Below are 57671 nucleotides of genomic sequence, written 5' to 3'. Positions count from 1 at the left end.
ATTGACGCTGGCGCTGATGATCCTGCCGGTCATCATGCGGGCCACAGAAGAAGCGCTGCACGCTGTGCCAGACAGCTACCGCGAAGGCAGCTTCGGTCTCGGCGCCGGCAAGCTGCGCACGATTTTCAAAATTGTTCTGCCGGCGGCGGCCCCTGGAATTCTCGCTGGGGTTATTCTTGGCATCGGGCGTGTCGTCGGGGAAACCGCGGCGTTGATTTACACCGCAGGGACCGTGGCGCAGATTCCGAAGAACGTCATGGGCTCCGGACGGACGCTGGCCGTGCACATGTACAGTTTGTGGACAGAAGGGATGAACGTTGACCAGTCTTACGCGACGGCCGTGATCCTGCTCGTCGTCGTCATCGTCTTGAATTTTATTTCCGATGCCATTGCGAAACGCGTCAACAAAGTGAACGAATAAACGAGGAGTATTTGGACATAAATGGAAAACTATAAAGTGAAAAAGCCGGTCTCGACGAAAGTCAAGATGGCTTCTCAAAATATGAATGTCTATTACGGCGATTTTCACGCCCTTAAGGACATCAATCTCAATTTCCCGGAACACGAGATCACAGCGCTGATCGGCCCGTCCGGATGCGGCAAGTCGACGTTTTTGAAATCGCTGAACCGGATGAACGATCTCGTCGAAGGCTGTAAAATCACCGGCTCGATCAAGCTGGACGATGTCGATATTTATAAAGAGATCGACGTGAACATTCTGCGCAAGCGCGTCGGCATGGTGTTCCAGCACCCCAATCCGTTTCCGATGAGCATTTACGACAACATCGCTTACGGTCCGCGGACTCACGGGATCAAAAACAAGGCGAAGCTCGACGATATCGTCGAAGATTCGCTGAAAAAAGCGGCGATTTGGGACGAACTCAAAGACCGCCTGAAAAAGAATGCCCTTGGTCTCTCCGGCGGGCAGCAGCAGCGCCTCTGCATCGCCAGAGCGCTGGCGGTTGAACCGGAAGTCCTTTTGATGGACGAAGCCACCTCGGCGCTGGACCCGATCTCAACGGGTAAAATCGAAGACCTAGCGCTGGAACTCAAAGAAAAATACACGATCATCATCGTGACCCACAGCATGCAGCAGGCGACCCGTATCTCCGACAAGACCGCTTTCTTTTTGCTCGGTGATATGGTAGAATTTGGTGACACGGAACAGATATTCTCGAATCCTAGAGATGAAAGAACAGAGCGATACGTAACCGGGAGGTTCGGATAATATGCGAAATCGATTTGATAAAGAATTGGTTCGGCTGAACGACAGCATGATCGAAATGGGCAGCCTTTGTGAAGCCGCCATAGATAAGGCCATCAAAGCGCTGGCCGCCAACGACACGGACCTCGCCAAGGAAGCCATGGCGGATGACGCGAACATCGACGAGCTGGAACGGGATATTGAGCAGCAGTGCTACGTGATGCTCTTGTCTCAGCAGCCGGTTGCGCGGGACTTGCGCAACGTCTCAGCGGCGCTGAAAATGATCACCGACATGGAACGCATTGGCGACCAGGCGACGGATATCGCCGAAATCGCGGTGACGGCCGATTTGACTGCAGAGTTTCACAATCTTGAGCTCGACACGATGGCGAAAATGGCCAGCAAAATGGTCAACGCGGCGGTTGACGCCTACGTTCAGAAAGATCTGAACACTGTTCACACGGTCTACAAACAGGACGACATTGTCGATCAGCTGTTCGACAAAATTTCCGCCCACATCATTCACCGCATCGAAAACAAAGAAATTGAAGGCGCGAAGGCGGTGGAAGTGCTGATGATTGCCAAATATCTCGAACGGATCGGCGATCACGCGGTCAATATCGGCGAATGGGTCGAATTTTCAATTACCGGCGAACACCCGAAAAATTAAAATGGATAAGGCACAGGCATGAGGATTTTTTGCGTAGAGGATGACAACAGTATCCGCGAATTGGTCGTGTACACACTCAACCACTCCGGATACGAGGCTCAGGGCTTTGAAAGCGCTGAGCCTTTTTGGCAAGCGATGGCAGAATCGCAGCAGTCAGGCCCGGACTTGCTGCTGCTCGATATTATGCTGCCCGGCCAGGACGGCCTTTCCATTTTGAAACAGCTCAGAGCTCAGACGCAGACGGCGGCTCTGCCGGTCATCATGCTGACGGCCAAAGGGGAAGAAGTGGACAAGGTCATGGGCCTTGACGCCGGCGCAGACGATTACGTCGCCAAGCCCTTCGGGATGATGGAGCTGCTGGCGCGCATCAAGGCGGTGGCCCGGCGTGCAGGCGTCGACCACAAGACAGACGAGAGCGACGAGGCGATGATTGACGGCCCGATTGTCATTCATCCCAAAGCTCACACCGTTCAGGTCGACGGACAGTTCATCCAGCTCACCCTGAAGGAATACGACCTGCTCTCTGTGCTCATGCGCCACGCGGGCAACGTGATGACCCGGGACGCGCTGCTGACCGATATTTGGGGTTACGATTTTGACGGCGAGACACGCACCGTCGACGTGCACGTTCGGACCCTGCGCCAGAAACTCGGCACGGCGCGCAAAATGATTGAAACCGTCCGCGGCGTCGGCTACCGCATGCGCAAAGAAGCGAATTTCCAGAAATAATCCGAAAGAAAATCAAGATGAAAAGTGAAAAAAATCTAACCAGTCGGCTGTTCCGCAATATGGCGTGGACAGCTGTATTGATATTAGCGGCGGCCTTGGCGATTCATATTCCGACATTGTCTCACAGCTTCACGGCGTCCAGACGGGATTATCTGAATGCCACAACGGCGATCGTGCGCCGGACCTTGGACGAAAACCCGACGGATCAGCTCGCCTATCTGAAAAAAATTGGGAAATCATCGAAATTTAGAATCACTTGGATCGCAGAAAATGGCAAAGTGCGCTACGACAACGAGGCGGACGTGTCGACCATGGAAAACCACAAACACCGCCCGGAAGTGCAGGCGGCACTGAAAAAGGGAAAAGGTTCGGCTTCCCGATTTTCGAATACCCTTTCGGAATCGACGGATTATTGTGCGATGCGCCTGAAGGACGGCAGCGTGATCCGCCTGGCGCAGACGCGGCTGTCGACCTTTGGGGTCTTCGGCCGTTCGCTGTCGATCATCGCCTTTTTGATTTTCAGTGTGATCGTCATCGCTTTTCTGCTGGCCGGCCGTCAGTCGAAGGCCGTCGTCGATCCGATTATCAATTTAAATTTAGATGACCCGCTGAACAACGATACGTACGACGAGCTTTCGCCCCTTCTTCAGCGGCTCAATCTCCAGCGGACCCACATCGAGCAGCAGTTTGAGATGCTTAAAAAACAGCAGAACGAATTGGAGGCCATCACGTCTTCAATGCGCGACGGTCTGGTAATCATCAGCCATACAGGAAAGGTCTTGAGCGTCAATGACGCGGCGCGCCAGTTCTTCAGACTTTATCAGAACCCGGGCAGCATGACCTATCTCCATCTGGACCACAACAACGATTTCCTCAAGCTCATTCAAAAGGCCATGGCGGGTGAGTCGTCGGAAATGAACTGCAAGCGGGACGGCCGCTATTATCAGCTGATTGCCGGCCCTGGCGAAACTGACGGCGGCATATACGGCGCGGTGCTTTTCATCATTGACGAGACGGACCGGCAGTCCGCCGAACGCTTGCGCCGGGAATTCACTGCCAACGTGTCGCACGAGCTGAAGACACCGCTGACGTCGATTTTAGGCTACGCGGAAATCATCGGCAACGGGATTGCCGATCAAGACGACATTCCCGAGCTTTCCAATAAAATCATCGAGGAATCGCGTCGGCTGCTCAAGCTGATTTCAGATATATTGCGACTGTCCCAGCTCGATGAGATGGCAACGGACGAAAAGACGGAACCCGTGGATCTCGTCGGCGTGTCGAAACAAGTCGTTCACGATTTGGCCGCGAAGGCAAAGAAAAGCAGCGTGTCCCTTTCGGTAGAAGGGGAAGCGGCACCGATTCAGGGTATGGCGACGACCCTGTACGAGATGATCTACAACCTTGTGGACAATGCCGTCGCCTACAACCGGGAAAACGGCAGTGTTGCTGTCAAAATTTCGGAAGACGCATCGGAAACGCGGGTTGCGGTGGCAGATACCGGCATTGGCATCGCCTTAGCGGATCAGCCGCGCATTTACGAACGGTTTTTCCGGGCAGACCCGAGCCACAGCAAGGCCACCGGCGGCACCGGGCTGGGCCTTTCCATCGTCAAACACGGCGCGATGCTGCACCACGCGACGATCGACTTGGATTCTGAATTGGGCAAAGGTACCACGTTTACCCTCCGGTTTCCGAAAATGACCGACGCCGAAAATACGGGTGCGTAAAAAAATTAGCGGTGCCATAGGCGAAGCGCGATAGAACAGTTGAGAGACTGTTCTATTTTTTTTGTTTTAAATAAAAAAAGCATTGACAAATGACTTGTACGTCTTTATTATTGTATTAAGTAATTAATGCAAATATAAAAAGAAAGGAGATTCCGATGAAATGGCATATTGACGCGAAGCAGCCGATCTATTTGCAGTTGATCCGTCAAATTGAGCGGGCGATCCTCTCCGGAGAATACGCGCCGGGGGAAAAACTGCCGCCGGTTCGGGAACTTGCAGCGGACGCTTCTGTGAATCCCAATACCATGCAGCGGGCGCTGGGCCAGTTGGAACAAGTTGGACTGGTGTACGCTAAACGAACCCTTGGCCGGTTTGTCACGGAGGATGCGGAGCTGATTGCTTCGTTAAAAGAGAAAGTGGCGAGAGAAATGATAGCGGATTTTTTGCGGCGGATGCGCGAAATGGGCATTACGTCTGAAGAAGCGGCGGAGATGATCCGCAGCTACGGGGCAGCGTCTGAAATAGAAAGAGAGGAGTATCATCATGAATGAAATTTTGAAGGCCGAACAGCTGACCAAACGGTACGGCGGCCAATGTGCGCTGGATCACGTTGATTTAAGCCTTGAAAAGGGAAAAATCGTCGGTTTGCTGGGGCCAAACGGCAGCGGCAAAACGACGCTGCTTAAAATCATCGCAGGGCTGCTTTCCCAAAGTGAAGGCGAAGTGATGATTGACGGCGAAGTCCCGGGGAAAAACACGAAGCAGATCGTGGCCTACCTCCCGGACCGGCCGGCTTTTAGCAAGTCGATGCGCGTGCGCGATTTGGTTCAAAAATTAAATGATTTTTATGACGATTTCGATCAGGAACAGGCGCATCAGCTGTTTGCCGAAATGGCTATCGATTTAGAGAAGCGCTTCAAGGAATTGTCCAAGGGGACGATCGACAAGGTGCAAATCATTTTGGCCATGAGCCGAAAAGCTGAACTTTATCTTCTCGATGAACCGATCGGCGGGGTCGACCCGGCGGCACGGGAGCTCATCATTAAAACCATCATCAACAATTACAATCCCGCTGCGACGGTTGTCATCGCGACCCATTTAATTTCAGATGTGGAGCCAATTCTCGATGACGTGGTCTTTTTGAAGCAGGGGCACGTTGTGTTACATCAGGATGTTGAAGGGCTTCGGGCGGAACGCGAAGAATCAGTGGATGAAATTTTTCGGGAGGTCTTCTCATGTTAGGCAAATTGATCAAATACGAATTTAAAGAAAGCTGGCAGCCGATGGTGATCGTTTTCGGGCTGCTGTTGGGTGTCGCGCTGATCGACGGGATTGCCATGCGCATCGGTTCTCGGATTGAGCTCTTTGCCGATGTAATGGCAGTGATTTTTGTCCTGCTCATCGGAGTGGCTGGCGTGCTCGTAGTGGTCTGGACCGTCAAGCGATTTTACGATAATCTGCTGTCGGATCAGGGGTATATGACCATGACGCTGCCGGCGAGTGCGGCTGAACAAGTTGGCGCAAAGCTGATCGTCAGCCTCGTTTGGATTTTGGCTTACGCCGCCGCGGTGCTGCTGAGCTTGGGACTCCTATTCGTCGCCTCCGGCGGGTACGCTGAAGTCGTGAGACAGGGCATTTCCTCGGATTTCCAGCAGTTTCAAACGAGCGTCGCCCAATATCATCTCTGGGTGTCATTCTGGCTGTATCTCGTTTCGGCCGTCGTGAGTTTAGCTGAAACCATTTTAACCGTCTATTTTGCGATGGCAGTCGGCCAGCTGGTTCACCGGCACCGCGGGCTCTTGTCGGTTGCGACGTGGATCGCCATTTTCGTGGTCGAGCAGATTTGTTCTTTCAGAATCATGTACACCATGTTCGGCAATATGAACACCATCGTCTCGACAACTGATTTCAGCAAAGTGGTTGCAGCGTTTAACCAGTTCGGTGTCATCGGGCTGGTGATCACTTTGGCGGTAGGCGCCATCTGGTTCATTGGGACGAGCTGGATCCTGGACCGCCATCTCAATTTGGAATAAGATGATAAAGAAAGCATAAGCAAAAGCTGACGGCGAGTCTAGCCGTTGGCTTTTTTTGGGTGTTGTGGTATAGTGTGATCGTGAAAATTTAAAGAAAGAAGGGAATTTTTGTGATCCTCGTGATGTTTCTCGACCCGAAAAACGGCATGGCCTTTAACCACAGGCGGCAAACCCGGGATAGTGCTGTCATCGACCGATTAAGACAGTTATTTCCCGGGAAATGTTTCTGGGGAACGCTGAAAACTGAAGCCTTGTTTGACGGGCAGGAAGGCGTCACTTTTCGAGCCGACACCGATTTTTTAAAGAAAGCCGGAAAAGGCGAGATCGCTGTGGCAGAATTTGCGTCGAGCGAAGCGCTTCTCGACGTAGACGCCAGCATCGAGCGGCTGATCATTTACCGGTGGGATAAAGTTTATCCGGCCGATTTGATCTGCACTTATCCGCTTGCGCCCAAGGGGTGGAACCTGACCGCGCAGCAAGTCTTCGCCGGGACATCTCACGACACGATCACAGAAGAAGTGTACACGAGATGAAAAATAAGACAAACGTTTTTTGGCACCGGCTCGCCGTCGGCATTGTGCTCAGCGCCGTGCTGGTGTTGTCCGGCTGTGGCGGCGCGGCGGGATCTCAATCCTTTGATTTGAAAAATCCGGTCACGAAGCGCACGACCCAGGTCAATGCAAAGACAGCGGCGGATCTGAGCCAAATCCCGAATTATTCGGGGGACCCCTACGTCGCGCTAAACGGCAACAAGCCGAACTTTACCGACAGTGATTTGACCACCAAATCCTACGAGCATTACAGCGATCTTGACAGCCTGGGGCGCTGCGGCGTTGCGATGGCCTGCATCGGCAGGGACACCATGCCTAAGGCGGGCGAAAAACGCGGCAGCATCAGCGAAGTCAAACCGACGGGCTGGCACAACGCGCGTTACGATTTTGTGGACGGCAAAATGGTGTACAACCGCTGCCACCTGATCGCCCACGAGCTGACGGCCGAAAACGCCAACGAAAAGAACTTGATTACGGGTACGCGGTCGATGAACGTCGACGGCATGCTCCCCTTTGAAAACATGGTGGCCGATTACGTCAAGGAAACCGGTCATCACGTGATCTACCGCGTGACGCCGATTTTCCAGGGCAACGAACTTGTGGCCCGCGGCGTCCAGATGGAGGGGGAATCCGTCGAAGATAAAGGCGACGGCATTCTGTTCAACGTCTATTGCTACAACGTCGAGCCCGGCGTGACCATTGACTACGCGACGGGCTACACCCGCGCGGACGGTTCCGGGAGCACGGATAGCGCGAGCCCGTCGAACAGCAGCACCGCGGACACCTCGGCGACAAGCAGTCAGGACGACACGGTTCAGACTTACGTCATCAATAAACGGAATAAGAAATTTCACAAACCGGATTGCTCCGGCGTTGCCCACATGGCGCAGGCCAACAAACAGACGGTCAATGCCAAACGCTCCGATTTGATCAATCAAGGGTATTCACCCTGCGGCATTTGCAAACCTTAAACGCGCATTCACAGAAAGGAACATATGACAAAAGAAAAAAAGCCCGCGGCCTGCGTCCTCGGTATTGACACCGGGGGCACGACGACCGACGCCGTACTCTACGACCCGCTGACCGAGACCGTGGTCGCGAAGGGGATGGCACCGACGACGCGGCAGGATCTTAAAAACGGCATCCACCACAGCATTGACAGCCTGCGCCCAGTGAGCGGCGCAAAGCTGTCCGACATTCAAATCGAAAAAGTCGTCTTGTCGACGACGCTGGCGACCAACGCCATTGTCGAGGGGCAGGGACGCCCGACGGGGCTGATTCTCATCGGCTCAAGGCCAAAAGGCGATCTGCCGACCGATCAAGTGGCGCAAATCACTGGAAAAATCAACATCAAAGGGCGGGAGACCGAGCCTATGGATCCGGACGAAATTGAGAAAGCGGTCACGCAGATGCTGCCAAAGGTGGAAGCCATTGCGGTTTCGGGCATGATGAGTGTGCGCAACAACGCCCACGAGCTTGCGGTGAAAAAAGTGATCCGCTGTCATTCGAAAATGCCCGTGGTCTGCGGTCATGAGTTGTCTTCGAAACTCGGCTATCACGACCGGACGGTGACGACAGTGCTCAACGCGAGCCTGATTCCGATTATCGAGGGATTTGTCCAGGCGGTGCGCGAAACCATGGCCGAACGCGGCATTGCGGCGCCGGTTTATCTCGTCAAGGGTGACGGGGCGCTTGCGAGTCTCGAGACCATTGCGAGCAAACCGATTGAGACGATTTTGTCCGGTCCGGCGGCGAGCATTCTCGGCGCGATGGTGCTCGCGAAAACCGACAGCGGTATTGTTGCCGACATGGGCGGTACGACGACAGACACCGGCGTGGTGCGCCATCACAGCCTGACGCTGTCGCCAGTCGGCGCGAAGGTCGGGCAGTGGCAGACTCAGGTAGATTCGGCGAAGCTTTCGACTTTTGGCCTCGGCGGCGACACGGAAATTTATCCCGACGCCGGGGCGCCGGTTTTAACGACCCACCGCGTGCCGCCAGCTTGCCGCGGCGGTGCAAAGGAAGATTTAACGCCGACCGATTTGCTCTGCGCGGATGGCAGTTTGACCCAGTGGGACACTGCGGCGTCCCAATACGCGCTCCAGTTTCAGAGCCGGCGCGCTGGAGCAGACGCGGCGGATTACCTCAGTCAGGCGAAGGCCCTTGTGGTGGACCGCATTGTGGCGCGGGTCTTTAACGAAGCGGATTACAGCGAAGGGGAGGACGCGAAGCTGCCGGTCATTGCCATCGGCGCACCGGCCAAAACCTGGTACACCCTGGTTCAAAACGAAGCGGACGTGCACCGGGACATTCTTGTCCCTGAACATTTCGAGGTGGCCAACGCTGTCGGCGCGGCGACGGCGGCCATCGAAGAACGTGTGGAAGCTCTGGTTCGTCCCGACGAGGCGACAGAAGGGTATGTGGCGCACGTCGGCGGCCGGTCCGTCTTTTTTGAGGACAAGGATGAGGCGGTGGCCTTTGCCCGAAAAGAAGCCGGGCAGATCGCCCAGCACCAGGCTGAAAGCCAAGGGCCCGAGACCATTCACACCGACGTGACCGACGAAGACATTCAGCAGAAAATCGGTTGGCGCTGGCGCTACGTGGAAACCCGGGTGCAGGCGGTGGCCCGTTCGGGGCACCTCACCCTCGTGCCGGAGGAAGAAAAACCGGCTTTTGAGAAAAATTTCGATTAACTTGAAGATAAATAAAAATCCGGCGGGAGGTCTCCCGCCGGATTTTTTACGGTTGATCGATAAGCTACTGCGGTCTCAGCCTTCGCTGTCGACGCGGACGAAGGTGTAGTCTTTGTCTTCAATGGTGGCTTTTAACGTTGAGGTGTCGATGGGCGCGTTCAAAGTGATGACGGCCGTGCCCTTTTCGTGGCTGACGACGGCGTCGTCGACCTGGGGCAGGGCTTCCAGGGCTTTCTTGACGGTGGCTTCGCAATGGCCGCACATCATCCCTTCAATGGTGACCGTCGCTTTGGCGACAGCACCGGCTTGCGCTTTCGGCGAGGCTTCGGGCTTTTCTGATCTGTCGATTAAGACGGTGTCGGCAGGCAGGGCGTTTGCCTTCGGTTTGTCGTGCCGGGTGTCGTATACCTTGAAGAGGTTCAGCCGCAGGGCATTGAGACAGACGAAGACGCTGGAGCAGCTCATGGCGGCAGCGCCCCACATCGGGCTCATCGCGAGGCCCCAATGGCTGTAGGCGCCGGCGGCCAGCGGAATCAAGAGGACGTTGTAAATCAGCGCCCAGAACAGATTTTCGACGATGTCGCGGTAAGTCTGACGGGACAGTCGGATGGCGGCGGCCGCGTCGGTCAAGTTGGACTTCATCAGGACGACGTCGGCCGCGTCGATGGCGACGTCGGTGCCGGCGCCGATGGCGATACCGATGTTGGCGCGGGTCAGAGCCGGGGCGTCGTTGATGCCGTCGCCGATCATGGCCACCTTGCCGTGCTGCTGCAGCGCGCGGATAATGGCTTCTTTCCCTTCGGGCAAAACCCCGGCGGCGACTTCGTCGACGCCGGCCTGGGCGCCGATGGCTTCAGCTGTTCGCTGGTTGTCGCCGGTGAGCATGACCACATGGATGCCCATTTGCTGCATTTGGCGGATCGCTTCGGCTGAATCCGCCTTGATCGTGTCGGCCACGGCGATGATGCCGAGGAGCCGGCCGTCTTCAGCGAAAAACAACGGCGTTTTGCCTTGTGCGGCCAATTTTTCTGCAGCGGCTGTGGTCTCGGCGTCGAGAGACGTGACGGAAGCAATAAACGTGCGGTTCCCGCCGGAAAGGGTTTTGCCCTTTAAGACAGCAGTCAGCCCGTTGCCCGGAAGGGCCGTAAATGCTGTGACGTCGCTGAATGGTGTCTGTTGCTCTTCTGCGTAGGCCAGCACCGCTTTGGCCAGCGGATGTTCGCTTTTCTTTTCGAGGGCGGCGGCTTTGGCGATCAGCGTTTCGGCGCTCACGCCTTCAGCGGGGAGCACATCGGTGACCTTCGGTTCGCCGTTGGTGATCGTGCCGGTTTTGTCCAAAGCGACGATTTGCACCGTTCCCGTTTCCTGGAGGGATTCTGCCGTTTTGAACAGAATGCCGTTCTTGGCGCCCATGCCGTTGCCGACCATGATGGCGACGGGCGTGGCCAGGCCGAGGGCGCAGGGGCAGGACACCACGAGAACCGTGATCCCTCTTTGGAGCGACAGGCCGATGTCGCCGCTGCTGAGAATCAGCCAAATGACCGTGACCGCCGCCGCAACGGCGATGACTACGGGGACGAAGACTCCGGAGATCGTGTCGGCCAGCTTGGCGACCGGCGCCTTTGTGGTAGCGGCGTCGCTGACCATCTGGATGAGCTGCGCCAAGGTTGTGTCTTCGCCGACCCGCGTCGCCCGGCATTTGAGAAAACCGCTTTGGTTCAGTGTCGCAGAGGTGACCGCGTCGCCGACTGCCTTGTCGACGGGGATGCTTTCCCCGGTCAGGGCGGATTCATTAACGGCGCTTGCGCCTTCGACGACGACGCCGTCGACCGGGATGTTTTCACCGGGGCGAACGACGAAGATATCGCCGCTTACGACGTCATCGATACCGATGGTGATTTCTTCGCCGTCTCGGATGACGTTGGCCGTTTTCGGCGCGAGCTTCATCAAACTTTTCAGTGCGTCGGTGGTGCGCCCCTTGGAATAGGATTCCAGGGTTTTGCCGATGGTGATCAAGGTGAGGATCATCGCGGCGGATTCAAAATAAAAGTCGTTCATGACGGCCATGGCGGCGCCGCTGCCCTGGTGAACTTGAACGAAGGTCATGAAAAAAAGCATGACGGTCGAATAGCCGAAGGCGGTGCCGGAACCGATGGCGATCAGCGAATCCATATTGGGTGCGCCGTGGAACAGGCTTTTGAATCCGGAGACGAAGAATTTGCGATTAATGATCATGGCCACGATGGTCAACAGCATCTGCATCAGGCCCATGGCTACGTGGTTGCCGACCATGAACGCCGGCACGGGCCAATGCCACATGTGCACCCCCATTGAGAAATACATAAGGACCAGCAGCACGGCTACGGAAGCGGCCAGGCGGTGGACCATCAGCGGGGTGGTTTTGTCTTCGAGGGCCGCTTCTTCGGCGGCGAGCTTCGCACTCGCGCTGATCCCCTGGTTGTTTTGGGCATAATCCCGGCGTTTCGCGCCGTAGCCGGCATCTTCGACGGCCTTGACAATGTCCGCTTCGCTGGCACTGCCCTCGACGCGCATGGAGTTAGTCAACAGGCTGACCGCGACGCTGTCGACGCCGGGCAATTGGCCGACGACTTTTTCGACACGGCTTTGGCATGCGGCACAGGACATGCCGGTAATATCGTATTGTTCTGCCATGATGATTATCCTTTCTATCGTGTTATTCATGAGCTTTGGATTCCATCAATACCCCTACAGGGTGTTTGATTGGTCCCACTATATACCGCCTTGGGGTATTTGTCAATACGGAATTATATTTTTTCATAATCTTTAGATCGGCGCCTTTCTTGACAATTGGGATTGTAAACAGTAAGATAAAAACATTAAAAAAGGATCGTCACCATGGATGAAGGGGACAGGTCGTCATGAAAAATTAAAAAGCGAAACGCACGGTTTGCCAAAGCGGGCAATTTTCTCGAAAAGGTGGACCAGTGCGTTTTTTATGTTATCAATAATGGTAAATGAGCGCATAGAAGGGAAATCAGTATGAACGTCATGGATGTTATCGGGCCGGTGATGGTCGGCCCCTCGAGTTCGCATACGGCTGGGGCCGTGCGCATCGGCAAGGTCAGTCGGCGCCTGCTCGGTGAGAACGTTGCGGCCGCCCACATCGGGCTATACGGCTCGTTTTTAGCCACTGGGCGGGGACACGGCACCGACAAGGCGCTGATCGCTGGACTCCTCGGGATGGATGTGGACGATATGGGGATTCCAGATGCTTTCGACATCGCACGCACGATTGGCTTGGACTTTGATTTCTACGAAGCAGATCTCGGGGATGACGCCCACCCCAACTCGGCGAAGCTGGAGCTGACCGGGGTGAACGATAAACGGCTTGAGATCGTGGCGTCCTCCATTGGCGGCGGCCGCATTGTCATTCAGGAGCTGGACCACCTGACCGCTAATTTCTCGGGGGATTATCCGACGCTCATTGTCCACAATCTCGACCAGCCGGGGCACGTCTCAGAGGTCACGTCCATGCTGGCGCACAAATTGGTCAATATCGCGACGATGCAGCTTTACCGCTCTGGCCGAGGCGGCCACGCGGTCATGGTCTTGGAATGCGATCAGGAAGTGCCGGCTGGCGCGCTCACATGGCTTAAAAAGCTGGAGGGCGTCGAAAAGGTGACGTATTTAAGCTTACTGGAAGACATTGCGGATGATCGGATTCAAACCAATCGTCAAGGAGGCACGCATGATTGATGCACTGAAAAATATTATCGAGACCGAACAAAAGACAGGGAAGCCCTTCTGGCAGATTGTCCAGGAAGACAGCTGCACGGAAAATGCGGTCGACCCGGAAGAGTCCTTTGAGGCCATGCGTGCGACGCTGAAAGCCATGACCGATTCAGTTGCGGATTACGACGCGGGACGGACGTCCGCCAGCGGTCTGGTCGGCGGCGAAGGGGCAAAAATTGAAAAACGGCGGAAAGCCGGTAAGCTGATCTGCGGCGATTTGATGGGGCGCGTCATGGAAATTGCGCTCAAAGTCGGTGAGTCCAACGCCTGTATGCGCCGGATTGTCGCGGCACCGACGGCCGGTTCTTGCGGTGTGGTGCCCGCGGTGTTGATCGCTGTGGCCGAGCAAGCAGGGTTCACAGAAGATGATCTGGTCAAGGCGCTGTACGTCGCAGGGGGTATCGGCGGCGTGATCGGGGAACGGGCGTTTCTCGCCGGAGCAGCCGGTGGCTGCCAGGCGGAAATCGGTGCGGCCTCGGCGATGGCGGCCGGTGCGCTGACAAGTTTGTACGGCGGCGATGCAGCGGCCATTGCCAACGCGGCGGCCCTGGCGCTCAAGGGGCTTTTGGGATTGTCCTGCGATCCAGTCGCCGGACTTGTGGAAGTGCCCTGTGTCAAGCGCAACGCTCTCGGTGCCGTCAACGCGGTCATTTCAGCAGACATGACTCTGGCCGGCGTCAAGAGTCAGATTCCGCCGGACGAAGTCATCGACGCCATGCGCACCATCGGTAAAAATATGGATCCCGATATTAAAGAAACGGGGATTGGCGGTCTGGCCGGAACGGAAACCGGCAAGGCGATCAGCCAGAAAATTAAATTGTAACGGCAGGCGCCCAGCTGAATTCTCGGCTGGGCGAAAATTAATTTAAAAAAACCCTTGCAAAGCGTATGTGAAATTGCTATAATAGCTAAGTAATTTGCGAGGGCCATTAGCTCAGTTGGCTAGAGCACCTGACTCTTAATCAGGGTGTCCAGGGTTCGAGTCCCTGATGGCCCACCATTTGAGAGTATGCGTTAGACCGAAACGGTCTAGCGCTTTTTTTATATATGTTCATGATTCGAAAAGGAAAACATGTCACAGTTGGAGAAATAACTGTGACGATTTGACCGAAAATGTCACGGTTAGAGAAATAACTGTGACGATTTGACCGAAAGTGTCACGGATAAAAAACAACTGTGACGATTTAAGTGAAATATCATGGTAAAAGGGAAGAAAAAATATTATGAAATATCGGACACTTAAATCCATATGGTACGAAGATAAAGATCATTACAAAACTGAGAAGGATCATCGGGCAAATAGCCTTGAAACGGTTCAATTACCACTTATGATTCACCATCAACCTTCTTTTTATGTTCCAGATATAAATGCGATAAATTTAATTGAAACAATTAATAAAAAAGAAACAAAAATATCAAATTTATATAACGCTTTGCCGAGATCGGCTAAAGAACTCTACGCAATCAGTTGCTTAATTGATGAAATTCATTATTCCAATGACATTGAGGGAGTTCGTAGTACCCAGAAGGAAATAAAGAAAGCTTATGATCTTCTGCAGACTACAGGAGAAGTGGATAATTATACACGTTTTTCCTCAATTGTAAACAAGTACGTTAAATTTAATTCAGATGAAATGATCTCTTTGTCCTCTGCACAGGATATTCGGGCATTATATGATGAGATTATCTTGCCGGAAATTAACGAAGCAGATTTCCCGGATGGCCAAATATTCCGAATGAAAGATGTCTACGTTGTTGATGCAAGTGGAGAAACCATTCATACTGGTATTTCAGGAGAAGAAGCAATTATTCAATCAATGGATCAGGCACTATCCGTTTTAAAATTGAATATTCCCGCGTGTATTAAAATCTCTATTTTACATTATTATATTGGTTACATCCATCCGTTTTATGACGGCAATGGACGATTGAACCGCTTTATTAGCAGTTATCTCTTATCGCAGTCCTTTGACAGCATCATCTCATATCACTTGTCTTATATCATCCAAAAAAGGAAAAAACGTTATTATGATGCTTTTGAAACATGCAATGATAAAATAAATTCAGGCGATATTACACCATTTGTCTTAACTTTTATGGAGATCATCAATGATTCAATCGATGAAATTTTGGATAAAGTACAAGGCGGAACGGAGTTGCTGAATAAATATTCTGATATGATCAAGGAATATGATATAAATAATGAGCAGAAAAGGCTTTTGTTCTATTTAGTCCAGAATGCATTGTTTTCGATTATGCCTTTCACTGCACAGGAACTTGCTATTCTTATGGAAAAGAATCCACAGACCATTAAGCGCAATATAAACCGCCTTATACAATCAGGGTATCCAATTGTCTTGGAGAAAGATGGCCATAAAAATACATATCGCATTGATTTAAACCTTCTTTGATTTTGCACCGCGAACCGGTCGGGATTTCCAACAGGTTCGCATTTTTTGTGTAAGGATAATGAAAAGAGCATCATAAGTCGACTCCAACTGTGTCCACGGAGCGCACCCAATTAAAAATCTTTCATGATAAAATGATTCAAACACGGCATGAACGCGAAGGGGGAAATCGAAATGAAGGCTATATTTAAGCAGGCTGATTTACAGGCCATAGCCGATGCCATGGTCGACGTATTGCGTGGGTACGAAAACGGCAGCAGGACGACGACGGCTCGTTTGGCGCACCAGTTGGGATATACGGATTTAACGTTATTCGATTTGCTGGACGTGCACAATGCCCTTTTACGCGCCGCCCAGGAAAATCATATGGAGCTGGATTTTTCTGAACACGATGGCAAGGTGGAGGGCTGGCCCTTTAATCTGGATTTTATTGTAAAACATCATAAAAGGTAAACGCGGTACGGCGCGATGGCAGCCGAAAGTGTAAAACGGCGATAGAGTGGCTTAGCCCTTCTATCGCTTTTTTGTATGGCTGAATGTAAAATCAAGCAGAAATTATCATACAAGTATAATCGACGGACATGATATAATAAATTAATATGTCAAAAGAGAAGGGGTTATGATGAATAAACAGCAGCTGGCTTCAAAAATATGGGAATCCGCGAACCGTATGCGGTCCAAAATTGAAGCGAACGAATATAAAGATTATATTTTAGGTTTTATTTTTTATAAATATCTTTCTGAAAAGGAAGAGCATTGGCTCCTTGCACGGGATTACACGCCGGCAGATATTCAAGCATACGTCAATGAAGAGGATACGGAGACCGTCGCCAGCGCCCAGCAAAGTCTTGGCTATTTTATCGCGTACGCTGATTTGTTTTCCACCTGGATTCAGATGGGGCCGGATTTCAGTGTCGACAATGTGCGGACGGCACTCTCTTCCTTTGCCCGTCTGATCTCACCTTCCCATCAGAAGGTGTTCGAAGGCGTTTTCAACACCCTGGAAACCGGGCTGTCTAAATTAGGCGAGAACACGAAAACACAGACGAAGGCCGTCAGCGATTTGATTCATTTGATCAACGAGATTCCGATGGACGGTCAGCAGGATTACGATGTCCTTGGCTTTATCTACGAGTATTTGATCGGCCAGTTTGCTGCCAATGCGGGGAAGAAGGCTGGAGAATTTTATACCCCGCACGAAGTCTCTCTTTTGATGTCAGAGATTATTGCGAATCATTTAAAAGACAGAGAAGCAATCAAAATTTACGATCCGACCTCTGGCTCGGGTTCGCTGCTCATCAATATCGGCCACGCCATTGCCAAATACATGGATGATCCAAACCGCATTCGCTATTACGCGCAGGAACTCAAAGCGAATACTTACAATTTGACGCGGATGAACCTCGTGATGCGCGGGATTTTGCCGGACAATATTGTCTGCCGCAACGGGGACACCTTGGAAGAGGACTGGCCCTATTTTGATGAGTCCGACCCGGCGGGGACCTACGATCCCCTCTACGTCGATGCAGTGGTTTCCAATCCGCCCTATTCTCAGCGCTGGGATCCCTCTGGGAAAGACAATGATCCCCGTTATGCCCGGTACGGCATCGCGCCAAAATCCAAAGCCGACTACGCCTTTTTGCTGCATGACTTATATCACCTTAAGCCCGACGGGATCATGACCATTGTGCTGCCCCACGGGGTTTTATTCCGGGGCGGCGAAGAGGGCGAAATTCGCAAAAACCTTATTGAGTACAACAACATTGACGCCATTATCGGCCTGCCGGCCAATATCTTTTTTGGCACGGGTATTCCGACCATTATCATGGTGCTGCGCCAGAAACGCGAAGATACCGACGTTTTGATTGTCGATGCCGCCAAGGGATTTATCAAAGAAGGCAAGAACAACAAATTGCGCGCCTGTGACATCCGAAAAATTGTGGATACGGTCGCCAGCCGGAAAGATGTGCCGAAATACGCACGGTGTGTGAGCAAAGCAGAAATTCGCCAAAACGACTACAATCTCAATATTCCGCGTTATGTCGATTCGTCGGCGGATTCTGAAAGCTGGGATCTTTACGCGTCGATGTTCGGCGGCATTCCAGAGACGGAATTGGCTCAATTTAGGGCATATTGGCAGGTTTTCCCGTCTTTGAAAGACGCGTTGTTTTCGAGCGATGGCCACTATGCGACGATCAAAACAGACGACATGAAGGCCGTTATTACAGCGAATGCCGACGTATCAGCCTTTTACGCTCACTACACACAGGCCTTTGACGGTTTTCGCGCTCAGCTGTCCCATCAGCTCATTGATCAGGCGGAGACGGCATCTATCCCCAAGGCAGAAGATGCCATCGCGCAGGCGATCTTTGACCGGTTTCAGCAGATTCCTTTGGTTGATCCCTACGAAGCCTACGAAATTTTCAAAACCCATTACGATCAGATTGCCGGCGATTTGGAATTGATCCAGACCGAGGGCATGGCCGCGGTGAAACAGGTTGATCCCAACATGGTTGTGAAAAAGAAACGGGGACGGGATACAGAAGTCCAGGAAGGATGGAAGGGCCACATCCTGCCCTTTGACTTGGTCCAGAAACAGCTGCTTTCAGAAGATTTACAGCATCTTGAAACGCAGAACGCCAGGCTGCAGGATATCCCTTCAGAATATGAAACGATTTTAGAGGAACTGAGCGAAGAAGAGAAGCAAAATCTGGGGGATGCGCTCAATGACACCAACGATGCGTTTGTCATGAAGAATCTCGCCACGACCCTTAAAATGCTGAAAGAAGATTCAGAAGAGAACGCCGCGTTGATTACCCAGTTGACGCGGGTGAAACAACTTAATCAAGAAGAAAAGGCGCTCAAAAAAGAGATTAAAGAAAAAAATGACGCCCTGCATTTGAAAACAAAAGCGACGATCGAGGCGCTTTCTGACGAACAGGTGCATGCCTTGCTCGAAGCGAAGTGGCTCGAGCCGATTTGCGGTGGTATCGCGCAATTACCGCACGACTTGCTGAAAGACCTGACGCAAAAAGTTCAGGCGTTGGCCGATAAATATTCAGACACCTTTGAAGGTTTGGAAAAGGAAATCGCCGAGACCGAGCGGACGCTTTCCAGCATGCTTTCCGATTTGGAAGCGCCAGAAAGCGATCTTGCCGCCATTCGTGAGTTGCAGAAGCTTTTGGGAGAATAAGGATGACACAACCGAAAAAAGCGCCGGAAATTCGTTTTAAAGGGTTTACGGACGATTGGGAACAGCGTAAGTTGGGAGAAGTAGGCTCTGTGTCTATGTGCCGCCGTATTTTCAAAGAACAGACTTCCGAAAGTGGCGACATTCCTTTCTATAAAATTGGGACTTTCGGTGGACAAGCTGACGCTTATATTTCAAGAGAGTTATTTGCTGAATATAGGTCAAAGTATCCTTATCCAAAAGAGGGTGATATTCTAATATCTGCTTCTGGTAGTATTGGCAGAACTGTTGAATTTACAGGGAAAAATGAATATTTTCAAGATTCAAATATCGTATGGTTAAGCCACGATGATAGACTTGATAATACATTTTTGAAATGTTTTTATTCCGTCGTGAAATGGGCAGGGATTGAAGGCAGCACAATTAATAGACTCTATAACGACAACATTTTGAATACTGTTATCAGTATGCCATCAATTGCTGAGCAGAAGAATATTGGCACATTTTTTAAGGAGTTAAACCACCTTATCACCCTTCATCAGCGTAAGCATAAAAAGCTATTAAATATCAAAAAATCAATGCTTGAAAAGATGTTTCCAAAAGATGGCGAGGTCGTTCCGGAGATCAGATTCAAGGGTTTTACGGACGCTTGGGAACAGCGTAAGGTTGGCGAACTGACAAATGTACTTTCAGCTTCTCGCGTCCATAAGGAAGAATGGGCTGAAGATGGTATTCCGTTTTTCAGGTCAAGCGATGTAGTTTCTGCTTTCAAAGGTATAGAAAATGAGAAGGCATTTATCTCGATTGAACTTTATGAGAAGTTGGCAAAGTCGTCTGGCAAATTAGAGCAAAACGATATTTTGATAACAGGTGGTGGCAGTATCGGAATACCTTATATTGTGCCGGACAATAAGCCTCTGTACTCGAAAGATGCCGATCTCATATGGATAAAGCATTCGGCTAATTTTGACAGCACATATCTGTATACATATTTTATTAGTGAAGAATTCAGAGAATATCTCGCCAGTATTTCTCATACGGGAACGATCGCTCACTACACGATTGAACAGGTGAAGGACACACCAGTAAGATTGCCATTGATTGATGAACAAAGAGCACTCGGAGATTTTTTCGTAAGCCTCGACCACCTTATCACCCTTCATCAGCGAAAGTTAAAAAAGCTTGAAACCATTAAAAAAGCGATGCTTGAAAAGATGTTTGTATAATATATTTGTGAATTATCGATGAGGACAAGCGAAAATACTTTCGATTAATTAGAGTGAGAGCGAAATTTAAAAGATTGTAATACGATTTAATGAATTTATGAACTTCTGAAAGAATTTTGTTGATGTATATTTTGGGAACAGCGTAAGTTGGGGAGCATAGTAAAAGAGGTCACTCGAACAGACGAAACTTTGGATGCACCGGTGATGATGATAACAGCAAATGACGGCTTTATTAATCAGTCAGAACGTTATTCTACTGATAATGCTGGGCAGAGTTTAAAGAAATATATCCTGCTTCATAAAGGTGAATTGGCATATAATCACGGTGCTTCAAAGCTACGCCCATATGGTTCTTGTTTTGCATTGACAACTGAGGAAAACGCCCGGATTCCGTTTGTTTATCACTGCTTTTCAACTGATACAGAGAATCCAGAATTTCTGTCTCGGGTGCTAAATGGAAAAACGATAAAAGGGCAACTCAGAAAAATTGTTTCATCTGGGGCAAGAATGGATGGCCTTCTTAATATTTCATATGAAGAATACACATCTATTTCGGTTGTGATGCCTGAAAAGGCAGAACAGGATATAATATCCGAATTTTTCAGGGGCTTGGATAATCTTATCACCCTTCATCAGCGAAAGTATAAATTGGCAAAGAAATGCAAACAATTTTTTCTTGGGAACAGCGTAAGCTCTCTGAAATAGCGCAGAGAGAGTCCGCTGCTAAGAAATCATCGACAGATTTTCCGAGCGTAGAATATGAAGACGTTGTATCAGAGGTTGGCATTTTAAATAAGGATGTCAGGCTCAAAGAAACTCAAAAAACAGGTATCGGTTTTGACGGAAGTCAGGTTCTATATGGAAAGCTCCGTCCCTATCTACACAACTGGTTAAGCCCCGATTTTAGTGGCGTTGCAGTAGGTGATTGGTGGGTTTTGAAGCCTGTTAATGTTGATCAGAGTTTCCTTTTTCGACTGATTCAAACAGAAAAATTTGATGACATTGCAAACCAGTCATCGGGGTCAAAAATGCCTCGCGCGGATTGGAATCTTTTATCAAATACTGAGTTTATGGTATCAGCAGAAATAGAGGAAGAGAGGAAAATTGGTCAGTATTTCTCTGAACTCGACAACCTTATCACCCTTCATCAGCGAAAGTACAAACAGAATCAAACGTTAAAAAAGTGGAGAATAAAATGATTGGATTTGATAAAGAATCAGACTTTGAACAGGCTTTAATCGCTGAACTCCAGCGTAATGGCTGGGGTAGAGATGTGATTAAATATCCGACAGAAGAGGATTTGATTCAAAACTGGGCCGATATTTTGTTTGAAAACAATAACGTCATCGACCGGCTCAACGGCGAACGGCTCACCCGTGAAGAGATGGACGAGTTGATCGACCAGATCAAAAGTCTGCGCACGCCTTTGGCGCTAAACAGTTTCATCAACGGCAAAACCGTTGCGATCACACGTAAAAATCCAAAGGACAAGCTGCATTACGGTAAAGAAGTTAGCCTGAAGATTTATGACCGCAGAGAAAATGGCGGTGGCCAGAGCCGCTATCAAATTGTGGAGCAGCCGAGATTCCCGCGGCACGACAAAGTGCTTCAGGACCGCCGCGGCGATTTGATGCTGCTCATCAACGGTATGCCGGTCTTCCACATCGAACTTAAAAAGTCCGGGGTGCTGGTTTCCGAAGCCTGCGGCCAAATTGAAAAGTACGCTCACGAAGGCGTATTTACCGGATTGTTTTCTCTTGTTCAAATTTTCGTTGCAATGAATCCGGAAGAGACCCGCTATTTCGCCAATCCCGGGCCGGACGGTCAGTTCAATCGGGATTTTTATTTTCATTGGGCCGATTTTAACAACGAACCGATCGGGGACTGGCGGGAAATTGTGAGAACCCTGCTGCACATCCCAATGGCCCATCAGCTGGTCGGTCTCTATTCCGTTGCGGACAAGGCCGACGGTGTGCTCAAAGTCATGCGCAGCTACCAAATTTACGCGGCGCAGCGCATTTCGGACACTGTGGCCGAAAACGATTGGACGGCGGGCAAACAGCTCGGCGGGTACATCTGGCACACCACGGGCTCCGGCAAAACCATGACGTCATTTAAATCGGCGCAGATCATTGCCAACTCGCGGGACGCAGATAAAGTCGTCTTTCTGATGGACCGCATCGAATTGGGAGTGCAGTCTTTCAAAGAGTACCGCGCTTTTGCCGATAACGCCGATGACGTTCAGGAAACAGAAGATACAGTGGCACTGATCGGAAAACTGAAAAGTCCCGATCCGAAAAATACGCTGATCGTGTCATCTATTCAGAAAATGAGCAACATCAAAGAAGATGCCGCCAGCAAGATGTACACCAAGGATTTGGAAGCCATGCAGGCCAAGCGCATCGTCTTTATCGTCGACGAATGTCACCGCTCCACTTTTGGTGAGATGCTGAGCCAGATCAAAGCGACATTTCCCAACGCGTTGTTCTTCGGGTTCACCGGGACGCCGGTTTTTGAAGAAAATGAAAAACTTCACAACACCACGGCAGATATTTTCGGCAATGAATTGCACCGCTACAGCATTGCAGACGGCATTCGCGATAAAAACGTACTGGGCTTTGATCCGACAATGGTCATGGTGTATCGCGATAAGGATTTGCGAAAACGCGTGGCCCTTTGTGAATCCGGTGCGCAGTCCGAGGCCGAGGCGCTCGCCGATCCCACCATGTCAAAGACCTATTACCACTACATGAATGCTGCCGAAGTGCTCATGGCCGGAAGCCGGCGGGAAGATGGCACCTATCAAAAAGGAATCGAGGACTATATTGGAAAAGAAGCCTGGATGACCGACGAATATCAGAACGCGGTGGTGGCAGACATCGTTGAAAACTGGCCAACCCTCAGCCGTAATCATCAATTCAGTGCTATTTTCGCAACGTCGAGCATCCCAGAAGCCACTCAATACTATCAGAAATTCAAGGCGCAGGCACCAGAACTAAAAGTGACAGGTTTGTTTGATCCGACCATTGATAATGCAGGCGGGAGAAAATCAAACGCAAAAGAAGACGGCTTAAAAGAGATGCTCGACGATTATAATGAACAATACGATCAGCATTTTAGCCTCAGCACCTACGCGGGTTTTAAAAAAGACGTGTCAGCACGGCTCGCGCACAAAAGGCCCTACACGCGAATGAAGAAGGCGGAAGAACTGGACCTTTTGATTGTCGTCAACCAAATGCTCACAGGATTTGATTCCAAGTGGATCAATACTTTGTATCTGGATAAAATATTGGTCTATCAAAATTTGATCCAGGCCTTTTCTCGGACCAATCGGCTTTTTAAAATCGATGAGAAGCCTTTCGGCTCCATCCGGTATTATAGAATGCCCCACACCATGAAACGCAACATTGAAAACGCGGTGAAACTGTATTCTGGCGATCGCCCGAGAGGGTTATTCGCAGATCATCTGCCGGATAATATTGCACACATGAATTTAAGCTTTAAAGAAATGCAGGCTGTTTTTGTCAATGCGGGTATTCCCAATTTGGATCATCTGCCCAAAGAGACCGCAGACAAAGCTAAATTCGCCAAATTGTTCCGGGAATTTTCGACGTATTTGCAAGCGGCTCAGATTCAAGGATTTGTGTGGGATAAAGACGTCTATCCCTGTGCGGTCGATGGCGAAGATTTGGAAAACCAAGATCGGCAAATCGAAGTGATCGTGACCCAAGAAAAATACAATATTTTGCTGCAGCGGTACAAAGAATTGCGTCACCCTTCCGGAGATGATGACGGCGGGGATGAAATCACCTTTCCGATCGACCCGTATTTGACTGAACAAAGGACGGGCCAAATTGACTACGAGTACATGAATACGCGATTTGAAAAGTGGAAGAAAAAGCTGGATCAGCCCAATGTTCCAAAAGAGGTTTTGGATCAAGCCTTAGAGGCTTTGCATCAATCCTTTGCGTTCTTATCACAGGACGATCAAAAATATGCCAACCTGTTTTTACACGACGTTCAAGCGGGAGATGTGCAGCTTGAAAAAGGAAAGACCATATCGGATTATATTGCGCAATACGCCAAACGCGCGAAAAACAATCAGGTCGCGCGGCTGCATCGATATCTAGGGGTTGACGAAGAAAAAGTTTATCATCTTTTAGAGACGCACGTTACCAAAGCCAACATCAATGAATACGGTCGTTTTGATTCGTTAAAAAATACCGTCGTCAAAGAAAAAGCACAGCAGTATTTTGCTGAGGTTGACGGAAAGCAAATGCCCATGTTTCGCGTCAACAATCGCGTCGATCAACTATTGACCGATTTTATTTTGTCAGGGGGCAAAGAAATTCCAGAGCCAGAAGAAAAATAACAGCCCGCGCTTCATCAGCATGAAAAAGGAGAAAGTCATGTTGAATGAAGCGAGAACGACAGATTTATTTGCGGATTATTATGAAAATTGGGTGAAAATCTATAAAGAAGGGGCCATTCGAAAAGTGACCCTTGAAAAATACAAAATGACACAGGCCTGGGTGAAGCGCCTTGTGCCGGATTTACGGCTTTGCGAAATGACACGGATTGTCTATCAACAGATGATCAATGATTACGCAGCGTTTCACGAGCGACAGACGACGATGGATTTTCATCATCAATTGAAAGGCGCTATTTTGGATGCGGTGGACGAAGGGCTCATCGATCGCGACCCGACGCGGAAAATCATCATCAAAGGTAAAACTCCGTCTGCGAAGAAAACCAAATATCTTAATCAGTTTGAATTGCATACGTTGTTGACCAGCCTTCACCTGGCAAATGAGGTGAACTGGGATTGGTTTATCCTGCTGGTGGCTAAAACCGGGATGCGTTTTTCAGAAGCATTGGCCTTAACGCCTAAGGATTTTGATTTTGCCCATCAACTTTTGTCTATCAATAAAACGTGGAATTACAAAGAGCATGGCGGTTTCATGCCGACCAAAAACAAGTCTTCGGTGAGGAAAATACAAATTGACTGGCAAACGGTCATGCAATTTGCCGAATTGACGCGGGACTTGCCGCCGGAAGAACCGATTTTTGTTAATAAGATAAAAGGGCGGTATGTGCCGATTTATAATTCAACGGTGAACCATCGCTTGGCGCATCATTGCAGAAGACTCAATATTCCAGTCATTTCGGTCCACGGCCTTCGGCACACGCACGCATCAATCTTATTGTTTGCCGGCGTATCTATCGGCAGCGTGGCCAGACGCCTTGGACATGCCAGTATGACGACGACGCAAAAAACCTATCTGCACATTATTCAAGAGTTGGAAAATCAAGATATTGATTTGGTCATGCGGTCATTGGCCAATTTGACGTAGCTAAAAAATAAAAAGACATGCTGATGAAGCGCACCATTGGCGCCCAAGACTTGGGCGCTTTGTAACGTGAACACGCCGCCTCGCGCCACCTCTGTCACACAGCATGCAGGATGCGCCATCTTTTTTAATGTTGTATAATGGAATCATCAAACGGAAGGCGCAGGGGGGGTGATGCGAATGGACAGAAATACAAAAAACAGGACCGTTGACGAACACAAAAAAGACACGGCGGCGGAACAGCGGCGGGAAAAAATCGGTCGTTGCGTTCTGCTGCTCATTATCGGCGTGCTGGCGGTGTGCCTGTTGGCCGGGCAGAAACCTGACTCAACGAACGTGATGATCCAGACATCGCCGATCCTTAAGCTTGACGGCGCCTGGACGCGGCAGGGAAAAGGCTGTACGGTGAGACTGCCCAAGGATCTGCCGGAGGGCAGTGTGCTGGAGCTGGGCTACATGCGGGGACAGTTTGCGGTCAAGCTGAGGGGCAAGACGATTTTTAGAAGTGCTGGCGACGACGCGGCAACGGCTCTTCGCTGGATTCCCCTGCCAAAGGGAAGCGCCGGCGGCAGGTTGACGGTTCAGGAGAGCGATCAGGATTCAGATGTATTGTCCACCCTCAATGCCGCTTCGGTGATTGGCTCCCAGGCGGCGCTGCAGCGCAGACTTTTCTTTTCGAATCTCTACGCCTTGATCTTCTTTTTGTGCTTCAGCTGTGCGTCCGCCTTTATTTTATACGCTGCCTTTCGCCAAAAGCGCCGCAGAGGCGAGAGACAGCCGACGTCGCAAGTTCAGCTCGCCTTATTTCTTCTGTGTGCCGGGGTTTGGGCGCTGACGGATTCCCAGATACTGCAGCTGGTGACGGCTGACGTGAACCGGGGGGCCATGGTCAGCGTGCTCGCATTCTTTTTAATGCCGGTCTTCTTTCTGCAATTTCTCGAGACTTTGCTGCCCAAATTAGGGCGTCTACGAAATCTGAGGATGCTTTTTCTTTTGAATGCGGCCGTTGGATTGGTCTTGCACACGACGGGTTTGGTTTCTGTGTATCCGTACATGATCACCAATCATGTGTTATTAATCGTGATGATGATGATCGTGATACGGATTTTCTCAAAAGACAAGGCCGCCGGCCATCACGGAATTCGGATAGGCTGCATCGTTTATTTTGTATGCGAGATTGCGGCTCTGGTGGCCTATTATCTGCATCCCAATTCGCGGGGATACGCGTGGCTTATTTGCTTGGGCGTGTTTTTGCTGTCGATCGGCTGCCTGAATGCGTGGTTCAATCAATATTTGGAAGATCTGAACCGGCTCACAGAAAGCGAACTCTACCGGAAGCTCGCCTACCGGGATGAGCTCACGGGACTGGGCAACCGGGCCGCCTACGAGCGAGACTGGGATCAAGTCAAACCGGAAGCGGGCGCAACGCTGATCATGTTTGACATCAATGGGCTTAAGGCAACCAACGACACGTGGGGCCATGCATTTGGAGATCAGCTGATTCGAACAGCCGCCGAAGCCATTGAGCAGGTCTTCGGCGAGATCGGCACGGTCTATCGCATCGGCGGGGATGAGTTCCTGGTGCTCCTTGTGGGAACGGCCGCGGCGGATGTATCACAGCGGCTTGAAGCCTTTGCGGCGCGCAAGCACACCATGGATCACGGTATTCCGGTAGAGATCGCCTGGGGCATGGCCGCCACCGATGAGGTTCCCGCCGCAGCGCTCTTCCGTCTGGCCGATCAGCGGATGTATCAGAAAAAGCGCGAGATGCACACCGAAGCTGGCAACGCATAAAGCCTTGCGGTTCGTGGCTTCTCGTGATATGCTGATAAAAAACGAATGAAGCGATCAGAAAGGAAGATAATTATGCAAACCGTTTTAGAACGTGCTAAAGTCCTTCGCGCCGATCCCAACGTGCATTACAACTGTGCTCAGGCGGTGCTGATCCCATTTGCTGAACGCGCCGGGCTGACAGCCGAACAAGCTAATGCCGTCGCGACCCATTTCGGAAGTGGGATGTGCGCCGGGCTGACTTGCGGCGCGGTCACCGGCGGGCTCATGGCTCTCGGCATCAGCGGGGCAACAGATTCGGCCGATGCCCACGAATTTATGCGCCGGATGAGGGCGGGCCACGATGGCGTCATCGACTGCGCCCATCTCCTCGCCGCGAATGCCAAAACAGGCACGCCGAAGAAAGTTCACTGCGACGGGATGGTGTACGAAGCTGTAGCAGCAGTAGAAGCCATTTTGAAAGGCAAAGGCCTGATCAAGTAAATCTTAAAATCAGAAATATTGTAAAAAATAGACGCTTGTGATCTGAAAAAGATCATAAGCGTCTATTTTATTGACAAAATAAAAAGCACCCGCGTATAATTAATAATGAAAACATTCACATCTTAGCATCAAAATCAGGGGGAAAATCATGCAGTATTTAATCGGAATTGATGCGGGGACGTCCAACGTCAAGGCGGTGCTTTTTGACACCCTCGGTCGGGAAATCCGAACCGAAGCCATTGAAAACGAACCGATTTATGTCGGCGATGTGGGCGTGGAGCAGAACATGAGCCTGCTCTGGGACAAAATCGCGGTGTGTATCAAGCAGGTGGTCGAAGCCGGGCCGGCGTCCAAAGACGACATTGCCGGCATCGGTGTCACCGGACAGGGGGAAGGGATCTGGCTCGTGGATGAAGCCGGCGAGCCGGTGCAGAACGCCATTCTGTGGTGCGACGGACGCGCTGTGGACGAAGTGGCGGCGATCACTGAAACCCGACCGGAAATTGGAGAACTGTTGTTCAAAACGACGGGGTCGCCACCGCTCACAGGGACCCAGATGGTGCTCCTCAAGTGGATGGCGGACCACCGCAAAGACGTCCTGGATCGGGCGGCCCACATGCTGTTCTGCAAGGACTGGATTCGTTACAAAATGACGGGCATTTTCGCAGGCGATTTCAGCGACGGTTCCACCTCGGCCATTCTTGACGCCCAGACGGGTCAGCCTGCCCGGAACGTATTCAAGGCTTTGGGGCTTGAAGGCTACGCAGACCTCGTGCCGCCGGTGCAGGCGTCGGCCGATGTGGCCGGGACGCTCACGGACGAAGCCGCGGCAGCTCTGGGGCTCAATCCGGGAACGCCGGTCATTGCCGGGGCCATCGATGTGGCAGCGACTGCTGTGGGCATCGGGGCCATCGGCGTCAGTGACGTGTGCACGATTCTCGGCACCACCTGCGCGACAGAAACCTTCCGCCACAAGGCGGACTGTAACTTCGGCGGGCCCCAGACCCGCTGGCTCAAGCACGCCGTAGGGGATTTGTTCATGAACCTCCAGGCTGCGATGAACGGAACCCCAAATCTGGACTGGGCCCTGAATGAAGTGGCCTTGACTCAGGATTTCGACCAGATTGAAGCCATGATTCAGGATGTGCCAGTGGGCAGCGGCGGCGTGATCTACCATCCTTACATCAGCGCGGCCGGGGAACGGGCGCCCTTTTACGATCCCCACGCGAGAGCCAATTTTTTCGGCATCAGTGCGCAGACGACCCGGGCGGATTTGATCCACGCCGTGTATGAGGGGATGACTTTGTCCATCAAGGACTGCCTGCGGGGGCTTGACGCCAACGCGAAGGTCTATCTCGCCGGGGGCGGGGCTAAAAGTGCAGCCTGGGCCCAGATGATCGCCGATGCCCTCGGGGTGCAGACGATCATTTCTGCGGGTAACGAATTCGGCGCCAAGGGCGCGGCGATGATGGCGGGGATCGCCGGCGGGGTTTATGCCCATTTTGAAGAGGCTAAGCGGGCGTGCTGCTTCGCCGAAAAAACCTACCTGCCCGATCCGAAGAAGACCGAACGCTATGAAAAGCTTTATGAAATCTACGTCGAAATTCGAAAAGCCATGACAGAGCCGTGGCAGAAACGGGCGGCTTTTTTGAAATAGCACGCTTTCTTTTCCCAGTTTCATCGGGTATCATAAGAGAAAAAGACAAGAGGAGGGAATATGCTGCTCGAACAAGAACGCATTGACGTGGTCAATTACTGTAAGAAACTCATCACAGCGGGGCTGACGACCGGCACCGGCGGCAATATCAGCATCCTCAACCGCGAAAAAGGGCTCTACGCGATGAGCCCGTCGGGGATGGATTATTTTGAAACGCAGCCGGAGGACGTGGTCGTCATGGATTTGGACGGCAACGTCGTCGACGGCAAGCGCAAGCCCTCGAGCGAACACGCACTACACCGGATCTTTTACACCGACCGTGACGATTTGGACGCGATCGTCCACACCCATTCGACTTATTGTACAGTCATCGCGACGCTGCGGGAACCCCTGCCGGCGTCCAATTATCTGATCGCCTTTGCCGGGCCGGAAATCCGCTGCGGCGAGTACGCCTCCTACGGCACGCCGGAGCTGGCGAAAGCCACCTTCGAAGCCATGAAGGACCGTCAGGCGGCGCTGATGGCCAACCACGGCATGGTGGCCGGGGCGAGAACCATCGCCGGGGCCTTCAACATCGCCGATCAGATCGAGCAATGCGCGAAGGTTTACGTGCTGGCCCGCGCCATCGGCAAGCCGGTGATTCTCGACGAAGACGAAATGGAACGGATGATGGTCCGCTTCCGCGACGATTACGGCCAGAAAAATATGAAAAAAGCATAACGCGGCACACCGCCCGGATCTGATCGCTCAGGTCCGGGCGTTTTTTATAAAAATTTGACACTTATTTCACAACGTTTTCAGATAAAATAAAGATTAATCTAAACATTTCCGGTTATAATATTGTTAAAAATTCGGCAATACGATTGCCAAGAAGGGGTAAATGTCAATGAACAAGGTATTTATTTCACCGTCGAAGTACGTCCAGGGACCTGGCGCGATGAACGATTTGGGGGATTACGCGAAGAAACTGGGCGACAAAGCGTTGATTTTGATTTCCGAAGGCGGCGTGAAACGCCAAGGCGATCAGATTCAAGCCAGCTTTAAAGCGGCAGGGGCTAAATGTGTGTTTGAACACTTTAACGGCGAATGCTGCAACAGCGAAATCGACCGGCTGATTCAAATTGTCAAAGACGAATCAGCGGATGTTGTCGTCGGCGTCGGCGGCGGGAAGATTTTCGATACCGCGAAGGCGGTCGCGTACAAAGCGGGAACGCCGGTGATCATTGCACCGACCATCGCCTCGACGGACGCACCGTGCTCGGCGCTGTCGGTTATCTACACGGAAGACGGCGTCTTCGAAAGTTATTTATTCCTGCCGTCTAACCCGAATGTGGTGCTGATGGATACAGACATCATTGCGAAAAGTCCGCTGCGCTTCACCGTTTCCGGCATGGGCGACGCCATGGCAACGTATTTTGAAGCGCGGGCGTGCTATCAGTCCGGTGCGGTTACCTGTGCGTCGGGCAAAGTCAGCGAAGCGGCCCTCGGGATCGCGCGCCTTTGCTACGACACCCTGCGGGCAGAAGGGCTGAAGGCGAAACTCGCGCTGTCCGGTGGCGCCTGCACCGAAGCGGTCGAAAAAGTCATCGAAGCGAATACCCTGCTCTCGGGCATCGGCTTTGAATCCGGCGGGCTGGCCGGCGCTCACGCCATTCACAACGGGCTGACGGTGCTGCCGGAATGCCACGCCATGCAGCACGGTGAAAAGGTCAACTTCGGGACTTTGACCCAATTGGTGCTCGAAAACATTCCGGAAGACGATTTAGTGGATATTCTGAGCTGGATGGTCGAAATCGGCCTGCCGGTCACCCTCGGCGAACTCGGGATCACCGATTTAAGCCGCGAACATTTGATGCCAGTGGCGGAAGCGGCCTGCGCGGAAGACGACACCTTGCACAATCTGCCGGTGGAAGTCAATCCGGAAAAAGTGGTGAACGCACTTCTCGCGGCGGATCAATTTGGACGGGCAATGTTGGAAGAAGACTAAAGATTTTTATCAAAAGAGCGGCGGCGGCCGCTCTTTTTTATGCGCCTTAACCGCTGAATCCAACAGGCCTTTATATTGTGCATAAAGGTTATTCACGATAAATTCTTAAAAGGGATTAAGAAAGAGAGAAAACCTTTGCGAGGGGTTATCCATTTTGATATACTTAGGAAAAATTCTAAAGTAGAGGTTAAGGAAAATTTATGAAAAAATTTTTGACAGCAGTTCTGGCAGCGGTGTTAACCCTGACAGCGGGATTCTCCGTCTTTGCCGCGTCGAGTGATTCGTTCGCGATCGAATATGACAGCACAACTGACATGCACTACATCCCGGCGTCTGTGGCCCAACAGGCCAATGCTGGTGATCGTTTTCTGATTTATTGTATGAACAATAAATTGCATTGGCCGCATACGACACCGAGCATATCTAGTGTACCGGATTATACAGAGGGGTATTTGACAGCGTCGGATTTTAAAAGCACGGATGAGTACAACACCTTTATATCTCGGCTGATGACTATTTTGTACGCGGGCTACCCTTACAACGGCTTTGGATTGTATCAGATTGTCGCCAACCCGACGTCAATCGGCGAGGCCGAATTCAATCAAATGCTCGCTGTTCCGTCGGTGCTCCGTACGGATTTTGCGGATGTTCTGGGCGACACCCAGTTCACTTACAGCGACTACACCAATCACAACACAGAAAATTTAAATAAACTCAGCGCGTTTTTGACCGCAGTCGGCGATTACTATCCGTCGAGCACCAACACGACGCACTTAAAGACGCCATCGGGGCTCACCTATCAGGACATCACCGCTTTGCCTTTTTATAAAGCAGCGTTGTGTATCTATTATGCCAATGGCCAGACGCCGCTTGAAGCGTACGCACAGGCTTACGCAAACTCGTATTACGTTACCGAAAAACAAGCTTATCAGGCGACGCAGCGTGCGGTTTGGCGGCTGATGAACGAGTATGGAATTCCAGATAACAATCTCACTGCAAGCAGCCAGGCGTATACGGATTACCCATTGGCAGGCATCTTGTATCAGGCGTCGGACGCCAACAGCAAAATTTTGCGCACCGAGCCGTCTTCAGAAAAGATCAGCATCTCAGGCGACGCGACTCTGAACTACGACGAAAACACCAAGCAATGGGTCAGCGGTGATTTGATGGTGAGCGAGCCGACAAACTACAACGGCAGCTATCAGCTTAGCGTCGAAGGGGACGGCGTATCGATTCAAACGGCTAACGGCGGCACGACCGTTAAGGCCGGCGAAACCTTTAAACTCGTCTCCGACAAGCAGGTCAGCGGCAGGGTGACCGCGACGGCGGCCGATAAGGTTTGGCTGAAGTCCATGCAAATGTACAGCCCCGTCGGACGTGAAGACTTCCAGCACATGGTCGGCGCGGTGATGGGCAAAAAGACGATCTCGACTGCCAAGGCCTTTAATTCAACCCCGAAAAAAGAAGAAAGCACGACCACCGATCCGAAGGATCCGGAGGGCAGCAAGACGGAAGATCCGAGCAAACCAACGACAGAAGACCCGAAGCATACGACGACAGAAGATTCGAACAAGTCGACAACAAAAACGCAATCGAAGCTAACCACACAGGCATCACCGGTTCAGAAGAAAATAGAAGGCAAGAGCATCACAGCGGTACTCACCGGCGATGACACCAACTGGACTCAATACGCCGATTGGATGGCGCTGGCCGCGCTGGTCGGAGCGGCTGCGATTATCATCCGCAAAAAGACAAGTGCGAAGTAAAAGCGTCGAAATATTACCAATTAAATAAAAACGCCAAAATCGTCAGATTTTGGCGTTTTTTAATGCGGGAAAATGATTATTCGGCTTCTTCCGTTTTTTCAGAAGGCGCTGAAATGCGCGGCTCGCTTTCGCGGTCCTTGCTGTCAATATAATCGACAATGGCTGCAACCGACTGGTCGCCAGTGATATTGCAGGCGGTGCCGAAGCTGTCCTGAGACAGGTGCAGGGCGATGATGAGCTCACACATCGAAGAGGTGAACCCGAGCATGGACTTGATGATGCCGAGGGCGGCCATGACGCCGCCGCCAGGGACGCCAGGTGCGGCGACCATGGTGATGCCGAGCATGAAGATAAACGGTGCGAATAAATTCAGAGTCGGGTGCAGGCCGCAGGCGAGCATGATCCCCATGGAGCCCAATGTCAAGCAGATGGTGTCGCCGGCCAAGTGAATGGTTGCGCAGAGCGGAATCACGAAGTTGCGGACGTCCGGCGCGATGCCGTTATCAGCTGCTGACTGCAGGGATACCGGAATCGTCGCGGCGGAGGACTGAGTCCCCAGCGCTGTGAAATAAGCAGGTACGATGTTTTTGAGATCCTTCCAGCGGTTTTCCCGGCGCCAGCCGCTGGCCACCGTAAACTGGAACAGGATGTACACCCATTGCAGACAGAGGATGCAGATGTAGAGCTTCGCGAACATGATAATCGTCGGCGCGAGCTGACCGGCCGCCGCGATTTTGGCGAAGGTCCCGGCGATGTAATACGGGATCAGCGGGATGATCACTTTTTCGAGGACGACGACAATGACTTTCTTCAGATCCTGGACCGCGTTCATCAACGTCGGCGTTTCGAGATTGGCCATGGCCAGTCCGAGGACGAAGGCTAAAATCAACGATGTCATGATCGGGAAGACCGGTTTCATCGAAATCGTAAAGATCGGGTCGAAGGACTTGCCGGTGATGACCGATCCGCCGATTTTTCGCACGAGTTTCGGCAATAAGGTGCTGCCGAGAAAATAGGCGGAAAACCCGGCGATAATCGTCGAGCAGTAAGCTAAGGCCAGGGTGATACCAAAGAGCTTGTTGGCCTTTTTGCCGAGTTCGGCCAGTCCGACTGAAACGAAAGCCAGGATCAAAAGCGGAATCGTGAAATTGAGAAACTCGCTGAAGAGCGCAACAAAAGTCGCGATCACGCGGATCAATCCGGTGAAGCCGGGGGTGTGGGCAATATGCAGAATATTGCCAAGGCTGCCGATGAGAATACCAGCGGCGATGCCGATGAGCAGTCGCGGAAGCAGTGAGAGCTTGCGCTTGGATTTTTGAGAGGTTGCCAATGAAAGGGCTCCTTTCTTAAGGTAATATTAAACTTTGATTAGATTATATCATAGAATTGGTCAAAGTCAGCCAGAATCGGCAAGAAATGCGCGGCGCCATGTATTTTTTTTTAAGCATCCGCCCGGGTTCAGGGGGTGTGTTATAATCGGAGTGAAAATAAATGAGAATAGGACAAAATGGAGGAACCCATGGAAAATGCGCCAATACGATGGTTTGAATACCGGCTGAGCGATGCCTGGGGCCTGCCGATTTCCGGCGTCGAAATTGTCGAAGACGGCGAGGGCTGCCGCGTCGGCTACGGCAAACCAGAGGACAGCCGGCCGAAGGATTACAGGTACATCGATCTCGACGAGGGCACAATGGCCCAGGTCAAGCGGATCGTCAGCAATCCCGATTTGTACGGTTACGAAGACCTTTACGATGAGGCCTGCACGATGATTCTCGACGGCTACACCCAGGAGATGACCTTTTACAACGGCAAGGCGCGCAGCGCCATTGGCACGACGAATTTAAGCTGTTACAGACGGGACGCCATGACCAATCCCCACGCCAGCGCGATCATGAGCACCCTCGACAAACTCGCGCAGGTGCTTGCGCCCTTGGGTGTGCCCGGCGCCTATTTCGAGCTGGAAGAAGACGTGGATTAATAAAAAAGCCTCGGGCTGATGATTCATCAGCATCCCGAGGCGATTTTTTTGGGGGGAAGGGTGACATTATAGATTTTTGATTTTTTCTTCCAAAACTGATTGGGGGACGGCGCCGACTTGGCGGTCGACCACTTCACCGTTTTTGAAAAAGACGATGTTCGGAATACTCATGACACCGTATTTCGCGGCGAGAGACTGCGCTTCATCGGTATTGAGCTTCCCGATTTTGACGCGCCCCGCGTAGGTGTCGGCGAGTTTTTCGACCACCGGGCTCATCATTTTGCAGGGGCCGCACCAATCGGCGTAGAAATCGACGACGACCGGAACGTCGCTCTGGAGCACTTCCTGTTCAAAATTGGCTTCTGTAAATTGTGTGGCCATAATCAAAACCTCCTTTGTGGTTGCATTTTTCTTTTGATAAGTCTATTATACGTGGTATAAAAAAATGATCAAGTACGCAGTTTTTATTGAGGTGGTCAGAAAAAACTGAGCGTTAAGAAAAAATAAAGCAAGTGAGGCGTAAAGTGAAAAAGAAAGACATAATCTGCGAAACGGTTGGCGGCGAGGGCTGCGGCGTCCGCAAAGTATTAAATACCATTGGCGGCAAATGGAAAATATTGATCCTCTGCGCGATGCACGGCCACGCCGCGATGCGCTACGGGGAAATCCGCCGGACCATTGTCGGCATCACCAATACGATGCTGGCCCAGTCTCTGCGGGAAATGGAGGCCGATGGCCTGATTCTCCGGCAGCAGTACGACGAGATGCCGGTGCGGGTGGAATATGCCCTGACGGAAAAGGCCACGTCGCTGATCCCCATTCTCTTGGAGCTTAAAGACTGGGGCGAAAAACACCTGTAAAAAACCGCAAGGCTGTGCGTTTGAACAGCCTTGCGGTTTTTGTTTGAAGTCGATTATCCGGCAATGGCGCGGTCGACGTCGGCCTCAGCTTCTGCGGCCAGTGCGTCGAAATCGTGTAGTTTTGCCGGCGCGTCCAAGATGGCTTTGAACCAGCCGACGAGGACGGTGTTGACCCGGTCGAAAGCGGCCCGCGCTTCGGGCTCGCCGTCAGCAGCGGCCTGCCAGGTGCCGGCGGACCAGTCGAAGATGTGATTGGTCAGGCGGCGCATGAACCGGGCAAAAGCGGCGATATCCGGATCGAGGTAATCCGTCGTCGCCTCGTAAACTGAGTGGTCCGAGATGTGCAGCCGGCCCTCACGCTGAAGCTGCTTGTAGCTTTCGCTGCCGGCGAGGATGATTTGATGGTGATAGAGCACGTTCACCGAAATTTCCAGGCGCTTTAATAAATCGTTGCGCATCAGGAAATCGAAGTTGGTGCGCAAGTCGTCGAAGGACGAATCCGGCTCAAACATGATGAAGCCGACGTTGGGTTCAATGCCGTGGGCTCTCAAAATTTTCAGCGCTTCCTCGTTTTGGGCAACAGTGGTGTGCTTGTCGAGGCGGTCGAGGACTTCCTGCCGGCCGCTTTCGAGACCGACGAGGATATCCGTCATGCCGGCGTCGACCAGCGCCGCCGTGGTGGCTTCGTCGATGTCGTTGGCCCGGGCTTCAATGCCGAAGGTAATCGGCCGGGTCTTGAGCAGCTCGGCGAGTTTTAACACTCGGTCGCGTCCGGCTTTGCCGGGGCCGAAGAAATTGGGGTCGTCGAAGTAAAAATACCGGTGGTCGGTCTGGGCGATGACTTGATCGATTTCAGCGAGGATGTTTTCCGGCGTTCGGGTGCGCCAGCGCGGACAGCCCGTGTCGTCGCCGAAGAACGGGTTGATGTAGCAGAAGGTGCAGGTGTTGTAGCAGCCGCGGCTGCCGAGGATGTTGACCTCGCCGCCCGGGTAAGACGTCGCCTTGCGGATCGGGAAGGGCAGCGTGTCGAGGTCCTTCACCAGGGTGCCGAAGGACGCCTTGACGCCGTCTTCCGTTCTGAAGGCCAAGCCCTTGACGTCCTGCCAGTGATCGAGATGGGCGGCCAGGTCGACGACGGTCTGTTCGTTTTCGCCGAGCATCGCCGAATCGATGGCGGTGCAGCGGCTGAGGACTTCTTCGTAAGCAAAAGTCGGGTAATAGCCGTAAACAGAAAGGTGTTCAATGCCGTACTGTTTTTTCAGCCGGGTCAGGAAGGTGTACAGCACGTGGTTGTCTTCCCAGTTGTAGACGAGGTGGACGGCTAGAAGCGTCGGTCTGAAAGCGGCGACTTCCTTTTCGATGGCGTCGTAGGACAGATGTTCCATGTACCCTTCGATAAGGTCGACGCAATGGCCGGCCTTGAGCAGGTTGGCGGCGAGATAGCCGGAAGTCAGACAGGAGGCCAGTGTCGTGTTGGCAATGTCGTTTTGACGGTCTTCCGCCGGTTTTCTGGGGTGTTCAAGCAATAAGATTTTCATATCAATTTCCTTTATTTATTTCATCGGCTTCGGCAGATCAAAGCCGTTCCACATGGCGATGTTGCGCGTCTGGTGGTAGACCTCCAATTCGTAGCGGGAAGTGCGGGTGGCCGGTGGATCGTGATAAACCGGATAAAGCAGATCGGTTTCCGGTGTGATCACGCCGTCCTCGAGGGCAAGGCGCTCGATTTTCGTGCCGGGCATGATCCGGATCAGGTTAAGGACGATGGTGCCGAGGCTTTTGGTGCCGGCGTGGATGCCGTAAATGGCGTCGATGAGTTTTTTCGCTTCTTCGATGGTTTCCCGGGTTTCACCGGGGACGTTGACGAGGAAGTGGTAGACGGCGATGACGCCGGTATCCGCTAACACATGAGCCGCTTCGAGAATTTGGTCGACCGTGAGGTGCTTGTCCAGCATGTCCAGATGTTTTTGGCACAGCCCGTCGGGCGAGAGGGAAAAGGATTCGCAGCCCGATTCGGCGTAAAGCTTTGTATTTTCCCGGGTGAGGGTGTCTTCGCGGAAGAAGCCGCTCCAATGGATGCTGAGATCCCGCCGCAGCAGCTCTTCGCAAATCGTGTCGAGGTGATTCGGCGGCACGTTGACGATGGAATCCGTCAGATGGATGCGCGTCACCCCGTATTTTTCCTTGAGGTATTCAATTTCGTCGACGACAGCGAGGGGATCCCGCAGCCGCATGCACCGGCCCGAGATTTTCGGGTATTCGCAGTAGCCGCAATGGAAGCAGCAGCCCCGCTTGGTTTCGACGCCGATGCTTTCGACGTATTTGTTGACTTTGAGGTAATCCGCCGGCGGGAGTAAATCCCGGTCAATCATGCGGTAGCTGTGCATGTCGAAACTGCCGTCCGGTGGATTGAAACGCAGGCCTTCGCCGTCCCGCCGGATGACGCCGGGCAGATCGGGAAGGGGTTCGTGGGCCGTCAGCGCGTCCACGAGGGGCACGGCATTGTTTTCCGCTTCGCCGACGATCCCGCAGGTGATTTCCGGAAAATCGCCCATGAGCCGTTCGGGGAACAGCGTAAAGGCGGTGCCGCCGGCCATCAGCGGCGTGTCCGGCGCAAATTGGTGAATGAAGCGGACGGTCATGGCAAAGGGCACGATCAGCGAGGTGGTGCGGTTGCCCAGAGGATCGAGGTTGCGCAGCGAGATGCCGATCACGTCCGGCTCAGTTTCAGCGATTTTAGTCTTCAGCTCGGCGTAGGGGTTGGCCGACATGTTCATGTCGAAAATTTTCACGTCGTAGTGGCCGCTGCGTTTTAATAAGGTGCCGAGGGTGACGATGCCGATGGGGTAGACCCGTTCGATGTCGAGGCCTTCCATGGAAATGGCCTGAACCAGTAAAATTTTTGATTTCATAAACGCTCTTTTCTAGGAGTACTTGGATTAGTCGAGCAGCAGCAGACCGTAGTATTTGACGGTCTCGCCCCGGCGCCGCAGCGGGTGCAGGGTTTCGCCGACTTGATTGACCGTCGCGTAGACGTCGATGCCGCAGCCTTCCATTGACGGACGATGGTGGGCCGGGTTGGCACAGGGTGTTTTCGGGTCGCAGGTCTTGCAGATGCTGCAGGGCCCGGCCCAGAACACAAAGGCCTTGTAAAAGCCCGATTTAAAGGCTTCAGCCTCCGCTGCGAGGCAGCGTCTTTGAAAATCGCCGGTAGGCGGCTCCGAGCACAGCAGCAGCCCGCGGCGGTAGTCGCCCACCATCGCCTGGGTTTCGTCGTAGCTCATGTCCCGGTTGGAGATGCAGGTCTTTTCGTAGGCAGATTGGCAGCCGTATTGGCATTTGTTCCGGGCAAAGGGCGAAAAGACAACGTCGTCGGCCTTAAAGGGGATGGCGTCGGCAAAACCGAGGGCCTTGATTTTGGGGATCAGCTGAGCGGCTGGGTCGAGGGCCAGATCTTTAAGCCGGTCCGCCTTTTGGCAGGCAAAGAGGACGCCGGTGTCGGTCGACAAAGGCACAAAGGCAGACGCGCCGCAGCCGGCCGCCTTCAGTGTGTCGGCCGTCCATTTCGCCGAGTAAGCCCGCCCGTTGTAGGTGTTGACCATCATGTTGATGTCGGACAGGCGGGACTTAACCGGGTCGTGTTCTAAAAAGAAATCGTGCACGAGCAGGATGCCGTCTGGCGCCAAATGGGCGGTGGCCTCTTCAAGCACCGATGCCGATTCCGCCTCGGCGGTGGCGTGAACGATGTTGGACAGAATGATCAAGTCGTATTGACGGCTCACCTGCCACGGCCGCTCTAAGATGTTTTGATCGACCGTCTGGGCGTGGCTTGCCGCAGCTTCGGGCCAGGCGTCAGCGAAGGCTCTGGTGATGGGCGTCATTTGCCGAATGTCCATCAGGTCGGCGGTGGCGCCGGGGCAGGCGGCGAGCACCGACATCGCGAATTTGCCGCTGCCGCATCCCACGTCGAGCACGGCCGCGTTTTCAGGCAGCGCGCGGGTAAACATCGGCAGCATTTCAGCGATTTTGCCGTCGATGACGGCGTCCATCGCTTTGAGGTATTCGACGCGTCTTGCGTGCATGTCGGCCTCACAGACGTCGTCAGGCGGAAAGAGCGTGCGGGTGCCGGCGGCGAGCACGTCGGGCAGGGTGTCCCATTCGCCGCGAAGGTCTCGGCGCCAGCGAATGTTCGCTCGCTGATCCTGGGGGGCGCCGTCGACGAGATGGTCGGTGGTGAGGCCGGTGTTGTACCATTTGCCTGCATACACATCGACGAGGCCCATTTCCTTAAGCAACTTTAAAAAACGTGCCGTCGGTCCGGGCTGCCAGCCGAGTTTTGCAGCAGCGTCTTCGGCGCTCAGCACGTTATTTTTCTGTAAGACATTAAACAGCCCTGAGTCCAGGGCTGTGAATAGGGCACTTGCGTACCAATATGAGGTGGCCAGATCTTCGAGATACTGGGCACCGCTTTTGTGGGGATCGTATTTCATGGCATTAGTTTTTATTGGTGACGGCCGCTTCTTCAAAAGTCAGAATGTCGTTCATCGTCCGGGCCGCGCATTCGACGATGTGCATCGCGACAGCGGCGCCGGTGCCTTCGCCGAGGCGCATGTCCAAATCGAGAATCGGTTTTTGGCCGAGGGTCTGCCACATCAGGGTATGGCCCGGCTCTTGAGATTTGTGGGCGGCGATCATGTAGTCGGCCGCAGTCGGGCAGAGCGTCTTGGCGATTAAGGCGCCGGCCGTGGAGATGAAGCCGTCGATTAAAATCGGTGTGCGGTGGTAGGCGGCGCCAAGAATCGTGCCGGCGATGCCGCCGATGTCGAAGCCGCCGACTTTTGCCAGCACGTCGAGGCCGTCAGACGGGTCCGGCTGGTTCAGCGCAATTGCGTCTTTGATGACCTGAATTTTGTTGGCCAGCCCAGCGTCGTCGAGGCCGGTGCCTCGGCCAGTGGCGTCTTCCACAGAATGGTGGCCGATAACGGCGAGGATTGCGGCGGACGGGGTGGTATTGCCGATGCCGAGGTCGCCGGTGCCGAGGAGTTGGATGCCCTCGTTTTCGATGGCGTCAGCGGCGACGGCAATGCCCCCTTCGAGAGAAGCAACCGCTTGTGCTTTGGTCATCGCCGGGCCTTTGCGCATGTTTTGTGAGCCGTAAGCGACCTTTTTGTCGACAAGGACGCCCTTTTCGATCAGCTCTGGAAAATCACCCTTGACGCCGCAGTCGACGAGACGCACCTGAGCGCCGGCCGCTTTGGCCAAGACGTTGATGGACGCGCCGCCGCAGGCGATGTTGCGCAGCATCTCCTGGGTGACTTCCTGGGGAAAGGCTGAGACGCCTTCTTCCGCGACCCCTTCGTCTGCGCCGCAGGTGATGATCATTTTACGGGTGACGTCGGGGTGGATGGTCCGCTGCATGCCCGCCAGGCGTACGCCGAGGTGGGACAGGCGGCCGAGGGACCAAGGCGGCACCGCGAGGGCTTCCACGCGGGCCTTGGCCTTTTCTTCCCAGGCTTGATCAGCCGGTTCGATGCCGTTTAAAACCGTGTCGAGGGTGAGGTTTGCCATGTTTGTGCTCCTTTTAGATTGAGAATCAGTCACCGAAGAAATACTGGTAAGAGTAATCTGCCGGGCAGAGGCCTTCGCTGCAGGCGGCACAGTGGTCGTGTGCCGGTTCGGCGCTCATCCGTTCCTTCACCAGTTCAGGGAAGAGGGCGTTGTCGATCTGCGCCTGCGGGTCGTCGGCCACGCGGGCTTTCGCCATGTTCAGCGAGCGTTTGTAGCTCTTGCTGTCGCGGCGCAGCATGTTGACACAGTCCGCAGCGAGGCGGGCGGTGCGCACACCGGTGACGACGTCTTCTTCTGTCGGCAGGCCGAGGTGTTCAGCCGGAGTCAGGTTGCAGAGGAAGTCCGCGCCGTACATGCCGGCGAAGGTGCCGCCGATGGCACCGGTGATGTTGTCGTAGCCCGGAGCGACGTCGGTGGCGAGGAAGCCTAAAATGTAATAGGGCACGCCGTGGCAGAGCTGTTTCTGCAGCTGCATGGTGGTGGCGATGTGGTTCAGCGGCACGTGGCCCGGACCTTCGATCATGACCTGAACGCCGGCTTCAATGGCGCGTTTGGCCAAGTCGCCTGCGACCATCAGGCCGGCCACCTGTGGCGCGTCGAGGGAATCCCAGTTGCAGCCGGGGCGGATGGCGTCGCCGATGGAGAGTACGGTGTCGGTGGATTTGAGGATTTCCAGAATGGTGTCAAATTCGGTGAACAGCGGGTTGTCCTTCTGGTTGTAATGCATCCAGGCGGTCAGGAAAGAGCCGCCGCGGGAGACGACGTTGGTGAGACGGCCGCTTTTTTTCAGGGTGTCGAGGACCCAGAAGTTGTACGCGGAGTGAATGGCCATGAAGTCCATGCCGTCTTGGCATTGTTTTTCGATAGTGTCGAGCATTTCCTTTGCGGTCATGCCGACGATGGAGCCGTGTTTTTCGATGGCGTCAGCCGCAGCCTGGTAAACCGGCACGCAGCCGGCTGCAATGTTCGAGGAGGCGATGGACTGGGCGCGCATGCCGTCGATGTCGTCGCCGGTGGACAAGTCCATGAAGGCGTCGGCGCCGGCTTCTTCGATTAATTGAAGCTTGCGTTTTTCCATTTCCTTATCGTTGCGGTCAGAAGAGGTCCCCATCAGGGAGTTGACCTTGACGTCCAGACCGGCGCCGATGCCGCAGATATTGCTGCGGTCGCGGTGAATGTTCTTCGGGATGACGATGTGGCTGACGGCGACTTGATCGCGGATATATTCCGGGCTGACCCCTTCTTTTTTCGCCACAATTTCCATTTCTTCTGTGATATGACCCTTGCGGGCTTCGAGCATTTGCGTAGTCATTACTTTAACACCTCTTCTGTTCTAGTCGGCGCTTCCTGGCCGTTCAATACCTTTTCGACGATGCGGGCGGCGCAGAATTTGCCGCACATGGTGCATTCGCTGGAGAAATCGTCCGAGCGTTCGCGCCACATTCTTTCAGCGGTTTCCGGATCGATGGCCAGTTTAAACTGTGCCGGGAAATTCATCTTGACTCGGGCTTCGGACATTTCCTTATCCCATTCTACAGCGGAAGGCAGGCCTTTGGCAACGTCTGCGGCGTGGCCGGCGATACGGGAGGCAATGACGCCCTGGTAAACGTCATCCTTGGACGGCATGCCGATGTGTTCAGCCGGGGTGACGTAGCAGAGGAAATCTGCGCCGTAATACGCGGCGACGGCGCCGCCGATGGCAGAGGTGATGTGATCCATGCCGGCGCCGGTGTCGGTCGGCAGCATCCCGAAGATGAAGTACGGAGCGCCGTGGCAGAGTTTCTTTTCAAGCTGGACGGTGGTCTGAATTTCGTCGAGAGCGACGTGGCCCGGTCCTTTAACCATAACCTGAACGCCGGCTTCTCTGGCGCGGCGGGCAAGGGTGCCGATCAGGACCAATTCTTCAACCTGCGGCGCATCTAGGGAATCGTCGACGCAGCCTGGACGCATGCCGTCAGCAAAGCTCAAGACTGTGTCGTATTTGTGACAGATGTCGATGACCCGGTCAAACTGGGTGTACATCGGGTTTTCTTTTTGGTGGTAGAGCATCCAGCCGATGAGGTGGCTCCCGCCGTAGGAAACGAGGGGATCGATGCGGTGTTCTTCTTTGGCGTGGCGGATGACTTCCAAAGTGGTAGCCGGGTGCATGGCCAGGAAGGAAACGCCCTGAGCGGCCTGATGTTCGATCATGTCGAAGATGTCGTCTTCGGTCATGTCCATGGCCGTGCCGTGTTCAGCGGCAGCCTTGGCCAATGTTTCGTACATGGGCAGGGTGCCGACGGGGCGGTCAGCGGTGGACAGCACCTTTTCGCGCATTTCTTCGATGGGGCCGCGGACGGACAAATCCATAATGGTGTCGGTGCCGGCTTTAACAGCGGCCTGAATCTTTTCCATTTCACCGTCGATGGTGTCTTTTTCTTCGTACATGCCGACAGAGGCGGAAACTTTCGTTTTTAAGCCTTTGCCGACGGCGACGGGGCGGATGTTGTCCCGTGAACTGTCGAGGACGACGATGTTGCCGTCGACGATGCCCTGGCGGATGAATTCCGCGTCGACATCTTCTCGTTCTGCGCAGATGCGCATCGCGTCGGTGATCTGCCCAGCGCGGGCTGCTTCGAGTATGGTCATCATAAATCTCCTTTTTCTAGAACATTTAATAATACGTTCGGCTTTTGGGCAATAAAAAAATCCACAGCCGAAATACAAGAATGATTCGGCCATGGACTTTACCGTCATCCATCAGCGGGTGTATTTCGGGCAGGTCTCCTGACTTGCCGTGCGCCTGAGGCGGACCCGCGCCTTCCCATCGTCGATATGTTGGCGACAGTGACATCTTGCGGGGTTCACGGCTTACAGTGATGGGTTCGTTCAGGATTTTCACCTGATTCCCTATTCTCCCTTAGGTAAAAATCTAAGGGCACCTGAAATATATTTGATTAAGTTGTTTTTATTATAAAACAATTACAATCCAAAAGAAATATAAAAATTAGACATGATGTGAACATTCATTGTTGAATTTTACAAAAAAAACACAGCCCGAAATGAGATTCGAGCTGTGAATGCATCAAATGGATGGCTTATTTGGAGACGCTTCCGGTTTCGATGACGAAATTGACCGAGCCGCCCATGTTGGACGAAATGCCGGAGAAGTTGTTGTAATCGGCTGACGCTTTCTTGATGGCGTTGAGCTTGTTGGCCAGATTCTTGAAGTTGTTGTTGTAGACATTGGCGATTTTGTCGATGCCAGTTTTCTTGAACTGGTTCATGCCGAAATACAAGGTATTCAGACCGTCAGTCAGGCTTACCGTGCCGGTGTAGAGCTGGCTGGAGCCGCTGGCGAGCTGAGCCGCCCCGGAATTCAAGGCTGCGCTGTTGGCATTGAGGGTATTGAGGCCTTCGCTGAGCTTTTTAGAGCCCTTAGCGAGATCGTCGCTGCCTTTTGTTAGATCACCGTTTTTAGAATCGAGTTCTTTTAATCCTTCATTCAGTTTATTGATACCATAGGCAGCTTGATATAAACCTTTTTCTTTTTCTGAATTGCCTCTTAATTGAACAGCTCCTGCGGCTGTTTGTTGAGCACCTTTTTCTAACTGAATCAATTGTCCGCTTTTTGGATCATTTGGATCAACTGTTAACAGATATTGAAGTTGTTTTTGATAGTCAGGTAATTTATTTAAGATAGCGATTGTATTTTGTGCATTATACAAATCTGTTTTGCCTGTAACTGCATTATTCTTCAGTTTGTCGGCAATATCTTTGATATTTTGTTTATTGCTATCAGTATCATCTAAAGAGTTGGCATAATTTTCAAGATATACCCCTGCTTTTCCTTCATCAGAAAGATTATTTTGATAATTTTTTAATAATGTTGCGATTTTAGTAGTATCAACAGATTTTAAAGTATTATTAAATTCAGTGAGATTATTTTTAATAGCTGTCACACCTAATGATACTTGATTTGTACCACTTACAAGATTATTAGCACCTTGTAAGACAGCCCCAGGCTGTTCTTGAGTACCGAATGAATTGGTAAGCTCTTGACTGCCTTGATAGAGTTGTGAAATACCATTGGTTAACTTTGGTACTTGATTATAAAGTTGATTGATTCCATTATTGAGGTCGATCGAACCATCTGCCGCAGAGGCCACACCAGCGGTGTAGGCGTTCAGGCCGCTTTGCAGGCTGCCCATGCCGGTGTTGAGCGAGGCCGCGCCGGTCTGGAGCTGTGCCGAGCCGTTGCGTGCGGCGAGAGAGCCGGCGACGAGCTGGCCGCTCGCGTTTTCAAGCTGATTGATCGCGTTGTCTAAATCCTTAAAGCTCTTGATATCTTTAAGCCCTGCGCGGTTGAGCACGTCTGTCGAAACCGAGGTCAGGGTTTCACCCATTTTGAAGTTCTTGACCGTCGCTTCAACGGTAAAGGATTCGGGAATCTTGATTTGGTCGACATTTTCCAGCCCGAGATTCTGTTTGAGTCCTGGGAAGCCGATCCCGACGACGATGTTGTTGTTGCCGTCACTGATGACAGCGCCGTTGGTCACCTTGACATTGCTGAAGCGGGACGTTGGCAGGTCGAGGGCCGTCGCACAGGTAAAGGGGGTGGTGATGCCGTTGGTTTCGCTTTCGTTGTTGTATGTGAAGGTGATTTTGACATCGCCGCTTTTTCCGGCCAAGTCCTTCGGGGCAATGCTTTCGCCGTTGAGTTCGTAGTTGATTTGTACATTGACCGGCAAAGGTTTGTCGGTTTCGCCGCGGTAGTAAATATCCTTGCCCTTGGTTTTCCATGTCAGGGTATTGCCGTTCTTCGTGAACTTTTCGTGTCCTTTGACGTTTTTGATGTTAGAAAGATTGGAAACATCGGTTAAAGTCGTTTCGTTGCCGGCGTTTTGCAGCCAGTCCGAGACGTAAGTTGCCGTGCGGGTGCCTGTCGCATCCGCCTTGACGTAAACCGTTTCCTGTTTGCTGATGGCGTCGCCGGATTTTGACGTCTGGGCTTCCGCGCCGGAGGCCAGTTTGGCCTTGGCCGTCAGCGATTTTGTCGAGACAGTGCTCGATGATTTGGCGTTGGCCGTCGTGTTAAAGGCGATGGCGGTCAAGGCAACCGCAGCCGCCAAGATGGCGGCGACAACCAGCTTTGCCCGTTTCGACATCGTTTTGATTGTGTGCATGGTCGTGGTCCTTTCTTTTTATTTTTTAAATGCATGGGGATCAAAAATTCGGGTATCGTCGTCAGGATCTTTGCGATCATCGGACGAAGCCTTTTGATCCGAATCCGTTGAGGGCTGATGGGGCGCGTCTGCTTCAGCTTGAACGCTGGCGTGTGCAGGCAGGCTTTCAATATCGGAGAATACCTGGGTTTCGTTGCCAGCCTTCGCTTTGCGCATGCCGAGGCCGACTTTTTCTTTGTTGATGAAACCTTTGGATGTTCTGATGATGACGCCGTCGAAAATCATCAAAAGGGACGGCAGAATGAAGATAACCGAGAGCATCGAGATGAGCGCGCCGCGAGCCAGCAGGGTACACAGTGAGGAGATGATATCGATATTCGAATACAGCGCCACACCGAAAGTTGCCGCAAAGAAGCTGGCCGCCGAAACAATGACCGATGGGATGGCGAAAGCCAATGCGGTTTCGATGGCGTCGTGCTTGTTTTTTCCGCCGAAGCGCTCAGTCTTGTACCGCGTTGTCATCAGGATGGCGTAGTCGACGGTGGCGCCGAGCTGAATCGTCGAGATACAGATCGAGGCGATGAAGACCAGGGTTGTGTGGGTGTAGAACGGAATGCCGAGGTTGATGAAGATCGCGAATTCGATGACCGCGACGAGGATGATCGGCAGCGTAATAGACTGGAGCACCAGGGCGATGATGATGAAAATCATCGCGATCGATACCGCGTTAACGACATTGAAATCGTGGTTGGCGATGGTGATCAAGTCCTTGGTGCAGGGCGCTTCGCCGATGAGCAGGGCCGATTTGTCGTAGTGTTTCATGACACGGTTGATCCGCGTGATTTGCGCGTTGACCTTCGGCGTCCCGGTTTGATATTGGGAGTTGATGATCATCAGCTGGTATTTTCCACTTTGGAGCTGGTCTTTGATGCTGTCCGGAATCATTTCCTTCGGGACCATCGCGCCGACGAAGGAATCCATCGCGATGACGTTTTTGACGCCCTTGATGTCGCTGATGCCGTCGATCATGTCGTGGGCGTCGCGGGTGGAAAGATCTTTTTTCGCGAGAATCATGTGGGTCGCGCCAGTCTTAAATTCTTTGTCCATCTTGTCGCGGGCGACGGAATATTCCAGTGTTTTCGGCAGTCGAGAACCCATGTCGTAATAAGTCTGGAGGTGGTTGTAGCCGTAGCTGGCTGGGAACCAAACGACGATAAAGACAATGATAAAGATCACTCGGTGATCGATGATGTAATGGGCCAGTTTGTGCATATCCGGCAGGACATTGCGGTGACGCGTCTTTTCGATGAGTTTCCGGAAGATCAGGATCAGTGCCGGCAGCACTGTGATACAGGAGATGACGCCGAGGATAACGCCCTTCGCCATGACTACCCCGAGGTCGAGACCGAGGCGGAAGGTCATGAAACACATTGCGATAAATCCGGCGACCGTCGTAATTGACGAACCGGTAACTGAAGTGACCGTTGCGGCGATGGCCTTGGCCATGGCTTTTTTGGGATCATCAGGGAAAAGTGAGATTTGCTCCTCGAAGCTGTGCCAGAGGAAAATCGAATAGTCCATGGTGACCGCCAGCTGGAGCACCGCTGCTAAAGCCTGGGTGATGAATGAGATCTCGCCGAAGAAGAAATTGCTTCCGAGATTCCAGATGATTGCAATGCCGATATTCGCGAGGAAGATCAGCGGCACGACGTAGGAATCCATGAAGATCATCATCGCGACACAGGAGAGCAGCACCGCCAGCCCGACGTAGGTCGGTTCTTCCTGTTCGGTCAGATTCTTCAAATCGGTTACCATGGCCGACATGCCGGAGACATAGCATTGTTTTTTCGCGACCTTGCGCATCTGTGTGATGGCGTTCATCGTTTCGTCCGATGAGGTCGAGGTGTCGAAGAAGACGGCCATCAGCGTCGCGTCGCCGCTGTTGAAGGCTTTGTAAATGTCGCTCGGGATCATTTCCTTTGGAATGGTCAGATCTGCGAGGTCGTCGTACCAGATTACATTTTTGACGTGGTCGATTTGCTTGAATTTCGCTTCGGTTTTAGCAATTTCCTGATCGCTCATGCCCTCGAAAATGACAAGGGAGAAGCCGCCGGTGCCGAAATCATCTTTTAAGATGTTTTGACCTTTGATCGTATCGATCGAGTCGGGCAGATAGGTCAGCACGTCGTAGTTGATGCGCGTGTTGTTGTATCCGATGATCGATGGAATCAAAAGCAAAAGGGCAGCAGCCAGGATCACGAAGCGGAGCTGGACCACTTTTTTGCCAAATGCTTCCATGAATGATTTCCTTTCTATATTGTCTGTTATGATGAAAATGGAATGAATGCAGTGTCAACATTTGAAAGATAACCATACAAGTGTTGACTATTTTTTACAGTCCTATTATACTGTTATTGAGAAAAAAATCAATAAACAAATATTAAGAAAGTGTAAATTTTTTTAGTCATCAATGAACAAGGATTGAAAAATGAGTGCTGCTTACGGAAAAAACAGAAGAATCAGAAAAAATCAAGATAAAATGGACCGCCGGGTGATTAAGACCAAAGCGGCGATGCGGCAGGCCTTTACGGAACTTTTAAATGAAAAGCCGATTCGCGATATTCGAGTCAAGGAGTTGTCCGAACGCATTCACATCAATCGCGGCACTTTTTACCAGTATTACCGCGATATTTACGACATGCAGGATCACCTGGAAGAGGAACTGTACGAAGAATTCAGACACATCTTTGAAACCCACGAAGCGCCGGATTCGCCGGAGGATATTAAAGCGCGGCTCGTGGATATTTTTACCTTGCTGCGCCAGAATGCGGATTTGACGCTGGCGCTTCTCGGACCAAACGGCGATCCGAAATTTGTGCAGAGTATTCAGGAAATGCTGCGGCTGCGCTGCATCAACGACTTGATTCATTTTGACCCGCACGTGGCTGAAGGCGCGAACTCCGAAAAGATTTTTGACTATGGGTACGCTTTTGTTGTTTCAGGAAGCATGGGCATGCTGCGCAAGTGGCTGTCAGAGGATCCTGACCGGACGCCCGAAGAGATGGTCGATGTCATTGGCAGTATTTTGATGCAGGGGATCCAAAACATTGGCGATCATTTTAAGGCGGACCCAAAAACAGAAACAGCAGTCAATAATAAATTAAGAAGATAACGAGAAAAGATAGAGAGTCACACAATAAAATATGCAAATCCCTCTTGACAATCTTTTGATAAAAAGTTATGCTTAATCAAGTTGATCCCTTAGCTCAGCTGGAAGAGCGCTACCTTCACACGGTAGAGGTCGCTGGTTCAAGCCCAGTAGGGATCACCATTGAAGGCAAAACCCGAAGTGTCAAACTTTGGGTTTTTTATTATTTAAAATGAATTATTGATCTTGTTGCTCATGCGAACAGGAACACATAGCGATTTATTTTAAATTAAATAATCAATTGGAAGTGATGCGGTTTAAATCCAATACCGTTAAACCATCGCCCGAGGCGCACGCTTCGGGTTTTTTTTGTGCGGAAAAGACAAGGCGATCAAGATAACAGTTATGCAGTATCTCACGTATTTCGCTCGTATAATTATTTGTTACTCGATGAAAAGTATGGTATGATATTTTTAGATTAATTTAAGAAATGTGAAATTTGATAATCACGCGGATAGAAAGGATGGTCAAAATTATTTCAAAAAAGCAAAAGATCAGCAAAGGCTGCATTGCCGCAGTTGTGACCGCTTTGCTGGCGGTGACGCCATGTGCCTGGGCAGTGCCTGCGGCAGAAAGCAGCGGAAGTGCGTCAACACCGTCTGTTCAGCAGGAAGCATCCCAGACTCAAAAGGGGACGGAGGGAAATCAGAACAATACGGGGGCGCAAGTCGTTGCTTCGGCTCAGCAGAATACTGAAAATAGAAATACGGCGATTGACCCGGCACAGTATTATGAGATTCGCTCTGCTGTTGGCAACAACAAAGTGCTCGATATTTGTGGCGGCAATGTCGCGAATGGTGCCAATTCGCAGCTTTATGCTTCCAATGGGACAGAAGCGCAGCGGTTCCGTTTTGTCAAAAATAGCGACGGGACGTACGTCATTTATACAGCTGTTGGATGCAGGGCGCTGGATGTAGCAGGTGCAGGCAGTGCCAACGGCACAAATGTTCAACAATACGATCCCAATCATACGAAAGCTCAGCATTGGACAGTCACTTCAAATGGTGACGGTACGGTGACATTTAGTCCGAGCTGTGCAGTAAATAAGAGTTTGGATGTATCCGGCGGCAGCCAACAAAACGGCGCGAATGTTCAAATCTATGAAAAAAATGGAACCAATGCGCAAAAATGGACATTGGTGAGTAAAGGTCAAGTGCCTAATTTTGGTGCGAAAGGTGCCATGCTTTGCCCGTCATATACCGATAATACAGTGGTTGATGTCTCCGGAGGGAGCGATCGCAACGGGGCAAATATTCAATGTTATCAGTACAATGAGACAGCTGCGCAGAAATTTGATATTGTTCGAAACGGCGATGGAAGCTATACTGTTAAAAACGCGCAAAGCGGAAAAGTGTTGGATGTCGCTGGCGGCAGCAGTCGGAGCGGTACAAATGTCTGGCAATATGCAGCCAACGGCACAGACGCCCAGAAATGGATTGTGACGCAATACGGCGACAAGGTCGGGTTTAAAAATCGCGGTTCAGGTCTGATGCTTGATGTGTCTGGAGGGAGTCAAGCCAGCGGAGCCAATATTCAAGTTTACAACAGCAATGGCACATCTGCGCAGAAGTGGACGATTGCAAAAAGTGACAGGCCCGTTACGGAAAGTGACAATCTTGGAGATAGTTTTACCGCGATGGTCAAAAATGTCAATGGAAAAGTCCTGGCTGTGTCAAATAACAATGTCGCGATGTGGGTCCCGAATTATACAAAGACGCGCGCCTGGACGTTCGTGCGCAATGTCGATCATTCTTACACGTTAAGCCCTCTGTCTAATCCGGATTGTGCATTGGACATTGCGGGCGGCGCCGATGCCGATGGGACAAATGTGCAGATTTACTGGAAAAACCGTTCTGCTGCGCAAAAATTTGTCGTTAAAGGGAAGGGCAATGGAACATATATACTGATGCCTGAAAATTCGACGACGCGCGTTTTGGATGTGTTCGGCAATTCGTCAGAAGAAAATACTAACCTTGATTTGTACACGGCAAATGGGACGAACGCGCAGCTTTTCAAAATTGAAAAAGTTGACGGAAGTAAGTTCAAATGGACGGAACGCAAGCTCGTTGTGGATATTGCGGAAAGCCAACTAGGAACTCATGAAGGCCCGAACAATTACACGAAGTACGGCGTCTGGTACGCCAGCCTGGTTCACAATCAATCCTTTGAACACGGGCCGTGGTGCGCGATGTTTGTCTCCTGGTGCGGCGCGCAGGCCGGCATTCCTTCCAGCGTATATTGTTATCACGCCTACACGCCAACTGGGGTGCAGTGGTATCAAAACCACAATGCCTGGCAGTGGAAGGACCATTATATTCCGCGAGCAGGGGACTTGGTTTACTACGATTGGAATTACGATAGCGTTGTCGACCACGTTGGCCTGGTTGTCAATTGTCAAAATGGCAAGATTACAACCGTGGAAGGCAATTACAGAGATCAAGTGAAGAGCCGCTACGTCAACGCAAAGGCCAGTTCGATTTTCGGATATGGTGTACCAAGATATTAATCAATAAGATCAAATAAAAATCCGACTGGGCGTTTCACTCGGCCGGATTTTTTGCCTAAATATTTAAAAAAGAGAACAAATTGAGATTTAACAAAAACCCCCGCTGCGGATTGCGCAGCGGGGGTTTTGCGTTTAAGACAACAGTGTCGGTACGACTTTCGGAGCGAACCCATTTTTAGTTAAGGATTCGATGATTTGATGTTTATGCTCAGTGCCGAAGGATTCCATTGTGATCTTCAGTTCCACGGCGTCCTGTCGGTTGATGGACACGAATTGATTGTGTTCGAGCCGGACGACGTTGCCGCCGGTTTTCGCGATAACCGAGGAGACGCGGGTCAATTCGCCCGGACGGTCAGGCAGCAGGACGGAGACCGTAAAGATACGGTCGCGCAGGATCAGCCCCTGGCGGACGACTGACGACATGGTGATGACGTCCATATTGCCGCCGGAGAGCACACAGGCGACGCGTTTGCCCTTGACATCTAAGTGGCTGAGGGCGGCGACAGACAACAGCCCCGAGTTTTCGACGACCATTTTGTGGTTTTCAACCATGTCGAGGAAGGCCTGTACCAGTTCTGCGTCGGGCACGGTGATGACATCGTCTAAGTATTTTTCCAGATAGGGGAAAATGATTTTGCCCGGCGTTTGCACCGCAGTCCCGTCAGCGATGGTGTTGATGTGTTCAACAGTGGTGACCTTGTGATTTTTAAAGGAGGCGGTCAGGCAGGCCGCGCCTTCCGGTTCGACGCCGATGACTTTAACCTTCGGATTTAAAAGTTTCGTCAGGGTGGACACACCGGTGGCCAGGCCGCCGCCGCCCACCGGTACGAGGATCAGGTCAATGAGGGGCAGATCCTTGATGATTTCCATGGCGATAGTGCCCTGCCCGGTGGCGACGGTCGGATCGTCAAAGGGGTGGATAAAGGTGTAGCCCTTTTCGTCAGCGAGTTTGAGGGCATGATCGCAGGCTTCGTCGTAAACGTCGCCGTGGAGCACAACTTCAGCGCCGAGGGCTTTGGTGCGGTTGACTTTAATGAGCGGTGTCGTCGTCGGCATGACGATCACAGCTTTGACGCCGAATTTTTTCGCCGCGTAGGCGACGCCCTGGGCGTGGTTGCCGGCCGACGCGGTGATCAGACCCTTTTCGCGGTCCTTCGGCGCCATGGTTGAGATCTTGTAATAAGCGCCGCGCACCTTGTACGCGCCGGTGCGCTGCATGTTTTCAGGTTTTAAATACACCTTTGCGCCGTTGCTCTGGCTGTAATAATCAGAATAAACGAGCTCGGTCGGTAAGGTGACGTCCTTGACCCGTTCGCTCGCTTCTTCGAAAGCTTCAATGGTTAGGGGTTTGGTCATGATGATGCCTCCAAAATGTATTTTTTCATAATCTTATCACAAAAAGAAAGGGATGTTGAAAAAAGTTACCATAAATTAGAGGAGATCAGCAGATTTGCCAAGGATTTCAATCCGTGTTAAAATAAAACAAATCATGAAAACTTTACCACATCTCGAGGCAACCCGAGATTTTTTCAATCATACGGCATTCGGCCGATTCAGGAGAACATTTTGAAGCGCAGAAATATTTTTAGATGGGGCGCCTGTCTGGCTGTCGCTCTCTTATTTTTTACAATATCGGGCATTCCAGTCCGTGCAGATACGGATTTCGTCGCGCTGACGGAATCCATTACCAAGCTCAATGACGAAATTGGCGCCCTTGGGACGCAGATGAACGCCACCAATCAGGAACTGGCTGACAAGACGGCCGATTACCTTCAGGCCAAGTCGCAGCTGAAGGCCAAAAAACAAGCCATGGGTCAGCGGATGCGCGCCATGTACATGATGGGCAACGACGGCTACGTGCAATTTCTGTTTGGAAGCGACAATATCGGCGAAACCTTTTCCAATTTGGACAATATGCGCAGCGTCGTCCGCGCCGATACCGACATGTTGACGAGCTACGTTGAAACGGCGGAGCGGGCCAAGGCCGATCAGAAGGCAGTTGAGACAAAACGCCGGCAGTTGGCCGCCCAGCAGAATGAGCTCAACAATAAGCTCAAAGAAGAACAGAAGAAGCTGCAGGAATACGCGGCCAATCACCAGACCCAGAATCCGGGCGATCAGCTGGACTTCATCTGCGCGGTGGTGGCGGCGGAATGCAACTCCAGCTACGAAGGGTCCCTGGCGGTCATTTCCTGCGTGATGAACCGGGTAGACTCCGGCCGATGGGGCGGCAAGGATGCGGTGTCAGTGCTGAAAGCGCCGGGGCAGTTCGCCGCTTATCTCGACGGTCCGTACAAACGCTACCTTGGCGGCAAATATCCGGATTACGTTAAAAAAGCCGTTGTCGACTGTATGGTCGGCGGCGTGCGCAGTCATCCGTACCAGTCTTTCCGCTCCGGCAGTACTTACGGCGTCTGGAACTGCGGCGGCAACTCGTATCGTTAATTTTCGCACCTTAGAGTCGGGCTTTCGTCCGGCTTTAAGGTGCTTTTTAGATAAATTTGAGATACATCGCCTAAGCTGTTATACTTATTCTAAAATCAGTGATTTCAATGAATGTTGAGGTGAACCATTATTTTATTTCGAAAAAAAAGCAACATGGCGGCGCGAATTGCGGCCCTGGCGCTCATTGCGACCTTGGGCCTTGCGAGTCTTGCGCCGGCGGCAGCCGTTCATGCAGCCAGCGCCTCGGAGCTGACCGCGTCGATCAACGCCCTCAATAAACAATTGACGGCAGCCGGCGAGCAGATGAACAAGCTCAACAGCCAGATCGATCAAAACAATCGGCAGATCGCCGACAACACGCAGAAGCTCGAGAAGACCAAGGCGGAGCTGGCGGCTGCGAAGAAAAACATGGGCGAACGGGCGCGGGTCATGTACATGTTCGGCAACGACGGCATCTTGAACGCGCTGTTTACATCGGACAGTCTGACGGAAACCCTGAGTCGGATTGAAAGTGTGCGCACGATCAACAACGCCGACCAGAAGACCGTGGAAAACGTCGAAAATCTGCAGGCACAGGTTGAGCAGACCCAGCAGAATCTGAAGACGCAGCAGGAAGAATTGAACAAGCAAAAGGCGCAGGTGCAGGCGCAGCAAGCCACCTTCAATAAAAAGCTCGAAGAAGAACAGAAACAGCTCCAGCAATACGCGGCCTCGACCTCCACAGCCGCGTCGACGACGAGCGGCAGTACGGCCGACCCGGGCAGCCAGCTGGATTTCATCTGCGCGGTGGTGGCGGCGGAATGCAACTCCAGCTACGAAGGCGCATTGGCGGTCATTTCCTGTGTGATGAACCGCGTCGATTCCGGACGATGGGGCGGCAGAGATGCGGTGTCGGTGCTGAAAGCGCCGGGGCAGTTTGCCGCTTATCTCGACGGGCCGTACAAACGTTATCTCGGCGGGAAATACCCGGGTTACGTCAAGCAAGCCGTCATCGACTGCATGCAAAACGGCAAGCGCAATCATCCCTATCAGTCTTTCAGAGCGGGCAGCTCCTACGGTGTCTGGAATTGCGGCGGCAATTCCTACCGTTAATAGCAAAAATCAGTATAAAAATAGTTCAGCGCGATCTGCAAATCAACCGGCCCTCGGTTTTCGGGGGCGCGGTTTGATGAGCAGGTCACTTTTTTGTTTGACATAACAAACAAAACGTGTTAATCTAAAGTTAAATAAATAAAACAACAATCAGGAGGCTGATCATGAAGCGTATGATTCGAAACAAAACAAAAAAAGCTTACTTTCAATTGATTGCGATCGGCTGTGTGTTGTGTGCTTTTGCAGGAATGGCCCAATGGATTTAACACTTTTTTGATTTTGTTAACCCTTTTATTTTGTGCTATACTATGTTCAGTATTGGAATAGAAAATGAAAGGTTCAGCATGAAAAATATAGCGATTTTAGTTTATTCAACCCATCACGGCAACACGCGTAAGCTTGTGGATGCCATCGCGATGGGACAGGACGATATCGACGTCATTGACATCACAAAGGAAAAGCCGGCGGATTTGTCGCAATACGCCGTCGTCGGCGTTGCGTCCGGGATTTATGCCGGCCATTTTGGAAAACCGTTGGTTCGTTACATCAAAGCCAATCTGTGCGAAGGGCAGCGCGTTTTTGCACTCTATACCTACGGCATGCCGCGATCGGGTTATACCAACGAAATCAAAAATATCGTAGAGGAATCTCGCTGCCTGTACTCGGGGGAATACGGCTGCAAAGGGTACAACACCTTTGGTCCCTTTAAGCTTTTCGGCGGAACGGGCAAGGGCCATCCGAGTGCGTCAGAAATTCAGGGCGCGATCGATTTTTTTGTCGGCCTGAAATTCAAGCGCATGAAGGTGAAATAATCAAATCGAATTTGTACTGAAAAGATCTGAGACCGCTCAGGTCTTTTTTTCGTGCTCATTTGTGATATAATGGGGCAAAATTTACGATTACCTTTGGAGAAATTTATGTACCGATTAACATCCCAACTCATCATTTACCGCAACATCGACCCCAACAGCATTTTAATGCAGCTGTCTGACATCTTCCGCCGCTGGGAACACGACGAATCCTCGCCGGAAACGCTGACTGCCGACATCCTGACGCAGATTCACCGTCTCCTTGATCTGGCGACGAAGTACGGTTTTAACGACAACCTGTGGCACAACTACCTCGCGTTTCTGCTGGCGACGACGGAAACGCCCTTTACCCTCGTTTCAGAAAAGGTCGGCGTGCTCGACGGCTCGGTCAACCAATTTGCGCAGAATGATTTCGCGATTTTCAAGCAGCTGTTTGATTTCGACTTCTCAAAAATCGAAGGGGACCTGAACATCACCTGCTTCACGACGATCACCCATTACCAGGCCGTCGTCAAGCAGGAACGGCTCTACAACCAGAGCGTCAGCGAAAAGGTGCAGGCCCTTTCTCACCAGATTGAAGCGACCAAAACGGTCGGCGACATGACCCAAGTGGTTGCCGAGTTTTACCGCGCTTACGGCGTGGGCAAGCTGGGGCTCAACAAGGCCTTCCGCGTCAACGACGACGAAGAAGGCGAGCTGCTGATCCCGATCACCAACACCAGCGGCGTGGTGCTCGACGATTTGATCGGCTACGATATTCAGAAGCATGAGCTTGTCGAAAACACCGAAGCGTTTAT

The 57671-nt window shown here is 52.0% G+C and carries 46 protein-coding genes, 2 tRNA genes, 1 pseudogene and 1 riboswitch (2 of these 50 cut by a window edge); of the genes and pseudogenes, 37 read left to right on the top strand and 12 right to left on the bottom strand.

Going from position 1 to position 57671, the window contains the following annotated elements:
• From pstA to FYJ52_RS02475, 11 genes are all read left to right on the top strand, one after another.
• On the top strand, nucleotides 1-421 hold the final stretch of the coding sequence (gene pstA / locus FYJ52_RS02525) for a phosphate ABC transporter permease PstA (protein ID WP_408003683.1). Its footprint begins 440 nt before the window's first position; 421 of the gene's 861 nt are visible here — the last part of the coding sequence; its start codon lies off the left edge, out of view; it ends in the stop codon at nucleotides 419-421.
• A gap of 66 nt (nucleotides 422-487) precedes the next feature.
• Nucleotides 488-1228, top strand: coding sequence for a phosphate ABC transporter ATP-binding protein PstB (gene pstB, locus FYJ52_RS02520; RefSeq protein ID WP_408003695.1), 741 nt, complete (start codon nucleotides 488-490; stop codon nucleotides 1226-1228).
• 1 nt (nucleotide 1229) lies between these two features.
• The gene (gene phoU / locus FYJ52_RS02515) at nucleotides 1230-1874 is read left to right on the top strand and encodes a phosphate signaling complex protein PhoU (RefSeq protein WP_154575681.1); all 645 of its coding nucleotides are present in this window, start codon (nucleotides 1230-1232) and stop codon (nucleotides 1872-1874) included.
• 18 nt (nucleotides 1875-1892) lie between these two features.
• Nucleotides 1893-2603, top strand: coding sequence for a winged helix-turn-helix domain-containing protein (locus tag FYJ52_RS02510; protein WP_154575680.1), 711 nt, complete (start codon nucleotides 1893-1895; stop codon nucleotides 2601-2603).
• Between the two features lie 17 nt (nucleotides 2604-2620).
• On the top strand, nucleotides 2621-4333 hold the full coding sequence (locus tag FYJ52_RS02505; protein WP_154575679.1) for a sensor histidine kinase: 1713 nt from the start codon (nucleotides 2621-2623) through the stop codon (nucleotides 4331-4333).
• Between the two features lie 155 nt (nucleotides 4334-4488).
• Nucleotides 4489-4884, top strand: coding sequence for a GntR family transcriptional regulator (locus FYJ52_RS02500; protein ID WP_154575678.1), 396 nt, complete (start codon nucleotides 4489-4491; stop codon nucleotides 4882-4884).
• The gene (locus FYJ52_RS02495) at nucleotides 4877-5575 is read left to right on the top strand and encodes an ABC transporter ATP-binding protein (protein WP_154575677.1); all 699 of its coding nucleotides are present in this window, start codon (nucleotides 4877-4879) and stop codon (nucleotides 5573-5575) included. The genes FYJ52_RS02500 and FYJ52_RS02495 overlap by 8 nt, the downstream gene beginning before the upstream one ends.
• A complete protein-coding gene (locus tag FYJ52_RS02490; protein ID WP_154575676.1) occupies nucleotides 5569-6366 on the top strand; it encodes a hypothetical protein in 798 nt (265 codons plus the stop codon). Before FYJ52_RS02495 ends, FYJ52_RS02490 begins: the two co-directional genes overlap by 7 nt.
• A gap of 110 nt (nucleotides 6367-6476) precedes the next feature.
• Nucleotides 6477-6899: a hypothetical protein gene (locus FYJ52_RS02485; protein ID WP_154575675.1), complete on the top strand. Its 423-nt coding sequence runs from the start codon at nucleotides 6477-6479 to the stop codon at nucleotides 6897-6899.
• Complete coding sequence (locus tag FYJ52_RS02480; RefSeq protein ID WP_154575674.1) at nucleotides 6896-7888, top strand: DNA/RNA non-specific endonuclease; 993 nt, start codon at nucleotides 6896-6898, stop codon at nucleotides 7886-7888. The genes FYJ52_RS02485 and FYJ52_RS02480 overlap by 4 nt, the downstream gene beginning before the upstream one ends.
• 24 nt (nucleotides 7889-7912) lie before the next feature.
• Entirely contained in the window at nucleotides 7913-9610 is a 1698-nt protein-coding gene (locus tag FYJ52_RS02475) for a hydantoinase/oxoprolinase N-terminal domain-containing protein (protein WP_154575673.1), read from the top strand.
• A 75-nt stretch (nucleotides 9611-9685) separates the two neighbouring features.
• Here FYJ52_RS02475 and FYJ52_RS02470 read toward each other — a convergent pair whose 3' ends face one another.
• Nucleotides 9686-12283, bottom strand: coding sequence for a heavy metal translocating P-type ATPase (locus tag FYJ52_RS02470; RefSeq protein WP_154575672.1), 2598 nt, complete (start codon nucleotides 12281-12283; stop codon nucleotides 9686-9688).
• 348 nt (nucleotides 12284-12631) lie between these two features.
• Between FYJ52_RS02470 and sdaAB the strand changes: the two genes are divergently transcribed.
• The 17 genes from sdaAB (at nucleotide 12632) to FYJ52_RS02385 (ending at nucleotide 33243) form a co-directional block, all read left to right on the top strand.
• Complete coding sequence (sdaAB, locus tag FYJ52_RS02465) at nucleotides 12632-13348, top strand: L-serine ammonia-lyase, iron-sulfur-dependent subunit beta (protein ID WP_154575671.1); 717 nt, start codon at nucleotides 12632-12634, stop codon at nucleotides 13346-13348.
• Nucleotides 13341-14207, top strand: coding sequence for an L-serine ammonia-lyase, iron-sulfur-dependent, subunit alpha (gene sdaAA / locus FYJ52_RS02460; RefSeq protein ID WP_154575670.1), 867 nt, complete (start codon nucleotides 13341-13343; stop codon nucleotides 14205-14207). Before sdaAB ends, sdaAA begins: the two co-directional genes overlap by 8 nt.
• Nucleotides 14208-14307: 100 nt before the next feature.
• Nucleotides 14308-14384: transfer RNA gene (locus FYJ52_RS02455), tRNA-Lys, on the top strand.
• A 223-nt stretch (nucleotides 14385-14607) separates the two neighbouring features.
• Nucleotides 14608-15795 (top strand): Fic family protein, encoded by a 1188-nt coding sequence (locus FYJ52_RS02450; RefSeq protein ID WP_154575669.1) that lies wholly within the window; start codon nucleotides 14608-14610, stop codon nucleotides 15793-15795.
• A 171-nt stretch (nucleotides 15796-15966) separates the two neighbouring features.
• A complete protein-coding gene (locus FYJ52_RS02445; protein WP_154575668.1) occupies nucleotides 15967-16245 on the top strand; it encodes a hypothetical protein in 279 nt (92 codons plus the stop codon).
• A gap of 166 nt (nucleotides 16246-16411) precedes the next feature.
• Complete coding sequence (locus FYJ52_RS02440) at nucleotides 16412-18985, top strand: type I restriction-modification system subunit M (protein WP_408003681.1); 2574 nt, start codon at nucleotides 16412-16414, stop codon at nucleotides 18983-18985.
• A gap of 2 nt (nucleotides 18986-18987) precedes the next feature.
• Nucleotides 18988-20208, top strand: coding sequence for a restriction endonuclease subunit S (locus FYJ52_RS02435; RefSeq protein WP_154575667.1), 1221 nt, complete (start codon nucleotides 18988-18990; stop codon nucleotides 20206-20208).
• 204 nt (nucleotides 20209-20412) lie between these two features.
• Complete coding sequence (locus FYJ52_RS02430; RefSeq protein ID WP_205960737.1) at nucleotides 20413-20913, top strand: restriction endonuclease subunit S domain-containing protein; 501 nt, start codon at nucleotides 20413-20415, stop codon at nucleotides 20911-20913.
• Nucleotides 20868-21407 (top strand): restriction endonuclease subunit S, encoded by a 540-nt coding sequence (locus FYJ52_RS02425; RefSeq protein WP_154575665.1) that lies wholly within the window; start codon nucleotides 20868-20870, stop codon nucleotides 21405-21407. The genes FYJ52_RS02430 and FYJ52_RS02425 overlap by 46 nt, the downstream gene beginning before the upstream one ends.
• Nucleotides 21404-24580 (top strand): type I restriction endonuclease subunit R, EcoR124 family, encoded by a 3177-nt coding sequence (locus tag FYJ52_RS02420; protein ID WP_154575664.1) that lies wholly within the window; start codon nucleotides 21404-21406, stop codon nucleotides 24578-24580. Before FYJ52_RS02425 ends, FYJ52_RS02420 begins: the two co-directional genes overlap by 4 nt.
• A 37-nt stretch (nucleotides 24581-24617) precedes the next feature.
• A complete protein-coding gene (locus tag FYJ52_RS02415) occupies nucleotides 24618-25562 on the top strand; it encodes a site-specific integrase (RefSeq protein ID WP_154575663.1) in 945 nt (314 codons plus the stop codon).
• Between the two features lie 177 nt (nucleotides 25563-25739).
• The gene (locus tag FYJ52_RS02410) at nucleotides 25740-27353 is read left to right on the top strand and encodes a GGDEF domain-containing protein (RefSeq protein WP_205960736.1); all 1614 of its coding nucleotides are present in this window, start codon (nucleotides 25740-25742) and stop codon (nucleotides 27351-27353) included.
• A 72-nt stretch (nucleotides 27354-27425) separates the two neighbouring features.
• Nucleotides 27426-27833, top strand: coding sequence for a C-GCAxxG-C-C family protein (locus tag FYJ52_RS02405; protein WP_154575661.1), 408 nt, complete (start codon nucleotides 27426-27428; stop codon nucleotides 27831-27833).
• Between the two features lie 148 nt (nucleotides 27834-27981).
• On the top strand, nucleotides 27982-29490 hold the full coding sequence (locus tag FYJ52_RS02400) for an FGGY-family carbohydrate kinase (protein WP_154575660.1): 1509 nt from the start codon (nucleotides 27982-27984) through the stop codon (nucleotides 29488-29490).
• Between the two features lie 60 nt (nucleotides 29491-29550).
• The gene (locus FYJ52_RS02395; protein ID WP_154575659.1) at nucleotides 29551-30210 is read left to right on the top strand and encodes an L-fuculose-phosphate aldolase; all 660 of its coding nucleotides are present in this window, start codon (nucleotides 29551-29553) and stop codon (nucleotides 30208-30210) included.
• Between the two features lie 166 nt (nucleotides 30211-30376).
• The gene (locus FYJ52_RS02390) at nucleotides 30377-31477 is read left to right on the top strand and encodes a glycerol dehydrogenase (protein ID WP_154575658.1); all 1101 of its coding nucleotides are present in this window, start codon (nucleotides 30377-30379) and stop codon (nucleotides 31475-31477) included.
• Between the two features lie 200 nt (nucleotides 31478-31677).
• On the top strand, nucleotides 31678-33243 hold the full coding sequence (locus FYJ52_RS02385; RefSeq protein ID WP_154575657.1) for a Cys-Gln thioester bond-forming surface protein: 1566 nt from the start codon (nucleotides 31678-31680) through the stop codon (nucleotides 33241-33243).
• 76 nt (nucleotides 33244-33319) lie between these two features.
• Here FYJ52_RS02385 and FYJ52_RS02380 read toward each other — a convergent pair whose 3' ends face one another.
• Nucleotides 33320-34573, bottom strand: coding sequence for a dicarboxylate/amino acid:cation symporter (locus tag FYJ52_RS02380; RefSeq protein ID WP_154575656.1), 1254 nt, complete (start codon nucleotides 34571-34573; stop codon nucleotides 33320-33322).
• 189 nt (nucleotides 34574-34762) lie between these two features.
• Here FYJ52_RS02380 and FYJ52_RS02375 point away from each other — a divergent pair, with 189 nt between their 5' ends.
• On the top strand, nucleotides 34763-35221 hold the full coding sequence (locus tag FYJ52_RS02375) for a hypothetical protein (RefSeq protein WP_154575655.1): 459 nt from the start codon (nucleotides 34763-34765) through the stop codon (nucleotides 35219-35221).
• Between the two features lie 66 nt (nucleotides 35222-35287).
• Here FYJ52_RS02375 and trxA read toward each other — a convergent pair.
• Nucleotides 35288-35629 (bottom strand): annotated as a pseudogene (gene trxA / locus FYJ52_RS02370) (thioredoxin); the annotation flags it as partial.
• A 116-nt stretch (nucleotides 35630-35745) separates the two neighbouring features.
• On the opposite strand from trxA, the gene FYJ52_RS02365 reads away from it, so the two are divergent.
• Complete coding sequence (locus FYJ52_RS02365) at nucleotides 35746-36081, top strand: winged helix-turn-helix transcriptional regulator (RefSeq protein WP_328598749.1); 336 nt, start codon at nucleotides 35746-35748, stop codon at nucleotides 36079-36081.
• A gap of 53 nt (nucleotides 36082-36134) precedes the next feature.
• Here FYJ52_RS02365 and FYJ52_RS02360 read toward each other — a convergent pair whose 3' ends face one another.
• From FYJ52_RS02360 to FYJ52_RS02325, 8 genes are all read right to left on the bottom strand, one after another.
• Nucleotides 36135-37619 (bottom strand): B12-binding domain-containing radical SAM protein, encoded by a 1485-nt coding sequence (locus tag FYJ52_RS02360; protein ID WP_154575653.1) that lies wholly within the window; start codon nucleotides 37617-37619, stop codon nucleotides 36135-36137.
• A 15-nt stretch (nucleotides 37620-37634) separates the two neighbouring features.
• Nucleotides 37635-38993 carry a B12 lower ligand biosynthesis radical SAM protein BzaD gene (bzaD, locus tag FYJ52_RS02355; RefSeq protein ID WP_154575652.1) on the bottom strand — a complete coding sequence of 453 codons (1359 nt, stop codon included), beginning with the start codon at nucleotides 38991-38993 and terminating at the stop codon, nucleotides 37635-37637.
• 27 nt (nucleotides 38994-39020) lie between these two features.
• Complete coding sequence (locus FYJ52_RS02350) at nucleotides 39021-40571, bottom strand: DUF2284 domain-containing protein (protein WP_154575651.1); 1551 nt, start codon at nucleotides 40569-40571, stop codon at nucleotides 39021-39023.
• A gap of 4 nt (nucleotides 40572-40575) precedes the next feature.
• Nucleotides 40576-41649, bottom strand: coding sequence for a nicotinate-nucleotide--dimethylbenzimidazole phosphoribosyltransferase (cobT, locus tag FYJ52_RS02345; protein WP_154575650.1), 1074 nt, complete (start codon nucleotides 41647-41649; stop codon nucleotides 40576-40578).
• Between the two features lie 25 nt (nucleotides 41650-41674).
• The gene (bzaB, locus tag FYJ52_RS02340) at nucleotides 41675-42961 is read right to left on the bottom strand and encodes a B12 lower ligand biosynthesis ThiC-like protein BzaB (protein WP_154575649.1); all 1287 of its coding nucleotides are present in this window, start codon (nucleotides 42959-42961) and stop codon (nucleotides 41675-41677) included.
• Nucleotides 42961-44277 carry a phosphomethylpyrimidine synthase ThiC gene (thiC, locus tag FYJ52_RS02335; RefSeq protein WP_154575648.1) on the bottom strand — a complete coding sequence of 439 codons (1317 nt, stop codon included), beginning with the start codon at nucleotides 44275-44277 and terminating at the stop codon, nucleotides 42961-42963. Before thiC ends, bzaB begins: the two co-directional genes overlap by 1 nt.
• Nucleotides 44278-44388: 111 nt before the next feature.
• Nucleotides 44389-44589: riboswitch (cobalamin riboswitch) on the bottom strand.
• A 137-nt stretch (nucleotides 44590-44726) separates the two neighbouring features.
• Complete coding sequence (locus FYJ52_RS02330) at nucleotides 44727-46814, bottom strand: hypothetical protein (protein WP_154575647.1); 2088 nt, start codon at nucleotides 46812-46814, stop codon at nucleotides 44727-44729.
• An 18-nt stretch (nucleotides 46815-46832) separates the two neighbouring features.
• The gene (locus tag FYJ52_RS02325) at nucleotides 46833-49112 is read right to left on the bottom strand and encodes an efflux RND transporter permease subunit (protein ID WP_154575646.1); all 2280 of its coding nucleotides are present in this window, start codon (nucleotides 49110-49112) and stop codon (nucleotides 46833-46835) included.
• Nucleotides 49113-49302: 190 nt separating this feature from the next.
• On the opposite strand from FYJ52_RS02325, the gene FYJ52_RS02320 reads away from it, so the two are divergent.
• From FYJ52_RS02320 to FYJ52_RS02310, 3 genes are all read left to right on the top strand, one after another.
• Nucleotides 49303-49986 carry a TetR/AcrR family transcriptional regulator gene (locus FYJ52_RS02320; RefSeq protein WP_154575645.1) on the top strand — a complete coding sequence of 228 codons (684 nt, stop codon included), beginning with the start codon at nucleotides 49303-49305 and terminating at the stop codon, nucleotides 49984-49986.
• Nucleotides 49987-50069: 83 nt separating this feature from the next.
• Nucleotides 50070-50145, top strand: a tRNA-Val gene (locus FYJ52_RS02315).
• 340 nt (nucleotides 50146-50485) lie between these two features.
• Nucleotides 50486-52528 (top strand): RICIN domain-containing protein, encoded by a 2043-nt coding sequence (locus tag FYJ52_RS02310; protein ID WP_154575644.1) that lies wholly within the window; start codon nucleotides 50486-50488, stop codon nucleotides 52526-52528.
• Between the two features lie 132 nt (nucleotides 52529-52660).
• Here the strand turns inward: FYJ52_RS02310 and ilvA are convergent, their stop codons facing one another.
• Complete coding sequence (gene ilvA / locus FYJ52_RS02305) at nucleotides 52661-53884, bottom strand: threonine ammonia-lyase (protein ID WP_154575643.1); 1224 nt, start codon at nucleotides 53882-53884, stop codon at nucleotides 52661-52663.
• 210 nt (nucleotides 53885-54094) lie between these two features.
• Here ilvA and FYJ52_RS02300 point away from each other — a divergent pair, with 210 nt between their 5' ends.
• From FYJ52_RS02300 to FYJ52_RS02285, 4 genes are all read left to right on the top strand, one after another.
• Nucleotides 54095-54973, top strand: a complete 879-nt coding sequence (locus FYJ52_RS02300; RefSeq protein ID WP_235901497.1) for a PcsB-like coiled-coil domain-containing protein — start codon at nucleotides 54095-54097, stop codon at nucleotides 54971-54973.
• A gap of 153 nt (nucleotides 54974-55126) precedes the next feature.
• A complete protein-coding gene (locus tag FYJ52_RS02295) occupies nucleotides 55127-56065 on the top strand; it encodes a PcsB-like coiled-coil domain-containing protein (RefSeq protein WP_235901495.1) in 939 nt (312 codons plus the stop codon).
• 344 nt (nucleotides 56066-56409) lie between these two features.
• Nucleotides 56410-56877, top strand: a complete 468-nt coding sequence (locus FYJ52_RS02290; RefSeq protein ID WP_154575642.1) for a flavodoxin domain-containing protein — start codon at nucleotides 56410-56412, stop codon at nucleotides 56875-56877.
• Between the two features lie 105 nt (nucleotides 56878-56982).
• Nucleotides 56983-57671, top strand: partial view of an ATP-binding protein gene (locus tag FYJ52_RS02285; protein ID WP_154575641.1) — the 5' portion only. It continues 625 nt past the right edge of the window; the window shows 689 of its 1314 coding nt (coding positions 1-689); the start codon lies at nucleotides 56983-56985; its stop codon lies beyond the right edge, outside the window.

Origin of the sequence: Pseudoramibacter porci (genome assembly GCF_009696145.1) — a bacterium.
In the GTDB taxonomy this organism is placed as follows: Bacteria; Bacillota; Clostridia; order Eubacteriales; family Eubacteriaceae; genus Pseudoramibacter; species Pseudoramibacter porci.
The sequence above is the reverse complement of the archived record's forward strand: the minus strand, read 5'-3'. Positions and strand labels throughout refer to the sequence as shown.

Bases quoted from the DNA above. Each gene is read 5' to 3' on its own strand.
- FYJ52_RS02500 (WP_154575678.1), top strand. From the start codon at position 4,489: ATGAAATGGCATATTGACGCGAAGCAGCCGATCTATTTGCAGTTGATC.
- FYJ52_RS02385 (WP_154575657.1), top strand. From the start codon at position 31,678: ATGAAAAAATTTTTGACAGCAGTTCTGGCAGCGGTGTTAACCCTGACA.
- FYJ52_RS02425 (WP_154575665.1), top strand. From the start codon at position 20,868: ATGCAAACAATTTTTTCTTGGGAACAGCGTAAGCTCTCTGAAATAGCG.
- FYJ52_RS02375 (WP_154575655.1), top strand. From the start codon at position 34,763: ATGGAAAATGCGCCAATACGATGGTTTGAATACCGGCTGAGCGATGCC.
- FYJ52_RS02295 (WP_235901495.1), top strand. From the start codon at position 55,127: ATGGCGGCGCGAATTGCGGCCCTGGCGCTCATTGCGACCTTGGGCCTT.
- FYJ52_RS02480 (WP_154575674.1), top strand. From the start codon at position 6,896: ATGAAAAATAAGACAAACGTTTTTTGGCACCGGCTCGCCGTCGGCATT.
- FYJ52_RS02495 (WP_154575677.1), top strand. From the start codon at position 4,877: ATGAATGAAATTTTGAAGGCCGAACAGCTGACCAAACGGTACGGCGGC.
- cobT (WP_154575650.1), bottom strand. From the start codon at position 41,649: ATGGCAAACCTCACCCTCGACACGGTTTTAAACGGCATCGAACCGGCT.
- pstB (WP_408003695.1), top strand. From the start codon at position 488: ATGGCTTCTCAAAATATGAATGTCTATTACGGCGATTTTCACGCCCTT.
- thiC (WP_154575648.1), bottom strand. From the start codon at position 44,277: ATGACCATACTCGAAGCAGCCCGCGCTGGGCAGATCACCGACGCGATG.
- FYJ52_RS02310 (WP_154575644.1), top strand. From the start codon at position 50,486: ATGGTCAAAATTATTTCAAAAAAGCAAAAGATCAGCAAAGGCTGCATT.
- FYJ52_RS02435 (WP_154575667.1), top strand. From the start codon at position 18,988: ATGACACAACCGAAAAAAGCGCCGGAAATTCGTTTTAAAGGGTTTACG.
- FYJ52_RS02415 (WP_154575663.1), top strand. From the start codon at position 24,618: ATGTTGAATGAAGCGAGAACGACAGATTTATTTGCGGATTATTATGAA.
- FYJ52_RS02400 (WP_154575660.1), top strand. From the start codon at position 27,982: ATGCAGTATTTAATCGGAATTGATGCGGGGACGTCCAACGTCAAGGCG.
- sdaAB (WP_154575671.1), top strand. From the start codon at position 12,632: ATGAACGTCATGGATGTTATCGGGCCGGTGATGGTCGGCCCCTCGAGT.
- FYJ52_RS02475 (WP_154575673.1), top strand. From the start codon at position 7,913: ATGACAAAAGAAAAAAAGCCCGCGGCCTGCGTCCTCGGTATTGACACC.
- FYJ52_RS02350 (WP_154575651.1), bottom strand. From the start codon at position 40,571: ATGAAATACGATCCCCACAAAAGCGGTGCCCAGTATCTCGAAGATCTG.
- ilvA (WP_154575643.1), bottom strand. From the start codon at position 53,884: ATGACCAAACCCCTAACCATTGAAGCTTTCGAAGAAGCGAGCGAACGG.
- FYJ52_RS02445 (WP_154575668.1), top strand. From the start codon at position 15,967: ATGAAGGCTATATTTAAGCAGGCTGATTTACAGGCCATAGCCGATGCC.
- bzaB (WP_154575649.1), bottom strand. From the start codon at position 42,961: ATGACTACGCAAATGCTCGAAGCCCGCAAGGGTCATATCACAGAAGAA.
- FYJ52_RS02420 (WP_154575664.1), top strand. From the start codon at position 21,404: ATGATTGGATTTGATAAAGAATCAGACTTTGAACAGGCTTTAATCGCT.
- FYJ52_RS02390 (WP_154575658.1), top strand. From the start codon at position 30,377: ATGAACAAGGTATTTATTTCACCGTCGAAGTACGTCCAGGGACCTGGC.
- FYJ52_RS02510 (WP_154575680.1), top strand. From the start codon at position 1,893: ATGAGGATTTTTTGCGTAGAGGATGACAACAGTATCCGCGAATTGGTC.
- FYJ52_RS02395 (WP_154575659.1), top strand. From the start codon at position 29,551: ATGCTGCTCGAACAAGAACGCATTGACGTGGTCAATTACTGTAAGAAA.
- FYJ52_RS02290 (WP_154575642.1), top strand. From the start codon at position 56,410: ATGAAAAATATAGCGATTTTAGTTTATTCAACCCATCACGGCAACACG.
- sdaAA (WP_154575670.1), top strand. From the start codon at position 13,341: ATGATTGATGCACTGAAAAATATTATCGAGACCGAACAAAAGACAGGG.
- FYJ52_RS02325 (WP_154575646.1), bottom strand. From the start codon at position 49,112: ATGGAAGCATTTGGCAAAAAAGTGGTCCAGCTCCGCTTCGTGATCCTG.
- FYJ52_RS02360 (WP_154575653.1), bottom strand. From the start codon at position 37,619: ATGAAAATCTTATTGCTTGAACACCCCAGAAAACCGGCGGAAGACCGT.
- FYJ52_RS02320 (WP_154575645.1), top strand. From the start codon at position 49,303: ATGAGTGCTGCTTACGGAAAAAACAGAAGAATCAGAAAAAATCAAGAT.
- bzaD (WP_154575652.1), bottom strand. From the start codon at position 38,993: ATGAAATCAAAAATTTTACTGGTTCAGGCCATTTCCATGGAAGGCCTC.
- phoU (WP_154575681.1), top strand. From the start codon at position 1,230: ATGCGAAATCGATTTGATAAAGAATTGGTTCGGCTGAACGACAGCATG.
- FYJ52_RS02450 (WP_154575669.1), top strand. From the start codon at position 14,608: ATGAAATATCGGACACTTAAATCCATATGGTACGAAGATAAAGATCAT.
- FYJ52_RS02505 (WP_154575679.1), top strand. From the start codon at position 2,621: ATGAAAAGTGAAAAAAATCTAACCAGTCGGCTGTTCCGCAATATGGCG.
- FYJ52_RS02490 (WP_154575676.1), top strand. From the start codon at position 5,569: ATGTTAGGCAAATTGATCAAATACGAATTTAAAGAAAGCTGGCAGCCG.
- FYJ52_RS02405 (WP_154575661.1), top strand. From the start codon at position 27,426: ATGCAAACCGTTTTAGAACGTGCTAAAGTCCTTCGCGCCGATCCCAAC.
- FYJ52_RS02430 (WP_205960737.1), top strand. From the start codon at position 20,413: ATGATGATAACAGCAAATGACGGCTTTATTAATCAGTCAGAACGTTAT.
- FYJ52_RS02330 (WP_154575647.1), bottom strand. From the start codon at position 46,814: ATGCACACAATCAAAACGATGTCGAAACGGGCAAAGCTGGTTGTCGCC.
- FYJ52_RS02440 (WP_408003681.1), top strand. From the start codon at position 16,412: ATGATGAATAAACAGCAGCTGGCTTCAAAAATATGGGAATCCGCGAAC.
- FYJ52_RS02470 (WP_154575672.1), bottom strand. From the start codon at position 12,283: ATGGCAGAACAATACGATATTACCGGCATGTCCTGTGCCGCATGCCAA.
- FYJ52_RS02410 (WP_205960736.1), top strand. From the start codon at position 25,740: ATGGACAGAAATACAAAAAACAGGACCGTTGACGAACACAAAAAAGAC.